This window comes from Planktothrix serta PCC 8927, from assembly GCF_900010725.2.
GTDB lineage: Bacteria > Cyanobacteriota > Cyanobacteriia > Cyanobacteriales > Microcoleaceae > Planktothrix > Planktothrix serta.
In genome coordinates this window covers 173,014-213,861 of the sequence record NZ_LR734888.1, presented here as the reverse complement: position 1 = coordinate 213,861, position 40,848 = coordinate 173,014, and the positions used below count along the sequence as shown (strand labels likewise).

Below are 40,848 nucleotides of genomic sequence, written 5' to 3'. Positions count from 1 at the left end.
AAACTTAGGATTAACTTCTTGATATCCATTGGAGTCTGTGTAAAACGACTCAATACCAACATCAAGTCCTATTTCCTTTCCGGTTTTGGGTTGAATATCGGTGATATTAATATTCAGACAAAACTGGGCGTAATATCCATCGGCACGACGAATTAAACGCACCCGTTTTATGTCTTTAACATTGTAGGTTTGGATATCCCATTTACCCAATAATTTGAGTTTACCAATCCCGTTTTTATCGGTAAAGGTAATTTGTCTTTTAGTTGGGTGTAATTTCCATCCCGATGTTTTATATTCAACGGAACGGCAATCTTTTTGAAATTGGGGATATCCTTTTTTACCAGAAATCTTTTTCTTACAATTATCGTAAAAACGACTAATGGCAGTCCATCCCCGTTCGGCTGCGGATTGGACTGCCATTGAATTTAGGTCGGCAACAAAAGGGAATTGATTTCTGAGAGTTGTAGAATATTTATTGAGTGCAAATTTATCAATCTTCAATTCTCTTGAATTATCCATCCAATACCGAATCGCTTTATTGCGAATGAATTGGGTGGTGCGAATTGCTTCATCAATTGCTTTGTATTGATCAACTTTGCCTTTACACTTGTATTCCAGAACTATCATTGTAATTCCCTCTGTTTATTTTTCGACCTTTTGATATGTTAACATAGATTGGAGAAATATTCACGGGGAATAAATTCCCCTGAGCGGTCACTGAGCTTGCTTTGCACTGAGCTTGTCGAAGTGTCGAAGTGTCGATTTTCATCTCAGGTCTGAAGACACGCTCGTTTTCAATCTCCCAGATATGTCTTATAAACGTGGGAAAAATCGGCTTCAACTTGAAATTAGCCAGGAGAGTTTTAACAATGTCAAGTACAATACAACTGAATTCTGCGGAAGCATTTGCTGCGATCGCATTAATAGCGGTAGCCGCCGATGGTTATATTACTGGAAGTGAATCCCAAGCCATTACAACAACCTTCTCACGGATGCAGCTTTTTAGTGATTATTCAGGGGAAAAAATGCGATCCATGATTGATCAACTCCTGAATCAATTGCAAGAACAAGGAGCAGATATTTTATTAAAAGAGGCCGTGAAGAAATTGCCCAATGAACTCCGAGAAACTGCCTTTGCTGTAGTGACTGATATCACCTTAGCAGATGGAGAAATTACAGAAGAAGAAGATGCCTTGTTAGATAATCTCTTTAGTGCTTTAGAGATTTCTGAAGCTATGGCTAATAACATTATTGATGTCATGTTGATCAAGAATAAAGGATGATAAAATTAGGGATTAACAATTAGAATTCATCCGGTGGGCAATGCCCACCCTTTGATCATTTTGACAAGATTAGGGAGTTAAACAACTTGAATTTTAAATGAGGGAATAAAATGACATATATCTACAGTCGAATCGTTCGTTTTCAAGATACGGATGCTGCGGGTGTGGTTTATTTTTCAAATATTTTGGCGATGTGTCATGAAGCTTATGAAGCTTCTCTAACAACGGCTGAAATTAATCTGAAAAAATTTTTTGTGAATTCTGATTTTGCCATTCCCATTGTTCATGCGACTATTGATTTCAAATTTCCTATATTTTGTGGAGATCAACTGATCATTGAGTCAACTCCTGAATTCTTAAATGATAATTCTTTCAAAATTAAATATAAAATCCTATTAGATAGCTCTTATCAATTGATTGCTCAAGCTTCAACTAAACATATTTGTATTGATCCTAAAACTCGTCAACGTCAAAATTTACCCCCAGAAATTATTAACTGGTTAGAATGGGGAAAAGCAGCTTTTTTGATGGCGGATTTAGATACTGTTTTAATTTGGAAAGATGGAAATGCTTATTTTTTCAAAGATAATCAATATATTAGTTATAATTTAGAACATCATTGTATTGAATCCGGGTATCCTCAAAAAATTGAACAGGGAATCGGAGCTAGTTTTCCAGTTTCCTTTTATCAAGGAATTGATGCAGGTTTACTTTGGAATAATGGCAAAGCATTTTTCTTTAAAGAAGATGAATATATTAGCTTTGATTTATATCAAAATCAAGTGGAACCGGGTTATCCTCAAAAATTAAAGAGTGGTAATTGGTTAGGATGGCCTCATCATTTTTACCAAGGTATTGATGCGGCAGTTTTATGGAATAATGGAAAAGCCTATTTTTTCAAAGGAGATGAATATATTCAATATGATATTTATAAAGAAATAACAGATCGAGGTTATCCTAAGAAAATCAAAGAGGAACTGGGAAAAGAATGGCCATCAAGTTTTACAAAAGGAATTGATGCGGCGATCACAATCAATTATCGGAAAGCCTTTTTATTTAAGAAAGATGAATATATTGTTTATGATATTAATAAGAAATCAATAGATCCGGGTTATCCTAAAAAAATTAATGAAAATTGGTCAATTTTTTCTAGCAAACTGCATTAAATTTAGGAAAAAATTTTCAGATTATGGCAACTCGTAGCTATGCAATTATTGGTACTGGTGCTGTAGGCGGTTTCTATGGTGCCCGACTTCAAAAAGCAGGTATAGAGGTTCATTTTTTAGTGAATCATGATTATGAAATTGTGAAAAAACAGGGCTTAAGAATTGACTCCCCAGAAGGAAATTTTACCCTTCCCCAAGTCTATGCCTACAATGATGTTGATCAAATGCCTGCTTGTGATGTTGTTATCGTGGCTTTAAAAACCACTCACAATCATTTATTACCGGAATTATTACCCTCAATTGTCAAACCGGATGGAGTCGTTTTACTCTTACAAAATGGGCTGAATATTGAACCTAAAATTGCTGAAATTGTCGGTCAAAACCGAGTCATGGGGGGATTATGTTTTATTTGTTCTAATAAAGTGGGTTATGGGCATATTCAGCATATTGATTATAGTGCCATTAATTTAGGAGAATATCAAGATCAATATCAACCTGGGGGAATTTCTGACCGAATGCGTGAGATTTCCTCGGATTTTCAACAGGCTCAAATTCCGGTGGAACTGAGTGAAGATTTAATGTTTTCCCGATGGAAAAAATTAGTCTGGAATATTCCCTATAATGGACTTTCAGTAATTTTAGATGCGAGAACCGATGAAATCATGGCAAACCCAGAAACTCGTCTTTTAGCTGAAGAATTAATGCGAGAAGTGGTAACTATTGCCTCTAGTTATAATCGCCATCTTCCTGAAGATCATATTAAAATAATGCTCGATCATACTGATAAAATGAAACCTTATTTAACCAGTATGAAATTAGATTATAATGCCCATCGTCCTTTAGAATTAGAAGCAATTGTAGGAAATCCTTTGCAAGCAGCAATTACCCAGGGAGTTAATGTTCCTAAAATTTCTATGCTCTATCAACAGTTAAAATTTTTAGATGCCCGAAGAACAGGGAACAGGGAACAGTAAGCCGTCTACAATATATCCCAACTTTCTCTAAAGTTTCCCCAAAAATTGTAACACATTTCGACGAGCGATCGCCATAATTGAACCTTGAGGATTGACCCCAGGTGCAGTACAAAGTAAACTCCCATCCGCAATATATAAATTATTAAATCCATGAACTTTACCAAAGGAATCAACGGCACATTTTTGTAAATTTTCTCCCATTGGACAGGAGGAAAAAACATGAACTGTCATTAAATTGGTTTGCTTTACAGGTAGATGTGCGGGAATTTTAGTTAAATCTTGAGGATGGGTTAAGGGAGAGCTATTAGAAATACTAGGATAGAGGATTTTAGCATCCACTTCAAACAATAATAGAGCTAATTTTTGTAAGGCTTCTGATAAATCTTTTAAGTCTTGAGAAGTTAATTTATACCGAACTAAAGGATCATTATAAAAAGGAATATTTCTCACAGTACCATAGCCTTCTCCCGTAATCATAGCATAATAAATTCCCATATTTTGCCAATTTTTTTGTACTTCTTCAGTATATTCAGGATAATCAGTTATCCCAACGGATAAATAGGGAGGAGAACTAATCGAACAACCGAAACTAAATCGAGGGGCAAATTCTTTAACTTGATGAACAGGAACCCCCATATCTAAGCTGTTAATTTCTTGATCAAATTGAGCTATAATTTTAACCGTTGGGTGCATTTTTAAAGAATTACCAATATTATTTTTAATTCCACTCCGTCTTAATAATGCTGGAGTTTGAATTGCACCACAACAAATAAATACGGTTTCTGCTTGTATTTTTATTGGTTCTTGAAGATGATTATTTCTTTTACAAGAACCTGTTAAACTCCAAATTTGATCTGTTTGATGAAGCGTTTTAATTCGAGTATTTGCTAATAGTTTACATCCGGCTTTTAAAGCTCTGGGAATAAAGGTTTTAGTCATCGATTGTCGAGTCCCTTTGGGAACTGCGGTTTCATCTAATTCTTGATAACGAAACCATCGAGGAACTTCTAAAGATTGCCATCCTAAACTTATTGCGCCTTCGTGTAATTTTAAAGACGCAGTTGGAGCTTTTCCTGGTAAATAACAAACATTAACCGCTTGTTCACAGGCTTCAAAATGAGGAATTAAATCGGATTCTGTTAACGCATCAACTTCAAATTCTTGACTCCATTGTGCTAAAATATCAGGCGGTGTCCGATGATAGAGTCCGCTATTAATTTCACTTCCTCCTCCTACACATCGACCTTCAACATATTGAATTTTGGGTTGACCAAAGGCTGCTGTTAAACCGCCATTCCGATATTTTTGTACCATTTCTGCAACGGAAAAAGGCTCACAGGATTCTAAGGGTAAATCAGCACCTTCTTCGATTAATAAAACATCCCGTCCGGCTTCAGCCAATAAACAAGCAGTAATCGCTCCTCCAGGGCCAGAACCAATCACGGCAATTTCAACTTTCAAAGGAAATTCAGATAGGGGAATTAGGTTATTTTCAGACATAATAATTATTAAATATAGCAATCCGTGTAGGATTTGTGAAAAAATTCTGTAGGGGTGATGTCCCTCCAAACCCTCTTTATGTCTGGGTTTGGAGGGACATTACCCCTACGATAAAATATTACAACCTATTTAGGACTGCTATATAATTCTAGGAGTTTATATAATCAGATTGCCAATATAGTACCACTAAACTTTCATAAAATCGCATCAAATCTCGGCAAATTTGAAAGGGTGAATTTTTCCAAGCTTGAATTTGAAGTTGACGGATAGAGGGCGACTGACAATGAAATAACGAACCTGTTCTCAGGAGTCCCCAACTCTCAAAAATTAACGTTAAAAACAATAGAGGAAATTGAAGATAATCAGGCATTCGGTTTTGTTGTTCTAACACAAACTGAACAACAGAATTATGGGGAAAATATTGATAAGTTTGAGGGGAAGGAAATCGAGAATCAATTAAAGAATAACACAAAGCAGAGACGGTATTAGTAAATATTCGTTTAATCATATTGACAATTAGGCTGAATTCGTTTAATGTTTTGATTTTAATTCATAAAAAACCCCTAAAAGTTTAAAATAGAAAATAGATTTAATTTTTGAGGTAAACCTTTAGGCTTTATGAAACAACACAGTGAAATCATTCTCATCGGAGGCGGATTAATCGGATTATCTCTCGCCGTTGAGTTAAAATTACGGGGGGCAACGGTGACGGTTCTGAGTCGGGACGTCCAAGAAGCCGCTGGTTTAGTGGGGGCGGGAATGTTAGCACCCCAAGCCGAACAGCTTCCTCCTAGCCCCATGTTAGAGTTATGTTTACGCAGTCGCGCCCTCTACAACGACTGGACGCGCAAACTAGAGGAACTCACCGAGTTAGATACGGGATATTGGCCCTGTGGCATTTTGGCCCCGGTTTATGAACGTCCGCCCTGTACGAGCTTACCGCAAACGCCGGAAACTCCCAGTTATTGGTTAGAACGAGATGCTATTTTACAGCAACAACCGGGTTTAGGGGATGATGTTGTCGGGGGTTGGTGGTTTCCCCAGGATGCTCAAGTGGATAACCGTCGGGAGTTAGTCAAAATCTTGCAAATAGCAGCCCAAGAATTAGGTGTTAAAATTATAGAGGGAATCACCGTCGAAAAATTGGTAACTTCCCCCCATCAAACCGTAACGGAAATTAATACAAATCAAGGAAATTTTAGAGCCTCTCATTATATTTTAACAACGGGTGCTTGGTCGGGGCAGTTATTATCAATTCCGGTTTATCCCAGAAAGGGACAAATGTTATCGGTAAGGGTTCCCGATGAGATTAAACCCTTACCTTTGAAGCAAGTTTTATTTGGTTCAAATACTTATATTGTACCGCGTCGAGATGGTTTAATTATCATTGGAGCGACATCAGAACAAGTGGGTCTGACATCCGGTTTAACACCTCATGGGATTGATACTTTACTCTCAGGAGCCATGCGATTATATCCGGTTTTACAAGAGTTTCCCATTCAAGAATTTTGGTGGGGATTTCGACCGGAAACCCCGGATTTATTTCCTATATTAGGGCCGAGTTCATGGCAAAACTTAACCTTAGCCGTAGGTCATTATCGCAATGGGATTTTATTGGCTCCAATTACGGCTCAATTAATCGCAAATTGGGTATTAGACGCACAATATGATCCTCTATTAAATCATTTTAGAGGCGATCGCTTTCAACCTACAGCAGTCGCGGAAATCCGGTAATTGACATAAACTGATGCAGCAAATTTAAACTTGTATCTGTCTTTCTATTTCTATTCCCAATTCGTAATTCCCAATTCGTAATTCCCAATTCCCAATTCGTAATTCGTAATTCGTAATTCCCTGTTCCCTGTTCCCTGTTCCCTGTTCCCTGTTCCCTGTTCCCCACTATATGAAATGGGTATGTGAGAGTTTAGATGCACAAACAGACCTAGGATTTGTTATCCAGTGGATGTTTGTAACATTGGTAGGATTTTTAGTCAGTTTAATTTGGATAGAAATTGGAGAAAGACCCGATTTAGGCGCGTTAGAAGGAGCCATTGGCGGATTAATTATTAGTCTGGCTCAATGGTTTATTCTTAAACAGTATATTTCCCAGAGTTGGCGATGGATTTTTGTCCATGTTTTAATCTGGAGTGTGATCGCATTAACTCCGGTGGGACTGTTGGGTTGGGTAACTCCGCGCACATTAAATTTGACCCCTCGAATTTTCTACGGAGTAATTGAGGGGATCAAATTGGGAATATGTTTAAGCATCGGACAATGGTGGGTCTTACGCACCGAAGTCTTTAAAGCATGGCGATGGATGATAGCCAGTGTCATCTCTTGGGGGGTGGCATTACCCATCGGTTGGATGTTTGGGGGAATTCTGCGTCAGGGGACGAGTTTTTTTCTGGGAGATGTTTTGGGTTTAGTCCTGGTTTGGACAATTGTTGCCGGGATGACAGGGACAGCGCTGACTCGATTATTATGGTATCCCGTTAGACCGGATGATTGGTAGGAAACATAAGTCTTTTATGAAGATCGACCTCCGTTGTTTCTTCTGGGTGAGTCGGAGAGAAGGGTTCAGGAGAAGATCCCGGTGAAGGCACAACTTCTACGGAATACGAGGGTTCTACCTGATGTTCCTCTGGAAAGGAGGAGTGATGCACGTCTATTCCTCCGGTTAAAATCAATTCTGTCGGATCAGATTGGATATTCAAGAGAATTTTGGGGCCAGAGATGGCTAAGTGAATTACTTGTCCATCCATTAAAGGAACAGCTTGAACTGCTTGTCCATTGACATAAGTTCCATTTGTTCCTAGATTGACGACAACCCAATCTTCACCTTGGCGACGAATCTCGACATGATGCCGAGAAACGACCGCACTATAGAGAACAACATCATTCTTGAGCGATCGCCCAATCCGAATCACATTGTCCCTTTTAAAGACCCAACTGCGGACAGGAATCGATTGGAGAGGATGTAATAATGTTAGTGTAATCACATTGGCAAAATCTAACAATCAATAGCTACGCCCTACACTTATTTTAAATGGGAAATTCGAGATTTTGGATGTGAATATAGGGCGATTAAGGAATTAAGGTTTTTCCCCAATTAGAAATTGAGAAGACCTTACCGAAAATTTGCGTATAAAGCCTTGCCCTAGAAGGGCAACTTTTTTCTATTAACTGGACTCGTTGAACCCAGAATCCACTCGCCTTTAGGCAGTGGAGTGTCAATCCCCTCACAATCCAAAAATCCCGACTCTCAAAACCTCTGTCCTCTGTCCTCTGTTCTCTGTTCTGTTCTCTGTTCTGTTTTCTGTTCTGTTTTCTGTTCTGTTTTCTGTGTCCTACTCCTCTAGGACAGTTGAAAGATAAATGAAACTAAATCCCCTTTCCCTAAAGAAATGCGATCGCCCGGTCTGAGCCGATGACGATTGCCTTTAGTCAGGGAGATATTATTAATATAAGTGCCATTAGAACTACCCACATCTTCAATATAGTACGCATCCCCCTCAATCCGAATATCAGCATGGGTGCGAGACACAATTTCCGAATTGGGAAATCCCGAAACATCTATATCAGGCGGGACTAAATCATTCGGTTTACCCAAATGAATCACCGAGACATTTTGGGGTAATTCCAGAGAGGCATTAGTTTGGACATGAAGCAGCCGCGCCGTCTGTTGCTGTAACTGAGTGGCAGAATTTTGGGAACCTGGGGAAATATTGGGTTGTGCTTCCCCTACCGTAGCCACTGGAACCACTGGAACCACTGGAACAACTGGAGGAGTCGTTTCCATAGCCGGAGGTGGAACCTCTGCCAGAGGTGATTTTTCTAAATTCAACCCTGAACTCGCCACAGGTTGAGGCGTTGCTTCCGCTAAAGGTTCACTCGGAGCCGAAACTTGAGTCGGAATCATCGCTTCTATTCCGTCGGGATTCGTTTCGGCCGATGCCGGCTGTAAATTAGATCCACATTGACCACAGAACGACGCATCCGTTTGTATTGTTGCACCACAATGGGGACAACTGGTCATAGAAGGCAACGGCGTATAACAAGCTTCACATTGCGTCGCACCTTCTGGATTTTGATAATTACAATTGGGACAAACAACCATATTTATTCCGATTGACAAACTTAAGTTAGATAAATGTTTCAGATGCTTAAATTTTGGCAAATTTTAAGTTAAGTTGGCTCCGGCTGCCGCATCTAACAACCACCATAATTCCCCAACGGGTTGAATTAGTCGGCTAGGATAGGTCATGGCATCAGCCTTCGATGCGAACACTGCTGCCAACGGTTCCTGTTTATTTGCCCCCGTGACCAAAAACATCACACAGCGAGCGTGATTAATCAGGGGGACGGTAAAGGTCAGTCGCGGTTGACCGTCTTTATCGCCAACGGTAATTAAGCGATCCTCAACTGTTAAGGCTTCGGTATGGGGAAATAAAGATGCTGTATGAGCATCATCCCCCATCCCCAATAAAACCACATCAAAAGTCGGGAATTCTCCGGCATGGAGATCAAAAAATTGTTCTAACTCCCGATTGTATTGTTCAGCATCAGCCCTGGGATTATTGGCTGCCGTTGGTATGGGATGAATATGAGTAGCGGGAAAATTCACCTGATCCAGCCAAGCTCGCCGTGCCATCAGTTGGTTACTGTCGGGATGATCAGGAGAAACATAACGTTCATCTCCCCAAAATACATGAATTTGATTCCAAGGTAAAGGTTGTTGAGCTAACGCTTCATATAACGGTTTTGGGGTACTCCCTCCGGCTAAAGCGATCGTAAATTGATTACGAGTTTGAAGCGCCTCTGTAATTTTAGCTAGAAGAATATCTAAAGCTCGATCAATTAATTCGTCTCGATTCGCTAAAATTTCTATATTTTTTTCCATTAGGATAGCCTCAGAGATTAATTTAGGTATTTAGGCGACAGGCTAAAATAATAATAAGAGGTTTTGTCCGTTAACAGTTAACACTCAACAGTCAACTGTTAACATTCAACAGTCAACTTACCACTTTAACAAATTAAATTCTTCCATATCTACTGTGTCTCGGTTGCGATAAATGGTCAGAACAATTGCTAAACCGACTGCGGCTTCAGCCGCAGCAACAGTAATTACAAACACAGTAAAGACTTGACCTTTAATATTAGCAGAATCTAAAAAGTTAGAAAATGCCATTAAATTCAAGTTGACTGCATTTAATAATATTTCAATGGACATTAACACGCGCACAGCATTTCGGCTGGTAATTAATCCATAAATCCCAATACAAAATAGAGCCGCAGCCAATAACAAAAAATACTCCAGTTGTAATTGCATAACGTTCCAATTTTCTCCAATTTCATTGAATTCAACAGACTGAAAATAGCCGTCTTTAACCTAGTTCTAATATCCCCCAAATTAGTACAGACGCGCCATAGCACGTCTCTACTAAAACCCGACTTACCTGCTCAAATTCAAACCCGGTCTTGAGGGCGATCGCTACCTACAGAAAGTAACTCACGGGGACGTTCTTGTAAGGAAAAAACCGGAGGTTCAGTTTTTTCCGTAGGTGGAGCATCAGAATAATAATCTCGACGGGCGAGAATAATAGCTCCCACCATTGCCATTAACAAAAATACCGAAGCCAACTCAAAAGGTAATAGGAAATCAGTAAAAAAGTGCTGCCCAATTAAAGCAATTGAACTCTCTAGGGGTGCAACAACAGTTGTGATTGACCAAGGTGTAGATAACACCATTGTTCCTAACAGAGCAAATAATCCGACACAGACAATAGCAGTCGCACCTTTACGCAGCCAGGTTCCCGGAAGTTCTTTAAAAACTTCTCTTTTGTTCACTAACATAATCCCGAATAGGATCAGAACATTCACCGAACCCACATAAATTAAAACTTGTGCTGCGGCGACAAAATCAGCATTCAGGAGAATATATAATCCTGCAATACTAATAAATACACCCCCCAGTAAAAATGCAGAATAGACGATATTACTGAGTAGCACCACACCTAATGCTGTCCCCAGCATCATTATGGCTAATAAGCCAAAAGCAACAATTTGAACCCCTTCTGCTAGATTCACAATTTCATCATCCCTTAATCAAAGTATTTGGAGCAATTCAGTAGAGACGTGCCATGGCGCGTCTGTACACGGTTAACGGTCAAGCCTCATTCTTTTTTTCTATTTGTTCAATAATGGACTCAGGACGTAACCCAGCACGACGAGCCGTTTCCGGCAAATCATGGGCTTCGTTAACTCCGGCGGGCAAATAAGCGAACTCCCGCAACGGTGTCACCATCGGGTCATTTGTCACCTTATAGGGTAAACGTCCCAGTGCTACGCTATCATAGTTCAACTCGTGACGGTCATAAGCAGCTAATTCATATTCCTCCGTCATCGAGAGACAATTAGTGGGGCAGTATTCCACACAGTTTCCACAAAAAATGCAGACCCCAAAATCAATACTGTAGTGTTTAAGTTGCTTTTTCTTGTTTTCCTTGTTAAAGCTCCAATCAACAACAGGCAAATTGATCGGACAGACGCGAACACAAACCTCGCAAGCAATACACTTGTCAAACTCAAAATGAATCCGTCCCCGAAACCGTTCAGAAGGAATCAACTTTTCATAAGGATACTGAACAGTAATCGGGCGACGACGCATATGATCAAACGTCACAGCAAGCCCCTGACCGATATATTTAGCAGCTTGAAAGGTTTCTTTCGTGTAATCAGTGACTTGGTTGAGAAACTTCAACATGGTGTCTTCCTCGAACAGTAATCAGTAATCAGTAATCAGTAATCAGTCATCAGTCATCAGTCATCAGTTAAGACTTAAGAGTTAAGAGTTAGGAACATTAATTGATAGTTGTTTCCTACACTGATAACTGATAACGGGTAACTGATCACTGATGCGCGTTTTATCCCCCAAAAGCAACAGGGAATGCCAACTTGAGAGCAGCAGTTAACAGCAAATTGACTAAGCCAACGGGTAATAAGAATTTCCAACCTAGATTTAACAGTTGGTCAATGCGAACCCTAGGCACTGTCCACCGCAGTAAAACCGCCGTAAACACCAACAGATAAGCTTTTAAAACCGTCATAGTGATACCGAGCATCGCCAGAAGGACTTGTAACCAGGGAGTCGTTTCACTCAACCCCAAAGCCGGAGCAATCACATCAACCGGAATCGGAAAATCCCAACCCCCCAGGTATAAGACCGCCACCATCAAAGATGACAGAACCAAATTTACATAAGAAGCTAAATAATACAGAGCAAACTTCATGCCTGCATATTCAGTCTGATAACCTGCCACCAGTTCTTCTTCGGCTTCAGGTAAGTCAAAGGGTAAACGTTCACACTCGGCTAAAGCCGCAATCCAGAAGATCAGAAACCCAGCAGGTTGACGCCAAATATTCCAACCTAAAATTCCATAGCCCGTCTGCTGATTCACGATATCAATCGTACTCATACTATTAGACATCATCACCACAGCTAAAACGGCTAAGGCGAGGGGAATTTCATAGCTAATAGATTGAGCAGCGGCTCGCAATCCTCCTAATAAAGAATATTTATTATTGGAGGCATAACCCGACATTAACAACCCAATAGGTTGAATACTAGAAAGGGCAATCCAGAGAAAAATTGCAGTTCCTAAATCCGTAACCACCATGTTTTGTCCAAACGGTACAAATAAGTAGGACAAAAACACGGGAATTGACACAATAATTGGCCCCAATGTAAATAACCAAGGGTCAGCATTTATCGGAACCGTATCTTCTTTAAACAGTAACTTCAAACCATCAGCTAAAGGGGCTAAAATTCCCATAGGGCCGATATATTCAGGGCCGATCCTCTGTTGGGCTGCGGCCGAAATTTTCCGTTCCAGCCATACCGTGCCTAAAACGCCAACCACCGAAGCCACAATCATCAGACCGATCGGCAGAGGTAGCCAAAGCAATTTAGCAATCTCTAACGGTAAGCCCAGCCCCGTGAGGCCTTCTACAAAACTTCCTTGTAAGTCAATTCCTGGGTTCATGAAATCAGTAATCAGTAATCAGTTATCAGTTATCAGTTAATCCGTGTAATCCGTATAATCAGCGATCAATCTTTGTCGTAAACCAGTATAGCGTTTGACTGTTCTCAAAAGTTAGGCCACCTGAGAAAATTCACTGATCGGTTTGATCAAGAAATCGAGTGTTTGCGGTCGGCGGTCGGCTGTTGATTATTGATTGTAACCGTCAGCCTCAACCATCAACTGACACCTCCTTAAAGGGTTACTCCTTCTAGGTTAATCGCGCAGTTTCGTTCCTGGATCGGAACATAAATTTCTTTGTGAGAACCTGTATAAATTTGAGTGGGACGGTAAATCCGGTTTTTGGTGAGTTGTTCTTTCCAATGCGCTAACCAACCCGAAACACGGGCGATCGCAAAAATCGGGGTAAATAAATCCGCCGGAATGTCTAACTTGCGGTAAACCAGACCCGAATAGAAATCCACATTAGGATAGATTCCTTTTCCTCCTAAACGATCAGCCACAACTCGTTCTAATTCCAGAGCAATTTCATAATATTGGTCATGGCCAAACTTTTCAAATAGCTGTTCCCCTAATTCTTGCAAAATGGTCGCACGGGGATCTTTAACTTTATAAACCCGATGTCCAAATCCCATAATCTTAGATTTTTTAGCAATCAGATGATCCACATAGGGGGCGACATTTTCCACCGAACCAATTTCTTCCAACATCGTCAAAACTTCCTCATTCGCGCCCCCGTGTAATGGCCCTGCTAAGGTTCCTACAGCAGAAGCAATTACAGCATAGGGATCGGTTAAGGTGGAAGCTGTCACCATGGCTGAGAAGGTAGAAGCGTTAATCGTGTGTTCGGCATGAAGAGTCAGACAGACATCAAACACCCGTGCAGCTAACGGATCAGGTTCTCGTTCATTCAGCATATACAGAAAGTTAGCCGAATAATCTAAATCATCACGGGGTTGTACCGGATCATTTCCTTTCCGCATCAATTGGAATGCAGCAACCATTGTGGGAATTTTAGCCAGTAACCGCACAACGGCTTCTCGAATGTATTCGGGATTATCTAAAGCCCGACGAGAATAAAATAATCCTAACGCGGCCGCCGAGGTTTGTAAGGCATCCATCGGATGACCGGTTTCGGGAAAACATTTCATCATGTCCCGAATTCGATATTTAATCCGTCGATGATAGCGAATTTCGTGTTCAAACTCTGCTAATTCTTCTTGGGTGGGTAGTTTTCCCCAAATCAGCAGATAAGAAGTTTCCAGAAAGGTACTATAGTTAGCAAGTTGTTCAATACTAATTCCTCGGTACTCCAATATTCCTTTTTGTCCATCAACGTAGCTAATGCTGGACAATGTGGCGGGAACGCCCTCAAGACCGGGTTTGAATTCACTAACGGCAGTCATAGAAGTTTATGTAGGTGTGTGGATATTTATCAAGCTACATTACCAGAGGAATTGATAGTGTTTTCGTTTTAACAGGATTTTATTCACAAAAATGCCTGGGATGTTGATGCTTGGCTATTGTGCGGCATTCGCCTGCGAGTACAGAAGCCGACACTGTACTTGGTACTCCAAGTCAGTGTGGGTAGTTCACACAGAAAATCTCAAGAAATCAAGTTATTCTTGAGAGCAAACCGAATTAACTCAGCACGATTATTACTATCGGTTTTTCTCAATAAACTACTGACATACTTTTCAACGGTTCTGGGACTCAGATGTAAGTGATCGCCAATGGCAATATTAGAAAGTCCTTCTGCTAACAAATCTAGGACTTCACGCTCCCGTTGGGTCAGACTAATCTCTAAGGTTGGCGGCGACTTGATGACAACAGCCTCTGAAGTGGCTTCTGAAACATCAGGAACCGTATCAGCCAGACGGACTCGCCATTCCGACTCAATTAATTGCGATCGCTCTAATAAAGCCCGGATCACCACCCCCAACTCTTCCAACTCAAAGGGTTTGGGCAAATAATTATCACATCCGAGTTGATACCCTCGAATCCGTTCTTGGGTACTGGTGTGGGCGGTTAAAAAAATCACCGGAAGCAGACGAAAGACAGGACGAGCGCGGACTCGCTTGATTAGCTCATAGCCATCCATCTCAGGCATAGCAATATCTGTCACGATCAGGTGGGGCTGATATTGCTCCACCAAGCGTAGCGCCTCCTGACCATTCTCGGCGGCAATTACCGAATAGCCAGAAATGTCCAGGTAATCACTAATCGAGAGACGAGTCCCTAAATCATCATCAACCACTAAGATTGTTAAAGGCATAGGGACTAAGAAGGGAATAGGGAGTACCAGAGGCAGGGGGAGCGTCCTCGCTCGTTAAGAATCAACCGTCAACAATTAACTATAACTTGCCATTAAGCTGCCTGGTTTTCCTAAATCTCCTTCTAAAACTACCCCGCGTTGATTGCTGGCTAAATGTCGCAGAATTTTATAAATAACTTCTATTTGATCCGCAACTTCTGCCCGTTCAGCTAAGGTTTTTAGGGAGAGGGGTTGACCTGCATCTTGGAGGACTTGAATAATTTTTCGTTGTAAGTCCAGAACTTCCGCCGCTGCTTTTTTACCTGCTTCGACACCGGGTTGATGGTAAGCGTTAATATTAACTAAAGAAGCATATAAACCCACAGCCCGGTCATACAAAGCAATTAACGCGCCTACGATTTGGGGGTTAACTTCAGGAACCGTAATCGTAATTGAATCTCGATGATTTTCATACAAGGCTTGTCGAGTTCCGAGTAAAAATCCCGATAAATAATCCCCAGATGTTACCCCTGGTTCGACTTCAAAAGCGGGAAGGGATCGATCTTTTAACACTTCAATTAACGTGGCAAAAAAGTTAGGAACTCCTTCGCGTAATTGTTGAACATAAGCGTGTTGATCCGTCGATCCTTTATTGCCATAAACCGCAATTCCTTGATAGACAATATTGCCATCGAGGTCTTTTTCTTTCCCCAAGGATTCCATCACTAACTGTTGTAAATAGCGACTAAACAACAGCAAACTATCCTTATAGGGCAAAACGACCATATCTTTTTCGCCTTTCCCATTTCCGGCATAATACCAAGCCAAAGCCAATAAGGCGGCAGGATTGGTTTTAACCTGCGGTTTGCGGGTGGCGATGTCCATCGCTTTAGCCCCGGCTAACATCCCCCGAATATCAATGCCTTGTAAGGCTGCGGGTAATAGCCCAACGGCCGATAATTCAGAAGTCCGGCCCCCCACCCAATCGGCCATCGGAAAGGTCGTTAACCAGCCTTCAGCGTGGGCTTGTTGATCGAGTTTACTGCCAACTCCGGTAACAGCGACGGCTTGTTTAGCAAACTGCAAATTTTGGGCAGAAAAGGCATTTTGTACCTCGATCATGCCGTTACGGGGTTCTGGAGTGCCACCGGATTTAGAAATTACCAGCACTAGGGTACTCTTGAGGCGATCGCCAATTTTAGCTAAAACCCGATCAATTCCTTTCGGATCGCTGTTATCAATAAAATGGATATTCAGAGCGGGATGTTCTGAGGCTAAGGCTTCCGCCACGAACTGTGGCCCTAAAGCCGATCCTCCAATTCCAATGGATAAAATATCCGTGAATTTTGGAGTTTGAGGCGGTTTAACTTCCCCTTGATGAACCTTTTGCGTAAACGCCTCAATTTTTTCTAAGGTTTCCACAATTTCTCGTTTGAGGCCTGATGTCGGGGCGAGATCGGGGTCGCGCAACCAATAATGACCCACCATGCGGTTTTCATCCGGGTTAGCGATCGCCCCTTGTTCCAAAGCGTCCATGGCTTTAAAAGCCTGATCAAACTTGGGCAATAAGGATGCAACAAATTCATCGTCGAATCGCATTCGACTGATATCTAGGTACAGTCCTAGGCCGTCATGATAGTATAGCCAATCTTGGTAGCGTTGCCAGAGTGCAGTGGCATCCATAGTCTTACATTCCGCTATATTAATTTTTAGCTTAAGGGATAACTGATTCAGATTAACTCTTTTTGGGTTAATGATTAACGGTTAAGGCTAACTGCTTGATAAACTAGACAGATGTTTGCTTGTGACCGGATTTGCAACTATGGCCAAAATTCTAGTGATCGCTAACGGCAAAGGAGGAGTGGGGAAAACCACAACCGCCATTAACCTGGCTGCGATTCTTGCCAATAACTTTACCACACTGTTAGTTGATACTGATCCCCAGGGTTCAGCCTGTTGGTGGGCCGAACAAGGCCAACGGGGAGAAATGCCCTTTGAGCATTCGTCTGAAACTGACCCCAGTTTGTTGTCTCGGTTGCAGCAGATTAAAGATTATGAATTAGTAGTCGTGGACACCCCTCCGGCGTTAAAATCCGATGCGTTATTGGCTGTTGTGCAAGTGGCCGATTATTTGGTGTTACCGACCCAAGCCGCACCAATGGATTTAGTGGCATTAATAGAAACGGTGAAATCAACAATTACCCCCTCAAAAGTTCCCCATCGGGTGTTAATGACCAAGGTAGATCCTCGGAGTTTAGGGGATGCGTTTGAGGCGCAAAAATCGTTACAAGAAGCGGGTATTCCCGTGTTTAAAAATATTATTCGCGCGTATAAAGCTCACGAACGTTGTCCCTTAGAAGGGGTGCCAATTATTCAATCGAAAAGTCATAATTCCAGAGAAGCGGCTTCGGATTATCGACGGGTTGCGGTGGAATTATTAAGAAATTTATAGGGTAAATATTAATTCCCTCAAATGCTATCAATTCCTATTCAACACCGAGGAGAATAAATTATGCTCCAAATTACCTTAACCCCCGAACAAGAACAGTTTTTACAAGCCCAACTTAAAACTGGAAAATACAATAACCCCCAAGAGGTAATTTCTAAAGCCTTTAAGCTGTTAGAAAAAGAGGAGAAAACTGAATTGCTTGCCAATATTCCAGGTAGCGCATCAGCTAAAAAGCTCCTGACAGAAAAGATTAAAGAGTTTAGGGATAACCTAAAAAACACTCAAAACCAACCCCTAAACCTTGAACAAGAAAAATTGAGTCGAAAAGTAAAAGAGCTATTTGATAAAACTCAATCTATCCCTGGAATTGGAGATATAACCGAGGAGGAAATAGTCGCAGAAATAGAAGCCTATAGGGGAGGAGGAGGAAAATCATTGTTGAAAAAACTTTAGGTCAAACCCCGATATTAAAATCCGTGTAAATCCCCTTAATCCTTTTAATCCGTCTTCATAATTTGTGTGAGTTCAGCAATTTTTAAAGCTAAGGAATGAAAATCTTTATAAGCATTTTGTACCGCTTGAAGATGAGCACCAATTGCTCCATCGGCAGGTTTCAGCGCGAACATCGGTTTATGGGCTTCTTGCGCCAAAGGCATAAGGCTTTGATAATGTTTGAGTAAAGCTAAACAATTCGGATCATGACTCAATGCTAATTCAGGATTTTCTGCTTCTCCTAAAACTGCTTGTCGATAAATATTAGGAATGCGATTCATCCATCGCTGATAGGCTTTTACTGGACGATCTAATCTAACCGAATGCTGTAACAAAACATATCCGACTGGCTGCATTTGACCCGAAGGAAGTTGTAAATCAGATACCGGTTTTTTTTCTAATCTTTCTTGCCATTCTTGTCGCCAACGTCTTAAAGTAGGGCCTAAATTCTTCAATCCTTGTAGGGAGAATAAATCGGGAGCAATGGGAACAACAACATAATTAGTCGCAATTAAAGCCGCCCGATTAATCGCGCCTAAATTGGGGCCGAGATCGGTTAAAATCACATCAGCCTGATGGCTTTCGGCGGTGTATTGTAGGAGTCGCCAAAAGGCAGAAATTACTCGAAAAGATCGTTCTTTCCTATCCATACATCCGGGCCATTCTGAGGAGAGATTATCTTCAAATCCAGATAACAATAAATCTCCTACTAATAGTGCTAAGTTATCTTCGATTAATTCTAATTGCGGAGAGGCAATATCTCCAATACCACGCACAAGCGGTTGAACACACCGAAAAACCGTATTGGGTTGAGAGTTGTCTTCCCAAATTTCTTCTAAGCGATCTTCATCTAAAAAAGCCGCCGTGAGATTGGCTTGCGGATCTAAATCAGCAGCAACAACTCTTAATCCTAAATGATTATACATCCAAGCTAAATGATAAACAAGGGATGTTTTTCCAACGCCTGCTTTATTATTGAAAAAAGCAATAATGGGAATATTCATAAATGTCTCCGAATCACAGCTAAAATATAACTATCTTCAACGGTAAATTCTAGGGGAGGATTACCATTTTTTTTGAGTTCTTTTTGGGCGATAGAAATTCCAACGCCAAATCGTTGTACATAACCTAAATTTTTCAAAACTTCTGCTAAATTAGGATTACGATAATCTGTAATTCCGGGTTGACCAAAGTTTTGACGGGTTACTTGTCCAAAGGGGCCACCTGGATTTTGAATTTCAATGCGATCGCTAAACCAATTAATTCTTATTGGTGCATAAGTTCCTTCATAAGTTCGATGTAAAACTGCATTTCGAGTTAATTGTTGTAGCGCAACTAAAGGATAATCAGGTTGTTTAATTTCTAAAGGCTGAGTCGTTAAATCAGAAGCTACTGAAATATTAATCTGTAGCGTTTCATCTAATTGTCTCAAAATTTGAGAAATTGATCCAGTTATCTCTTTTTGATCTTTGATTGGATCAGTTAATTCAGTTCCTTCAATTCTAAGAAATTGAATATAAGCACCCGGAATAAAATCTCTAGGTTGTTTTCCAATGACTAAAATACCTAAATTTGTCGGTTGAATAGGATAATTAAGACGATTAATAAATCTAACAGAAGCTAGTTGTTGTTCAATGGTTCTTTGATTTTGTTCTAAGATATCTGGGGGTAAACTAGCGGGTAAATATTCTTGTTGAAATAGGTTTAAATTAAAATCCTCTAAACTGGCAGAAGGTAACGGTTGAATATCAAAAGGTAAATCTCTGAAACGCCTTTTTTCTGATAAGCGACGTTCTTCTTCAGCCGTCGCGGTCGCACGACGTGGCCCTACTCGTATCCAGATTCGCCCATTGTAGCGTACAGGAGGCGCATAGGAAGGTTCTACAATGATAAGGGCTAACTGACATCCGGCGACAATTTGTTTTTGAACGGTCATTGTCGGAAATGGTAGAATATTTCCATTTGAACGCATCTCAGCCAGATTTTTTAACAGGTCATCGGTGATGGCAAGATTAGCACAAGTCCCATTATCATTAACCCCAATAAAAAGTACCCCAGGTTGTTGATGATTAGGTAAGTCATTAGCAAAAGCACAAATTGTTTCTTGAAGTTTTCCTCGGTCTGATGGGGATGCTTTACGTTCTACTCGATCTGATTCTAGATCCTTAAGCAGCTTTTCTAATTCAGCGTCATCCATTTTTAGACGATTTTAAGATATTCTACCTAACTAATTATAACATTTTTTTGATATTATCTAATCATAGACTAAAAAATTTTACGAGGATTTCAAAATGACTCAAAGCTTGCGTGTTGTTGCTCGTGTTGTGGCGTTACCGGATAAAGTAGAAGCGTTAAAAGCGGTATTATTGGCCTTAGTTGAACCGACTCGTCAAGAAGCGGGTTGTTTACAATATGATTTATTACAAAATCAAGAGGATTTAACCGATTTTACCTTTGTAGAAGAATGGGAAAGTTTACAACATTTACAAAGCCATTTAGCAAGTGTTCATCTTCAAAAAGCGTTAACTCAAATTGAAGGTTTGGTTGCGAGTCCGCCGGATATTCGGCGTTATGATAAAATTTTATAAGGGTTAGTTTTTTGAATTGTACAAGCTACTCCCCAAATTCCTGATAAAATTAGCCAACTCAAGGTATTGACTCGAAAATCAAATAAGGTGACATCAAAACAGTTAAATACAATTAACACTAAGAATGTGATTAAATAGCTATAATAAATTAATCCATCGGAAGGATTCGTTAAGCTATTTTTTAATAACAAAAATCCTTGAGTTAATATAATACCCAAGATCAGCATAAAAAATAGGGTTGTAGGAATCCCCATTTCTGCGAACATCATTAAAAATAAATTATGGGGATGACCTAACCAAACGTTCATTTTAGCTTCATAAAGGGGGGTAAAATTTCTGAGTCCCCATCCACTTAATGGGCGAGTTTGGGCTAAGTTTAAAGCAAATTTCCATTGGGTAATTCTTAGGGTTTCTACGGGACGGACAAAATTTTGATCGGTAATTCTTTGCCAAAAATAAGCGGGAATAATGATTCTTAATCCTTCTTTAATTGGAGAGGGTGCAAAAGCTGACCCGAAAATGGCTGTTACTCCTGTTGTTACTAATAGGATTAACCACCACCATCCTAAATATAAAGCATAGGCTAAACTTGATAAAACTGCTAACCCCCAAGCGTTGCGAGAGTTAGTTAAAATTAAGTCAATTCCGGTTAATAATAGAGTTAAAAATAATAAGGCTATTCTCAAGTTATAATTATTAAGATAAAATTCTGATTTTTGGGTTTTATTTTGCCATTCTTCAATTAATAATCCCAGAGTTAATGTAAAAATAATCACTAAATAAGCTGCAAAAATATTCGCATACATAAAGACCGAGGACATTCGACCCGGAGGATTTCCATTCAGTTGTAAACTCCAGCCTAAAATCCCCTGTAAAAGGTCAATTCCTGACCATCCTAAATAGTGTTGTCCCAGTCCCAAAATTGTCACGGGAATAGCAGCAAAAATCATTAACCACGATAACCACCGCAGTTGACTAGGGGTTTGGATAATTTCACTTAACCCCGCAAACACAATAAAATAGGGAATAAAATTATTTAAACCGATCAAAGATTCCAGGGGATTATCTGCTAAAATAGAAATAATAACTAATAAAATACTTAAAATAGCCAACCCTTGATTAACGGGGTTTTTCCGAATCGATTTAAACTGACGTTGATAACTGATAAGCATTGCCAAAATAATACCAATAGCACCAAAAATTGGTAAGATTGGAAATAAAAACACCCCCCATTGTAAACAATTCCAAGGTAACTTTAACCGTTGTTCTGGGTGAGGAAAAAGGATAAATTTCATGGATTAAAACCCGTCAAAAAATCTCAAATTAGCGTTAAGTATAAGCCCAATCTGAACGGGTTAAACGAATTTGTGCTAAAGTAAATATAGTAGGAATAATCCGCGCATAATTAGTTGAAATTGAGCGCCATCCTAAGTCAGCAATTAACCACGTCCACAACAACGGCCCCAGGAAAGAAAATACACTCCGAGTTAACCCATATCTTGCCGCCGTAACCGCCATTCCTCGGTTTGCGGTTTGAATGGCAACATAATTTTTAAATTGGGTAGCTGCGGTGGCACTTCCCACAACTAAGGCTTCTTTTGCGACTTGATATTTAGCAAAATGTAAGGCAAATTGACGGGCAATTTGTCCTAAAATTATCGGTCTAATTACAGAATTAACAGCTACCAAACTTCCGGCTTTAAATAACCACCCTAACGGATCTTTTTGAGCAGAAATCGGTAAGGGTTTTAAAGGTCTTGTTTCTGTTAAAGCTTTCTGAACTTTTTGGGTTAAAGCAGCTTGCTCTGACTGCGGTAAACGTTTCCAAGCTTGACCTAAAAGATGCAAAAAAACTTCGGCTTCTAAATCAGAAGTTGACAGGTTTTTTGAATAGGTAATTTTCAAATAGTGACAAACTTGAATTAAGGCTTGGCGGTAAGTCACTTGCTGAGTTTTTCCCCGCAATACCGTCACCCCATCGGCGGCAAGATAGCGAAAACGCTGTTCTAAGGCATCTAACCACGCTTCCCGGTCTCGACTTTGAACATCAATGGGATGGGGAGTTTGTACATAGTCTAAAGGGTTCAAACCCCGACTAAACAAGAGTTCTGTTAACTGTTCTAACTCCTCTTCTGTTGCCAGTTCCAATGCGGATCTTAGTTCGTCCAACGTTGATCTCCTCCTAAATTCGGAGTGTTTCTCTCACCTATTTTACTACTATTTGGGAAAATCTGTTATTCGGGATCAGTAAATCCTGTTTTGTTAACAATTGCTGATCAGATTCCCTGAAATTTATCATTATTCTTTTTGGTCAACGGGTTTAACTGTTACATTTAATTGGAAACCCATTGCATTCAGCCAGGAAATGAATGTATAAATTTCTTCCCCTTTACTTTGAGATAACATTTGATCTAGCTTTTTATAAAGTTCATGAGCTTCTTGAGTTAACTGATTATTTTGTAAATACGCATCAACAATATCTTTAAATGCAGCCTGAAGTAATTCGGGTTCAGGTTGATTATCTTCAATCTCTAAGATCACTTCTAAATAGCCAGCAGCACTAATTGGATCTTGGAGAGAAGAAATTAAATATTCGTGATAGTTTTTAGTTGTGGGAACTTTCAGTTTGTTCATAATTTCTCCAGTATTTTTGAGCTTTTTTAATATCTTCTTTTTGAGAACTTTTATCACCCCCACAGAGAAGTAATACAATAGTTAAACCAATTTGTCCAAAATAAATGCGATAACCCGATCCATAGTTAACCCTAAATTCATATACTCCTTCTCCTACTGAGCGATAATCTCCTAAATTTCCAAGTTCAACTCGCCTTAGTCGTTTCTTAATTAGAGATACTCCTCTAATATCCTGAAAAGCATCTAGCCATTCTTCAAAGGGACTTGTTCCATCAGGTTTTAAATAGGTTTTTACTTGCTTAGGTTGAACTTCCATAATTTTAACACAACCCATCAAATTACAACTTTCATTCATTTAGAATATCAGAAATCAGCAATATAGACTTATAATCTAAGAAACTGAAGTTCAACAATACCCATGAATTCAATCATATTTGATGTCGCCGTTATTGGTGCTGGAGCTTCGGGTTTAACCTGCGCTCAACAGTTACAAAATGCTGGATATAGTGTGATCGTTTTAGATAAATCAAGGGGTGTGGGAGGACGAATGGCGACTCGACGAATAGCGGGAACTCGTGCAGATCATGGAGTCCGTTATTTAGAACCTCAAGGAGAAAAATTACAACAGTTAATTCAATATTTAAAAACCTCTGAACCCTTAGAAAATCAACTCCAACTTTGGACAAATACTCTCTATGAGTTTAAAGAAAATCAACTCCAACCGTCAACTATTTCCCAACCCTATTATATCATACCCTCTGGGATGAGTACAGTCGGAAAAATTTTAGCCCAGGGGTTGAATATTCGGTTAAGTAGTCGAGTTGAATCTTTGACTATCACACCTGAAAATACTTGGCAATGTCAGATAGAATTAAGCGATAATAATACAGAACTTCCTCATACAGTAACAGCAAAATCTCTGGTTATTGCCATTCCTGCACCTCAAGCGTCAATATTAATTGCAGATTCTAATATTGCGGTTGAGCCTAATTTTTTAGACTCAATAAAATCCGTTGAATACGCTCCTTGTATTACCGTAATAGCAGGTTATTCAACTGCAAAACAGAACAATCTTCCTGAATGGAAAGCTGTAAATTTCAGCGATGATCAAATATTAGACTGGGTAGGAGTCGATAGCAGTAAACGCTTGAATGCTACACAGCCTATTTTTGTAATTCAAAGCAATAGTAATTTTGCGGAACAATATTTAGAAGCATCTGATTTAAACGCAGTCGCAAAGAAGTTAATTCATCAAGCTGCAAATACTTTATTCCCTGGGTTAGATACTCCCGAATGGATACAAGTTCACCGTTGGCGTTATGCTTTTTGTCAAAAACCTTTAAGTGTTTCTTGTTTAACAACGATAATTCCGTTACCCTTAGTTTGTGCGGGAGATTGGTGTGGTGGAAATAAAATTGAAAGTGCGTTAAAATCGGGAACACAAGCCGCACATTGGCTGCAAACTCAAACCCATCTGTTAAAAAATCTATGAATTTAGAGTAAAGACCTTTGATTAAATGCTTTTATTATGGGATAATAAAAAAAATATTCCCAGAGGAATATAGTCACGGAGTTGACTCATCCTTTAAAGTCTAAAAAACCCGTTGTATTTATGTGATTTTTTCTTAAATTATGGGCAACTTTGCAGAAGTTTTATCAGAACCAATTGTTCCATTTGTAGTATTACTACTGGTTATCCTAAGCGTTCCCATTTTATTTGAACGGTTAAAACTCCCTGGACTAATAGGATTATTAGTAGCGGGAGTTTTCCTGGGGCCTTATGGGTTGAAAATATTATCAACTGAACTGCCGATGATGAAACTTTTATCAGATATTGGGTTACTTTATCTGATGTTTGTGGCAGGTTTAGAAGTTGATATTAAGCAATTTAAACGCCAGAAAAATCGTTCGCTAGGTTTTGGATTTTTAACCTTTGCAATTCCCCTGAGTGCGGGTATTTTGGTGGGTCGTTTGTTTGGTTGGGATTGGAATGCGTCGGTTTTAATTGGTTCTTTATTAGCTTCCCATACGTTATTAGCTTATCCGATTATTAGCCGATTAGGTGTTGTTAATAATCAAGCTGTTATTGTTACTATCGGAGCGACAATTTTTACAGATATTGGAGCATTATTAGTCCTAGCAGTCTGTATCGCAGTTCATGCTGGCGACTTTTCTATTGCTAACCTGGCTGCTCTGATTTTAGCATTAGGGATTTATACGGCGGTTGTTTTATTTGGTTTTGATTGGTTAGGAAGACTATTTTTTAATCAAATTGGAAAGGAAGAAGGAAATCAATTTTTATTTGTATTATTAGTTGTTTTTCTAGCCTCTCTAGGCGCGCAATTAATTGGAGTCGAAAAAATTATTGGGGCTTTTTTAGCAGGATTAGCGATTAATGAAGTGGTGGGTGAAGGTGCTGTTAAAGAAAAAGTTGTTTTTGTAGGAAGTGTTTTATTTATCCCGATCTTTTTTGTAGATTTAGGATTATTAATCGATTTACAAGGATTCCTCAAAAGTATATTGTCTTTTGCCTTTCCAGCAACGATTGTTTTTGCTTTACTGGGGAGTAAATTTTTAGCTGCATTTTTTAGTAAATTAATTTATAAGTATACCACCCAAGAATTATTAACAATGTGGTCATTATCAATTCCTCAAGTGGGAGCCACATTAGCCGCAGCCTTAGTGGGTTATAAGGCAGAATTAATTAATGAAGAAGTTTTAAATAGTGTGATTGTATTATTGTTAGTCACCGCAACAGTAGGCCCTATTATTACCAGCCGAGTTGCGGTTGGACTGTCAACTTCATCATCAACAGAACCCCATACAGAACCCGATTTTAATAGTTGGGAAACTCCCTCACTGGATCAAATTTTTACTGTTGTTGTTCCTGTCTATAATCCTCATACTGAACGTCATTTAATTGAAATGGCTGCTTTATTTGCTAAGGGTCATTCGGGTCAAATTATTCCTTTAGCAATTACAGTTCCCCATGCTAGTAATATGGATATTCCTGAATTAGATACCGCTTTAAAAAGAGGTCAATTATTATTAAAAAAAGCGGAAGAATTAGCGACCCTATTACAAGTATCTTGTCAATCTTTATTGAGAATTGATGATAGCACTGCTCAAGGTATTGTTCGAGCCTCACGCGAACAAAAAGCTAATTTAATTGTGATGGGATGGGGACGAAGAAGAGGATTTCAAGCTCGTTTATTTGGGAACGTAATTGATGGAGTTTTATGGGATGCTCATTGTCCTGTTGCTGTTTCTCGGTTATTAATTGAACCCCAACAGATTCAACGAGTTTTAGTTCCTGTAGAAAATTTAGGAGAAGAAACAGCGAGGTTATTAAAATTTGCCCAAGCATTAGGAAATTCTGGGTTATCGATTACAGTTTTGCATTTATGCGATCGCTCAACCTCTGATAAAAATATGGTTTTGATTCAATCTCAACTCACTAAATTAACGGAACAAAAAAGTCAAACAAATGCAGCCAAAATTGAAATTGAAGTCAGACGAGGAGTTGATATTGTTCGGCAAATTCTTCTGGCTTCTGAATCCACTGATTTAGTGGTTTTGCGTGCAACTCGATATCGCACGGCGGCTGGATTAGCAGTCAGTGATATTACTAACCAACTATTAGAACATTTAAGCTGTTCTGTGATTATGTTAGGAGAACCCCAATATTTACGCGGTTTTTCCTAAACAAAAAAAGCTTAATTTAGTGATGTTATATTCCATCCCTTAATGTTTGCTACAAATCCCCCCCTGTAGAGACTAAGCATGGCTAGTCTCTACAGGGGGGTTAGGAGGGATCATCTGTAGCATCTACAATGGGATTTTATATTAGTATTCTTAAAAAACCTCACTAAATCAACTATTTGCTATTAATATTAACACGAGGAAGTCGATGTTTAAATCCACAAAGAATTTCCCAGGAAATTGTATTCAATATATTCGCCCAATCATCGGCTGAAATCGAATATTCTCCTTCTTGACCTAATAATGTAACAACTTCTCCAACTTGTAAATCAGGAATATCACTGACATCTAACATAATTTGATCCATTGTAATATTGCCAATTTGAGCAACTAAGTTACCCCGAATTAATACTTTAATTTTATTAGAAAGATTCCGGGGAATTCCATCCGCATAGCCAATGCCTACAACCGCAATTCGGGTTTGTTTTTTAGCAATAAATTGATAGCCATAACTGACCCCTGTTCCCGCTTCAATGGTTTTAACTTGCGTTACCCTGGCTTTAATTTGCATCCCCGGTTTTAAAGGGACAACAGATTCTAAATGGGGGGCAGGATAAAGACCATAAAGACCTAACCCAATTCGCACCATATCATAATGTAAATTTGGATCTGCTAAAGTTGCCGCCGAATTAGCAATATGTAATAACGGGAATTTGAGATCAGAATCAGATTGCCATTGATCCCGAATTTCATTAATGACATTTTCAAAGCGATAATATTGTTGCCGCATCACCGTAGGATCAGGACTATCCGCCGTGGCAAAATGAGAATAAATTCCCGCTAATTCTAAATTCGGTAATCGTTGAACTAATTGAAAAAATTCTAACCCTTGTTGCCAAGGAGTTCCTAACCGTGACATTCCCGTATCAATCTTAATTTGAACCGCTAAAGATTGATCCAATTCGCTCAAAGTTTGCGAGAATAATAAGGCTTGTTGCGGTGTGCATAAGGTCGGTTGCAGTTGCCAATGGGCGATCGCCTGCACTTCCGCCTCTGTATGTACCGCCCCCAAGAGTAAAATCGGTTTCTTAATTCCCGCATCTCGCAATTCTATCCCTTCGGGAAGGGTCGCTACGGCTAACCACTCCGCTCCCGCCTGACAAACGGTTTTGGCGATCGCAACCGCCCCATGTCCGTATCCGTCCGCTTTTACAACCGCCATTAAGCTGGTTTGGGGGGATAATAACCGTTTAATCTGGCGAACATTTTCCGCGATCGCCTCTAAATCCACTTCCACCCACGCCCGTTGACGAATTCCCACCTCTATCTCTGAATTCAGCAACGACGAATTGATGGATTGATCCGTCGTGTTACCCAGAGAAATTGATTTTCCGATCACCATATTTTAATTCACTCCTCAACCCAATACAAAATTTACAACTCTTGATTAACGACGAGCGGTCAACGGCTAACGGATGACGAGGGATTGTCTTTGGTGCGGTTTAACCCCTGAAGACGTTAAGCTGTGTTAATATCGGTCAAATCTTATAGCACAATCTAGCCAATGGGTAATGTTTTAGTATTGAATGCCTCCTATGAGCCACTTAATATTACGACTTGGCGACGGGCGGTTATCTTGTTACTCAAAGAAAAAGCTGAACAGGTTGAGCATAATGGAAAATACATTTTCCCCGATTTTCCATTCCCAACCGTCATCAGACTTCGCCACTATGTTCGGGTTCCTTATAAGGACATTCCACTAACCCGAAGGAATATATTGCACCGCGATAGTCATTCCTGTCAATACTGTGGTTACACCGGAGATGATTTAACCCTAGATCACGTCATTCCCCGCTCTCGTGGGGGCGGTGATACCTGGGAAAATCTGGTTTCGGCTTGTGTGCAGTGTAATGTCAGAAAGGGCAGTCGCACGCCTAAAGAGGCCGGGATGAATTTGCGGATACCCCCGCGAAAACCCTACAGCAGCCTCTATTTTGAAGTGACCAAGCACGTCAAGAGTGGCATGAACAAAGAGTGGCAAAAATATATCATTGGTCTTTAAACCCTTGTCTTTTTAACAGACAGGGGTTTTTTGTTGACCGTTGACGGTGGGCTATTGACTGTTGGCGGTTAACCGTTGACTCCTATTACTCAAAAAAAATTTTATGACCGACTTATACTTGATCCGTCATGGCCTTGCGGGCGAACGGGGAACTTATGAGAATGATGATCAACGTCCTTTAACCAAAGAGGGCGATCGCAAAACCTGCCAAGTTGCAAGTCGTCTGAAAAAACTAGGTTTGCAATTTGATCTGATTCTCACCAGTCCCCTAACTCGCGCTCGTCAAACCGCAGATATTCTCAAAGCGACGGGATTATCTTCTCAATGCTCAGAATTAGCAGCCTTAGCCCCCGATGGGAATATCCAAGATTGGATTATTTGGTACAATACCTGGAGTTCAACTGAGGGTAAAAGTTTAGCCTTAGTCGGACATCAACCGGATTTAGGTAACTGGGCAGAATTGTTAATTTGGGGAACAGTTAAAGAATCCTTAATTGTCAAAAAAGCAGGGATTATTGGAATTACTCTCCCCGCTACAGGTTCTCCCCTCGGTAACAGTCAACTATTCTGGCTAACCCCCCCTAAATTTTTGTTAGGTTAAAACTGGTGTTAATGAATTTTTATCGGCAATTTTTTAGGGGAATTAGGCATTTAACTTAATTACACCACAGCCTAAACGTCCACCTCCAGCACCCCCTTTAACACCAGTTGTGCCTTTATCCTCATCAACATGAACGATAATTGCACTCCCATCTTGATCAAATAAACTTAATGGCCCCGGTGATAAACTCACCCGATTTGTGGTGTAATTTAATAGGGCTTTTCCATTAGCATCCGCCACTAAATTCGGTAAATCTCCCATGTGAAAGGGATGGTTAGCATCAGCATTCGTTTCTCCATAGGGCCCTGGATCAAAATGACCGCCAGCCGCGTTAAAATCCGGTTCACAACTGCCTTTTTGATGAATATGAAACCCGTGTTTTGTATTGGGAGGTAAACCGCTAATTTCAGCTTTAACCTCTATTAACGGTAAAATACTCTCGGTTTCAATTTGTGTTAAAGTCACGGTTCCTGATAAATTCGATTCTGATGTTCCTTGAATACCAGCCTGAGCCGTTATACTATTATTAGATAGGGAAATACTGTTTTGAGTACAACTAGCGAGGAACACCAGTATTAATACACATCCGCAGAAAATAGAAGCCATTCTTTTTAGGATTGCCATTTTATTTTCTCCTCAAGTATACTGTTAGTCTATCATATCTTTAATGAACAACTCCGGCGCGAAAAACTCGCCCAATCACATCTTCAATGGGAGGATCACTAACGGTTAAATCCAGTACATTTAATTCAGCTAAGATTTTAGCGACCATTGTGGTTAAGGTATCGCGCTCTACTAATAATCGCACGACTTGACCCTCCATTGATTCAATTTCTCCATAAGTTAATAATTTCTGACGACAGCGTTCTAACATCTCAGCCGAACAATTATCTAATTCTATTTTAACTTCTCGATAGGGAGCAAATTGTTCTAATAACCCCTCTAAACTGCCATCATAAATTAGGTGTCCTTGATGAATTAAGATCACCCGTTTACACAAGGCTGTAATATCCGCCATGTAGTGACTTGTTAATAAAATTGTGGCTTGATAACGACGATTATATTCGGCTAAAAACTCCCGTACATTCACTTGAGCATTGACATCTAATCCTAATGTAGGTTCATCTAAAAATAAGACTTCAGGACGATGTAATAAAGCCGCCATTAATTCAGCTTTCATGCGTTCGCCTAAAGACAGTTTTCGCACGGGTTGTTTTAACTTGTTTTCTAGGGATAACATTTCGGTTAATTCCCCGACCCGTTGGCGATATTCCCCATCCGATAGTCCATAAACTGCCGCATTAATTTTTAAAGAGTCTAAAGTGGGTAAATCCCAAATTAACTGTTGTTTTTGACCCATAACTAGGGTGATTTTTTGTAAAAATTTAGATTGACGTTTAAAGGGAGTATGGTGAGCAACTTCAACATATCCACTAGAGGGATAAATTAACCCCGTTAGCATTTTTAAAGTTGTGGTTTTTCCCGCCCCATTTGCGCCTAAAAATCCCACCACTTCCCCCGATTCAATTTTAAATGAAACCCCTTGAACCGCTTGGATATTGCGATAGGTTCGTTTAAAAAAATGATTAATTGTTCCGCGAAATCCCGGTTCTTTAATGGCAACAGGATAAACTTTACTTAGTTGTTCAGCAATAATAATTGACATAAGTTTATTTAGAGGNTGACGAGGGGGTTTGGGGGAGCGATAAGTCCCACACTGAATTTCACGCTCACCAAAAAATAACCACCAAATCAGTGTGGGATACATGGACTCCCCCAAGTTAATTTTGTATGTCCCAATCCCGACAAAATTAACAATAATACGCTAGAGTATATCAAAGAGTTTTAAAGGCAACAATGTTTCAAGGGTATAAATTCCGAATCTATCCAGCGATTGAGCAGCAAATAGCCTTAGCCAAAAGCTTTGGTTGTTGCCGTTGGTATTGGAATTATGCCCTAAACTTGTGTCAAGAAACTTATAAAACAACAGGAAAAGGGCTATCAAGAAAAGCAANGAACAGGGAACAGGGAACAGGGAACAGGGAACAGGGAATAGGGAATAGGGAATAGGGAATAGGGAATAGGGAATAGGGAATAGAAATTAGTTTTCCAGTTTCTTGATAAGAGCGATAATCATTCGGGCTTCTTCTTTTAAAAGACTAATTATGTCTTTTAGATCATCATAGTACAGAGTCCTACTCTGGCAGATAAAATTAAATGGGTTTCTAATTCATTTACTGATCCTTGAGCTATATTTAAAAATCTAATATATTCTCCTGTATATCTTCTTCCATAACCCTCTGCAATATTTGCAGGAATAGAAACCGCAGATCTACGGATCTGTTGAGTCATGCCATACATTTCATCTTTGGGATAGTTCTTAGTCAGGTAATAACATTTCTCAGCAATATCTATCCCTTTTTGCCAAATTATCAAGTCTTTGTAGTCTTTTACATCTGACATTGACTAACTCCAAATCATCTTTTATTATATCTTTTCTATTCCCTATTCCCTATTCCCTGTTCCCTGTTCCCTGTTCCCTGTTCCCTGTTCTTCAAATTTTAGGGTGCGTTACCCAATTGCGTAACGCACCCTAGAGAGAATTATCACAATAGGATTTAATCCTCATCAATTAATTAAATACATTTTCTGAACTAGAGGAGGTATCACTTCCCCCTTTAACTCTAGCTTTGGCTTTAGTTGCACTGCGTTTGAGGGCTTGTAGTCGAGCTTCATAACGAGCTTTTTGACGTTTTTTCGCAGTTTGATCCACTAAAGTTTTTAACGCACTTCCCAAACTTTTATAGGCATTGGGTAAAGTATAACCAAAACGGGTGGCTAGAGCGATCGCTTTTTCATCGGCGTCTAAAGATTCTTGTAATGTGCGTTCTCCATTATTTTTCTGATAGAGGCGATAGCCTGAAACGCCACATAATGCCAAGGCTAATAATAGCAGCAGTCCGTCTTGTACCCACAGTTCTCCGACGGCGCCTCCTAAACCAATGGCTAAGGCTGCCATTTCCCAACCATCTCTGGGAATCGTATCATTTTGAATTCGGGCTACTTCATGCCAAAATAGCAAATTGCGCTGATCCATTGCCAACTGTTCCCAACGAACCAAGTCAATTTGAATTTCAACTTGATCCTTGCCAATTTCTTCGCAACGGACGAGAGGCGGGTTGACTTCGACGGTTTTTTCCACCGTCACCCAACTCTGCAACTCAGGAGGAAGTAAGCCTTTTAATCGCCGGAGTTCGCTCATTTCGGCTCTGGCAGTGGAGGTTGCATAGGATGTCATAGTTTCCGGCTCACGAAATTTCCAAAAACAACGGGTTGTATTTGATCTTATTGTATCTTAGTTCGTTTGCAACTATCTTAAGACAGTTAACGGTCAATGGTCAACGGTCAACCGGATTTAAAAATGCGCGCACGTTTTGTAAATAGGTTTCGGGATCTTCTAACATGGGAAAATGAGCCGTATCTTTGAGAATTGCTAACTGGACTTGGGGATTTAAAGTGGCGGCTTGTTGTCCCATTTCTGCGGGAATAATTTGGTCATATTCTCCCGCTATTAATAATGTTGGAACCGTTAATTTTTTAAATTCTTCGGGTAGCCATTCCGTTGCTTCTTTACAAACAGAAGTTAAGACTGTTCCATAGGCGGCTTCAAAATCGGCTAATAGAAAATCTTCTAAAAATGCTTGACTTAATGGCTGAGGAATGGGACGGTGAAGAAATCGAGCCATAAACATTTTATCGACTCCTGGAATTAAACTTAACCATTTGGGGCGAAACATAACGACATAACGGCTAAATTTGTGAAAGGCGTTAAAGGTTTTTTCGTCATATTCAAAAATCCCACTACAGGTTAAAATTGCTCGTTCGACTCGTTGGGGATATCGATTTAAAAATAATAGGGCGATGGAACCCCCCATTGAGTGAGCATTCAGATAAATTTTATCTAATTTTAACTGATCTAATAAAGCGCATAAATCTTCAGCATATTCAATTAATTCATAACGTTCTGATGCTCCGGTATCCGTGACCGCTAGGGGTAAATTTGTCCGTCCAAAGCCGCGTAAGTCATAAATTAAACAATCAAATTGATCCGATAAGGCTTGGGCGGTGCTTTCCCAATAACGTCCTGAACCCCCCCAACCATGAATAAACACCATAACAGGTTTTGAGCCCGGTGTAGAATTGGAAGTTGTCACCCACTCACAATAATGATCGACACCATTAACAGAAATTAGGGTTTTATTTAGATTTGTGGCTACAGTCATTTTTCTAAAGGTGAAATCAATTTCTTTATTTTAACTGACGAGGGGGTTTGGGGGAGCGATAAGTCCCACACTGAATTTCACGCTCACCAAAAAATAACCACCAAATCAGTGTGGGATACATGGACTCCCCCAAGTTAATTTTGTATGTCCCAATCCCGACAAAATTAACAATAATACGCTAGAGTATATCAAAGAGTTTTAAAGGCAACAATGTTTCAAGGGTATAAATTCCGAATCTATCCAGCGATTGAGCAGCAAATAGCCTTAGCCAAAAGCTTTGGTTGTTGCCGTTGGTATTGGAATTATGCCCTAAACTTGTGTCAAGAAACTTATAAAACAACAGGAAAAGGGCTATCAAGAAAAGCAATTCAAGGATTATTACCTCAACTGAAGCAGGAATATCCTTGGCTAAAAGATGCTTATTCCCAATGCTTGCAAGTTGTCGCTCTCAATTTATATACCGCTTACAAAAACTTCTTTGAGAAACGAGCAAGATTACCTCAATTCAAATCCAAACACGGTAGGCAATCAATCAGTTATCCTCAAAGTGTTAAAGTTGAAGGAGATTACCTGAAATTACCCGGTAAAGTCGGGTTGATTTATTGTCGTCGCCATCGAGAATTTGAGGGAACAATTAAAACCGTTACCATCTCCAAGAATCGTGATGGGAAATATTACGCATCGGTGTTAGTTGATGACGGCAAGGAAATACCTAATTCATCAACTAATGGGAAAGCAATTGGGATTGACCTGGGGTTAACCCACTTGGCAATTACCAGCGATGGAGATAAATATAGTAACCCCAAACACTTTGCTAAACATCAACGCAATTTAAAGCGAAAACAACAAAAATTATCTCGCAAACAAAAAGGGAGTAACAGTAGACAAAAGGCGCGATTAAAAGTTGCTAAAGTTCACGCTAAAATCGCTCGTTGCCCAGAAGATTTTCTACACAAACTATCCCGCAAGATAGTTAATGAAAACCAAATTATTGCTGTAGAAAATCTGGCAGTTAAGAATCTGGTCAGAAACCCTAAATTAGCTAAGGCAATTAGTGATTGTGGTTGGGGAATGTTCGGTACAATGCTTAAGTACAAAGCCGAAAAAGAAGGGAAAACTTATATCGAAATTGATCGGTTTTTCCCGTCTTCTAAAACTTGTAACGTCTGTCTAAATCAAGTCGGTAGTTTGCCTCTTGATGTTAGAAGTTGGCCTTGTGAACATTGTCAAACTCTCCATGATCGAGATATAAATGCTTCAATTAATATCAAAAATGAAGCCTTGCGGATTCTGTCGTTGGGAACCAGCGATACTGCCACGTCGAGGGGATGTCAGTCATCAGAACAAGCTTCTGTTTCTTCTGATGCTATCCCTGTTGAAACTGGAAGCCCACACTTACTCGTAGAGAAGTGTGGGTAGTTCACACGATTAATAGATTTTGAATAAATATTGTTGCTGTTGTCGGAGTTGCTGTTTTTAATCCGGTTGAGGTTTCATGGTTCCACCATCCTTTTGTGGTGTGGGGCGATCGCCATAATTCTAAATGTTCAACGGCTGGATCAGCATAAAAACTTTCTTTTCCTCCTCCTAATAATGCCGAACTCCAATGAGTAAAATAATCATGACTGATGCGATAAATAGGGAAATTTCCCACTAATGGAACCCCCCAACCATCAATCGCAATAAAGGCTTTAACCGTTCCCCCAAAATGTTCCCAAGCTAAAGCAGCCCCAATTGCCCCCACAACTCCGGCACTAAAGCTTATGATTATTATAGCAGATTTAGGATTATTTTCACAAATAAATTTAAAAATATCAAGACTTGAATAAGCGGGATAATCTTGAGTTGGAAAAATCAATAGTTCTCCTGATTTTTGCTGCTTTCTCCAATCTTCCAAAACTCTATTTAAAAAAGATTCTGTTAATTCTATTTGATGAATTCCAGGACAGATTAATAGCATTTGTTGACGGTTGACGGTTAACAGGTGTCGGGTTTCACAGCAGGAGTGTTTATTATTTTCCCCTGTCCGTGTCCCCTTTTCCCCATCCCCCCGTAGGGGATGTTAAACTATCAGAGAGAGTTACTTTAGGGAACATCCCCCTGGGTAAACTCGATAGTAGCACTTAAACGTGAGGACAAAAACGTGGTTGCGACTCCTGAGAAACTGGAAACGATTACTTCAGCATCTACCCATACAGAGGGTCAAAATCGAGTAGCGGTTTTGCTCATGGGTTATGGTGAAGTCGAAAGTTATGAGGACTTTGCTAATTATAACGAACAGGCTTTGAATCTTTTAACCGCTAAATTTGCCCCTGTTCCGACTTGGATTTATCCGCCTCTCGCCAAGCTCTTAGCAATGTTTGATCTCCATGAATGGAGTCATCAACATGGGAATTTTATTTCCCCTCATAATGCAATTTTCGAGAAACAACGGGCAGGAATTGAGCAGAACTTAAAAGAGAAATGGGGAGATAAAATTAAAGTCTTTAAAGCCTTTAACTTTTGCGCTCCTTTTCTTCCTGAACAGGTTTTAACTCAAATTCAAGCCGAAGGATTTGATAAACTGTTAATTTATCCTCTGTTGGTGGTTGACTCGATTTTCACCAGTGGAATTGCTGTTGAACAGGTGAATAAAGCCTTAGCAAAATTAGCTGATGAAGATGAACATTGGGTGAAAGGTCAACGGTATATTCCTTCTTTTTATAATGAACCGGGCTATATTCAACTGCTCGGTCAGTTAGTAGAAGAAAAGATTCAACAAGACCTAATTCAAGCCTATCTTCCCTCTCAAATCGGCATTGTTTTAATGAATCATGGTTGTCCCCATAAAGCCAAAGGGTTTACTTCGGGAATTGATGAAAGTCAAGCCCTTTATGAACAGGTACGGGAACAGTTAATTAACCGTTATCCGTTAATTTCTGTGGGTTGGTTAAACCATGATACTCCGTTAATTGAATGGACACAACCTAACGCTCAACTGGCGGCGAATAATCTGATTGAATTAGGGGCGAAAGCGATTGTATTTATGCCCATTGGATTTGCCACAGAAAACCATGAAACCCTGTTAGATGTTGAACATATTATTGAGGGTTTACGCCGTAAATATTCTGAGATCACCTACGTTCAAATGGAATGTGTCAACGACCATCCAGACTTTCTAAAAATGGCCGCAGACTGGGCAAACCCCCAAATTGAAGCTTTATTTAATGAAATGTCATTAGCGGTAAATCCTGCTTTGGCAAATGTCCATACCCACGATGATCACCATCATCACAACCATGATCATGATCATAGTCATGGTCATCATCACCACCACCATTAAAGCAGGTAGGGGCGAGGTCTTCTCGCCCTTAACTATCAATAAAATCCACTTTTTTAACCTCTTATTTTCGACTTTTTTTCGTTGCTATATTATCTATAAACTTGGGTTAAAATTGTCGTGACCAGTCTGATAACCAACGTTCAACGACAACTTTAGTTTGGGTAAAAAATTCAACGGCGTGTTGTCCTTGACCGTGTAAATCTCCAAAAAAGCTATCTTTCCAACCACTAAAGGGAAAGAATGCCATCGGTGCCGCCACCCCAATATTAATCCCAATATTTCCCGCCTGAACTTCATACCGAAACTTTCTCGCCGCTGCCCCACTTCGAGTAAATAAACAAGCCATATTGCCATATTCACTTTGATTAACAAAAGCGATCGCTTCTTCAATACTATTCAGATGAATTAAACTCAATACGGGGCCGAAAATTTCTGTGCGGGCGAGTTCTCCCTGGGGGTTAATATCTTGTAAGATAGTCGGACGGACAAAATAACCTTGTTCATAACCCGAAATTTTAGGATTTCTGCCATCAATTAAAATTTTGCCTCCTTCCTCTTTTCCCTGTTGAATTAATCCTTCAATTCGAGCTTTACTTTGAGCAGAAATAACGGTTCCCATTTGTACATTGTTATCTAATCCATAGCCAACAATTCGAGTTTCTGCAACAGATGCGATCGCATCTGTAAAACTCTGTTTTGCTTGACCAACGGTAATGGCAATTGATGTGGCTAAACACCGTTGTCCTGCACAACCAAAGGCACTATCGGCGATAATTTTTGTGGTCATTTCTAAATCAGCATCCGGTAAAATAATCACCGGATTTTTGGCTCCGCCTTGACATTGTGCCCGTTTTCCGTTAGCAGTTGCCCGACTATAAACATATTTAGCAACGGGAGTAGAACCGACAAAACTAATGGCTTTAATATTAGCATGATCTAAAATAGCATCAACGGTTTCTTTGGCTCCATTGACTAAATTAATTACCCCTGGCGGTAATCCGATTTGATCAATTAAAGCAAATACTTTTTGCATTGTTAAAGGTACTTTTTCCGAGGGTTTAATAATACAAGTATTCCCACAGGCGATCGCATAAGGAAAAAACCAAAAGGGAATCATCCCCGGAAAATTAAACGGAGCAATTATTGCTACAACGCCTAAAGGTTGACGAATCATAATTTCATCAATTCCCCTAGCAATATCTTCAGAATTGTAGCCTTGAATTAAGGTCGGAACGCCACAAGCCACTTCAACATTTTCAATCGCTCGTTGTAATTCACCCACAGATTCAGCCAGAGTTTTCCCACATTCTAGGGTAATAATTTGAGCTAAATCCTGTTGATTTTTGTCAAGCAATCCTCGCAGTTTAAATAAATAACGAATGCGTTCTGTAACAGGAGTTCTTCGCCAGGAATCAAAGGATTGTTGGGCGATTTCCGCCACCTGATTAAGTTCTGCTGCGGGAGAAAGAGGAACTTTTGCTAATATTTCTAAGGTCGCTGGATTGATCACATCTAGGGTTTCTGTGGCTTCAGAAGAACACCATTGACCATTAATATAGTTGCGTAGAATTGGGGAATTTGTCATTTTTTTATCTCCTAAATTATATAATTATTTTGTTCCAAATAAGCGATCGCCTGCATCTCCTAACCCTGGAATAATATATCCATGTTCATCTAAATGATCATCAATAGCAGCCGTATACAAAGGAACTTCAGGATGATAAGAATGGAAATGATCAATGCCTTCTGGAGAGGCAATTAAGCACAAAAATTTTACCGATAAAGGGTTTGTTTGTTTTAATCTTTGGATGGCGGCAACGGCCGTGTTTCCTGTAGCAATCATGGGATCAACAACTAAAACTTCCCGTTCTTCGATATCATCGGGTAATCTAAAATAATATTCAATTGGAATAAAAGTTCGGGGATCTCGATATAAGCCAATATGTCCAACTCGCGCCGAAGGAATTAATTCTAAAATACCATCTAAAATTCCCTGACCTGCCCGCATTATTGAAACTATTACCATTTTTTTCTCGGAGGCTAAAATTGGAGCTTCCATCGGGCCGAGAGGGGTTTTAATTAACTGTTTACGGAGGGGTAAATCTCGCGTAATTTCATAGGCTAATAACATACTAATTTCTCGCAACAATTGACGAAATTTGGCGGTACTGGTTTCTTCCCGTCGCATCAAGGTGAGTTTATGTTGAATCAGAGGATGCTGAATAATCGTAACGTTTGGGTACATGAGTAATTAAGGGAATTGGTTAATAAAATTTTAATGGAAATTAGCTTATATTATAACATTATAAAAACGAACTTTGGGATCGGATATTAGCAGAGGATTATTGATAAATCGTTCATCTTCTAAGGTGTCAGGAACAATCATTAAATCATGTTGTAAAATACAATAAGCACAAAAAGCAATATCTCTTGCTGTTTGGGGTGGCATGGAGCCTATAATGGATTTAAACCATTGGCGATCGCGATCGAGTAAACTAATTAAAGCAATGGGTGTTTTACAAATATAGGTAGCTAGAAGGGTCAGTTCATCAAACGAAGGTTCTGCTTGTGTATCCAACATTTCATAGTGATACAGTGCATCTAATCGTTCTTTTTCGTTGTCGGGAATCAAAGCAGGTATCATAATAGCATCAACCTTAAGTTAACCGTTGCTATTGTATCTTAATTTTAGTTTTCTAGGACAAATCTCAATTTTTATGATGTTGAAAAAAAGCCAAGTTTTGAAGCACTGTGTAATAGGTTTAACAAGTTTAATGAGTAGTTGGATAACGCTTAACTATTCCCTAGTTCCGGTACAAGCTGAGGTGATTTTTTCTTCCGGTGAAGGTAACGGTTCTTTTGGATTATTGAGTGATTTTGATGGCAAATATTTTTCAGGACAGCAACAAATTGGGTATGAATTTACCCTTAAAGAAAGTGTTGAAGTTGATCAAATTCATTGGAGTGGTCAATATTTCCCTGATGGTAAACCCTCTGATGCTAAATTTTCCCTAAGAATTTTTAAAATTGTTGAGGGAATTCCAGAAATTACACCCAAAATTGATGTGCAGTTAACGGAAGTTCGCCAAACACAAACGGATATTGAGCGGTTTTCCCATCCTGTTTTTAATTATGTAGGTCTGGTCATACCTTTTCGTTTGGAAGCGGGACGTTATTTGCTGTCAATTGTTAATAATACGCAGGATCATTCTGATGATTGGTTATGGATGACCACTGATCCCAAAACTCAGCTATTGGGTGCGGATCTAAAAATATTTTTTCGAGATCAGGATGGGATGGCTTGGAAAAGCGGATTGACAGGAAAAATGTCATTTACAATTTTAGGAAAACCCGCCTCTAATGCTAATTAAAATTAAGCTCAGAATGGAATTACTCATCCGTTTTTAAGGACTCTCCTAGGGAATAATTCCCTAGAATGAGTAAGATAATAATCAGGCTGAGTTTGATTAACCAAGGAGTAGCCACAAAGAACCAAATC

General features: G+C 39.7%; 46 protein-coding genes (1 of these 46 only partly in view). 16 read left to right on the top strand and 30 right to left on the bottom strand.

Annotation, left to right across the window (positions count from 1 at the left end; translation table 11 throughout):
• Positions 1–627 (bottom strand): RNA-guided endonuclease InsQ/TnpB family protein (locus PL8927_RS27490; protein ID WP_197047576.1); only part of this gene is annotated, 627 nt, incomplete at its 3' end.
• A gap of 242 nt (positions 628–869) precedes the next feature.
• Between PL8927_RS27490 and PL8927_RS27485 the strand changes: the two genes are divergently transcribed.
• From PL8927_RS27485 to PL8927_RS27475, 3 genes are all read left to right on the top strand, one after another.
• Positions 870–1,283 carry a tellurite resistance TerB family protein gene (locus PL8927_RS27485; RefSeq protein ID WP_083627075.1) on the top strand — a complete coding sequence of 138 codons (414 nt, stop codon included), beginning with the start codon at positions 870–872 and terminating at the stop codon, positions 1,281–1,283.
• A 110-nt stretch (positions 1,284–1,393) separates the two neighbouring features.
• Complete coding sequence (locus tag PL8927_RS29060) at positions 1,394–2,449, top strand: hemopexin repeat-containing protein (RefSeq protein ID WP_083627074.1); 1,056 nt, start codon at positions 1,394–1,396, stop codon at positions 2,447–2,449.
• 23 nt (positions 2,450–2,472) lie between these two features.
• A complete protein-coding gene (locus tag PL8927_RS27475) occupies positions 2,473–3,423 on the top strand; it encodes a putative 2-dehydropantoate 2-reductase (RefSeq protein WP_083627073.1) in 951 nt (316 codons plus the stop codon).
• Positions 3,424–3,450: 27 nt separating this feature from the next.
• Here the strand turns inward: PL8927_RS27475 and PL8927_RS27470 are convergent, their stop codons facing one another.
• Both PL8927_RS27470 and PL8927_RS27465 read right to left on the bottom strand, forming a co-directional pair.
• Positions 3,451–4,923: a GMC family oxidoreductase gene (locus PL8927_RS27470; RefSeq protein ID WP_083627072.1), complete on the bottom strand. Its 1,473-nt coding sequence runs from the start codon at positions 4,921–4,923 to the stop codon at positions 3,451–3,453.
• 148 nt (positions 4,924–5,071) lie between these two features.
• Complete coding sequence (locus tag PL8927_RS27465; RefSeq protein WP_231506162.1) at positions 5,072–5,431, bottom strand: hypothetical protein; 360 nt, start codon at positions 5,429–5,431, stop codon at positions 5,072–5,074.
• 110 nt (positions 5,432–5,541) lie between these two features.
• Here PL8927_RS27465 and thiO point away from each other — a divergent pair, with 110 nt between their 5' ends.
• Positions 5,542–6,657, top strand: a complete 1,116-nt coding sequence (gene thiO, locus PL8927_RS27460; protein WP_083627070.1) for a glycine oxidase ThiO — start codon at positions 5,542–5,544, stop codon at positions 6,655–6,657.
• A gap of 169 nt (positions 6,658–6,826) precedes the next feature.
• Positions 6,827–7,435: a hypothetical protein gene (locus PL8927_RS27455; protein WP_083627069.1), complete on the top strand. Its 609-nt coding sequence runs from the start codon at positions 6,827–6,829 to the stop codon at positions 7,433–7,435.
• Here PL8927_RS27455 and PL8927_RS27450 read toward each other — a convergent pair.
• From PL8927_RS27450 to PL8927_RS27405, 10 genes are all read right to left on the bottom strand, one after another.
• Positions 7,416–7,922 carry an FHA domain-containing protein gene (locus PL8927_RS27450; protein WP_083627092.1) on the bottom strand — a complete coding sequence of 169 codons (507 nt, stop codon included), beginning with the start codon at positions 7,920–7,922 and terminating at the stop codon, positions 7,416–7,418. The genes PL8927_RS27455 and PL8927_RS27450 overlap by 20 nt on opposite strands.
• Positions 7,923–8,278: 356 nt before the next feature.
• Entirely contained in the window at positions 8,279–9,040 is a 762-nt protein-coding gene (locus PL8927_RS27445; protein ID WP_083627068.1) for an FHA domain-containing protein, read from the bottom strand.
• A 63-nt stretch (positions 9,041–9,103) separates the two neighbouring features.
• Positions 9,104–9,823, bottom strand: coding sequence for a 6-phosphogluconolactonase (pgl, locus tag PL8927_RS27440; protein ID WP_083627067.1), 720 nt, complete (start codon positions 9,821–9,823; stop codon positions 9,104–9,106).
• A gap of 117 nt (positions 9,824–9,940) precedes the next feature.
• Positions 9,941–10,252 (bottom strand): NADH-quinone oxidoreductase subunit NuoK, encoded by a 312-nt coding sequence (gene nuoK, locus PL8927_RS27435; protein ID WP_072718238.1) that lies wholly within the window; start codon positions 10,250–10,252, stop codon positions 9,941–9,943.
• Between the two features lie 137 nt (positions 10,253–10,389).
• Positions 10,390–11,010, bottom strand: a complete 621-nt coding sequence (locus PL8927_RS27430) for an NADH-quinone oxidoreductase subunit J (protein ID WP_083627066.1) — start codon at positions 11,008–11,010, stop codon at positions 10,390–10,392.
• 79 nt (positions 11,011–11,089) lie between these two features.
• Complete coding sequence (ndhI, locus tag PL8927_RS27425; protein WP_197047577.1) at positions 11,090–11,683, bottom strand: NAD(P)H-quinone oxidoreductase subunit I; 594 nt, start codon at positions 11,681–11,683, stop codon at positions 11,090–11,092.
• A gap of 163 nt (positions 11,684–11,846) precedes the next feature.
• A complete protein-coding gene (gene nuoH / locus PL8927_RS27420; RefSeq protein WP_083627064.1) occupies positions 11,847–12,965 on the bottom strand; it encodes an NADH-quinone oxidoreductase subunit NuoH in 1,119 nt (372 codons plus the stop codon).
• A 230-nt stretch (positions 12,966–13,195) separates the two neighbouring features.
• Positions 13,196–14,368 carry a citrate synthase gene (locus PL8927_RS27415; protein ID WP_083627063.1) on the bottom strand — a complete coding sequence of 391 codons (1,173 nt, stop codon included), beginning with the start codon at positions 14,366–14,368 and terminating at the stop codon, positions 13,196–13,198.
• A 200-nt stretch (positions 14,369–14,568) separates the two neighbouring features.
• The gene (locus PL8927_RS27410; protein WP_083627062.1) at positions 14,569–15,237 is read right to left on the bottom strand and encodes a response regulator transcription factor; all 669 of its coding nucleotides are present in this window, start codon (positions 15,235–15,237) and stop codon (positions 14,569–14,571) included.
• A gap of 75 nt (positions 15,238–15,312) precedes the next feature.
• Complete coding sequence (locus tag PL8927_RS27405) at positions 15,313–16,899, bottom strand: glucose-6-phosphate isomerase (protein ID WP_083627061.1); 1,587 nt, start codon at positions 16,897–16,899, stop codon at positions 15,313–15,315.
• A 139-nt stretch (positions 16,900–17,038) separates the two neighbouring features.
• On the opposite strand from PL8927_RS27405, the gene PL8927_RS27400 reads away from it, so the two are divergent.
• Positions 17,039–17,668: a ParA family protein gene (locus PL8927_RS27400; protein ID WP_083627060.1), complete on the top strand. Its 630-nt coding sequence runs from the start codon at positions 17,039–17,041 to the stop codon at positions 17,666–17,668.
• A gap of 60 nt (positions 17,669–17,728) precedes the next feature.
• Positions 17,729–18,118, top strand: coding sequence for a ribbon-helix-helix domain-containing protein (locus PL8927_RS27395; protein WP_083627059.1), 390 nt, complete (start codon positions 17,729–17,731; stop codon positions 18,116–18,118).
• A 44-nt stretch (positions 18,119–18,162) separates the two neighbouring features.
• Here PL8927_RS27395 and PL8927_RS27390 read toward each other — a convergent pair whose 3' ends face one another.
• Complete coding sequence (locus PL8927_RS27390) at positions 18,163–19,161, bottom strand: ParA family protein (RefSeq protein WP_083627058.1); 999 nt, start codon at positions 19,159–19,161, stop codon at positions 18,163–18,165.
• Positions 19,158–20,354, bottom strand: coding sequence for an ATP-binding protein (locus PL8927_RS27385; RefSeq protein ID WP_083627057.1), 1,197 nt, complete (start codon positions 20,352–20,354; stop codon positions 19,158–19,160). Before PL8927_RS27385 ends, PL8927_RS27390 begins: the two co-directional genes overlap by 4 nt.
• 94 nt (positions 20,355–20,448) lie before the next feature.
• On the opposite strand from PL8927_RS27385, the gene PL8927_RS27380 reads away from it, so the two are divergent.
• The gene (locus PL8927_RS27380; protein WP_083627056.1) at positions 20,449–20,745 is read left to right on the top strand and encodes a putative quinol monooxygenase; all 297 of its coding nucleotides are present in this window, start codon (positions 20,449–20,451) and stop codon (positions 20,743–20,745) included.
• On the opposite strand, the gene PL8927_RS27375 is transcribed toward PL8927_RS27380, so the two are convergent.
• The 4 genes from PL8927_RS27375 to PL8927_RS27360 form a co-directional block, all read right to left on the bottom strand.
• Entirely contained in the window at positions 20,727–22,040 is a 1,314-nt protein-coding gene (locus PL8927_RS27375) for an O-antigen ligase family protein (protein ID WP_083627055.1), read from the bottom strand. The two genes, PL8927_RS27380 and PL8927_RS27375, sit on opposite strands and share 19 nt — an antisense overlap.
• A gap of 34 nt (positions 22,041–22,074) precedes the next feature.
• Positions 22,075–22,914: a YaaW family protein gene (locus PL8927_RS27370; protein WP_083627054.1), complete on the bottom strand. Its 840-nt coding sequence runs from the start codon at positions 22,912–22,914 to the stop codon at positions 22,075–22,077.
• Between the two features lie 129 nt (positions 22,915–23,043).
• The gene (locus tag PL8927_RS27365) at positions 23,044–23,379 is read right to left on the bottom strand and encodes a helix-turn-helix domain-containing transcriptional regulator (protein ID WP_083627053.1); all 336 of its coding nucleotides are present in this window, start codon (positions 23,377–23,379) and stop codon (positions 23,044–23,046) included.
• The gene (locus tag PL8927_RS27360) at positions 23,351–23,695 is read right to left on the bottom strand and encodes a type II toxin-antitoxin system RelE/ParE family toxin (RefSeq protein ID WP_083627091.1); all 345 of its coding nucleotides are present in this window, start codon (positions 23,693–23,695) and stop codon (positions 23,351–23,353) included. Before PL8927_RS27360 ends, PL8927_RS27365 begins: the two co-directional genes overlap by 29 nt.
• Before the next feature lie 102 nt (positions 23,696–23,797).
• Between PL8927_RS27360 and PL8927_RS27355 the strand changes: the two genes are divergently transcribed.
• Complete coding sequence (locus PL8927_RS27355; RefSeq protein ID WP_197047575.1) at positions 23,798–24,871, top strand: NAD(P)/FAD-dependent oxidoreductase; 1,074 nt, start codon at positions 23,798–23,800, stop codon at positions 24,869–24,871.
• Between the two features lie 140 nt (positions 24,872–25,011).
• Positions 25,012–27,084 (top strand): cation:proton antiporter domain-containing protein, encoded by a 2,073-nt coding sequence (locus PL8927_RS27350; RefSeq protein ID WP_083627052.1) that lies wholly within the window; start codon positions 25,012–25,014, stop codon positions 27,082–27,084.
• Between the two features lie 172 nt (positions 27,085–27,256).
• Here the strand turns inward: PL8927_RS27350 and alr are convergent, their stop codons facing one another.
• Positions 27,257–28,483: an alanine racemase gene (alr, locus tag PL8927_RS27345; protein ID WP_083627051.1), complete on the bottom strand. Its 1,227-nt coding sequence runs from the start codon at positions 28,481–28,483 to the stop codon at positions 27,257–27,259.
• Positions 28,484–28,645: 162 nt separating this feature from the next.
• Here alr and PL8927_RS27340 point away from each other — a divergent pair, with 162 nt between their 5' ends.
• Entirely contained in the window at positions 28,646–29,143 is a 498-nt protein-coding gene (locus PL8927_RS27340) for an HNH endonuclease (protein ID WP_083627050.1), read from the top strand.
• A gap of 103 nt (positions 29,144–29,246) precedes the next feature.
• Entirely contained in the window at positions 29,247–29,744 is a 498-nt protein-coding gene (gene sixA, locus PL8927_RS27335; protein WP_083627049.1) for a phosphohistidine phosphatase SixA, read from the top strand.
• 42 nt (positions 29,745–29,786) lie between these two features.
• Here sixA and PL8927_RS27330 read toward each other — a convergent pair whose 3' ends face one another.
• Positions 29,787–30,368 carry a superoxide dismutase family protein gene (locus PL8927_RS27330; protein WP_156093353.1) on the bottom strand — a complete coding sequence of 194 codons (582 nt, stop codon included), beginning with the start codon at positions 30,366–30,368 and terminating at the stop codon, positions 29,787–29,789.
• Positions 30,369–30,408: 40 nt separating this feature from the next.
• The gene (locus tag PL8927_RS27325) at positions 30,409–31,410 is read right to left on the bottom strand and encodes an ABC transporter ATP-binding protein (RefSeq protein WP_083627088.1); all 1,002 of its coding nucleotides are present in this window, start codon (positions 31,408–31,410) and stop codon (positions 30,409–30,411) included.
• A gap of 191 nt (positions 31,411–31,601) precedes the next feature.
• Here PL8927_RS27325 and PL8927_RS27320 point away from each other — a divergent pair, with 191 nt between their 5' ends.
• A complete protein-coding gene (locus tag PL8927_RS27320) occupies positions 31,602–31,814 on the top strand; it encodes a helix-turn-helix domain-containing protein (RefSeq protein WP_407947436.1) in 213 nt (70 codons plus the stop codon).
• Between the two features lie 102 nt (positions 31,815–31,916).
• On the opposite strand, the gene PL8927_RS27315 is transcribed toward PL8927_RS27320, so the two are convergent.
• The 3 genes from PL8927_RS27315 to PL8927_RS27305 all read right to left on the bottom strand — a co-directional run bounded on the left by PL8927_RS27315 (position 31,917) and on the right by PL8927_RS27305 (position 34,027).
• Positions 31,917–32,207 (bottom strand): four helix bundle protein, encoded by a 291-nt coding sequence (locus tag PL8927_RS27315; RefSeq protein WP_231506161.1) that lies wholly within the window; start codon positions 32,205–32,207, stop codon positions 31,917–31,919.
• Positions 32,208–32,376: 169 nt separating this feature from the next.
• Complete coding sequence (locus tag PL8927_RS27310; protein WP_083627048.1) at positions 32,377–33,042, bottom strand: DUF3318 domain-containing protein; 666 nt, start codon at positions 33,040–33,042, stop codon at positions 32,377–32,379.
• A 100-nt stretch (positions 33,043–33,142) separates the two neighbouring features.
• The gene (locus PL8927_RS27305) at positions 33,143–34,027 is read right to left on the bottom strand and encodes an alpha/beta fold hydrolase (RefSeq protein WP_083627047.1); all 885 of its coding nucleotides are present in this window, start codon (positions 34,025–34,027) and stop codon (positions 33,143–33,145) included.
• Positions 34,028–34,237: 210 nt separating this feature from the next.
• Here PL8927_RS27305 and PL8927_RS27300 point away from each other — a divergent pair, with 210 nt between their 5' ends.
• On the top strand, positions 34,238–35,446 hold the full coding sequence (locus PL8927_RS27300; protein ID WP_083627046.1) for an RNA-guided endonuclease InsQ/TnpB family protein: 1,209 nt from the start codon (positions 34,238–34,240) through the stop codon (positions 35,444–35,446).
• Between the two features lies 1 nt (position 35,447).
• Here PL8927_RS27300 and PL8927_RS27295 read toward each other — a convergent pair whose 3' ends face one another.
• Positions 35,448–35,987 carry a hypothetical protein gene (locus tag PL8927_RS27295; protein ID WP_083627045.1) on the bottom strand — a complete coding sequence of 180 codons (540 nt, stop codon included), beginning with the start codon at positions 35,985–35,987 and terminating at the stop codon, positions 35,448–35,450.
• Positions 35,988–36,170: 183 nt separating this feature from the next.
• On the opposite strand from PL8927_RS27295, the gene PL8927_RS27290 reads away from it, so the two are divergent.
• Entirely contained in the window at positions 36,171–37,349 is a 1,179-nt protein-coding gene (locus PL8927_RS27290; protein WP_083627044.1) for a ferrochelatase, read from the top strand.
• A 106-nt stretch (positions 37,350–37,455) separates the two neighbouring features.
• Here PL8927_RS27290 and PL8927_RS27285 read toward each other — a convergent pair whose 3' ends face one another.
• From PL8927_RS27285 to PL8927_RS27275, 3 genes are read right to left on the bottom strand one after another with little or no spacing between them, the layout of a single operon-like run.
• Positions 37,456–38,934 carry a CoA-acylating methylmalonate-semialdehyde dehydrogenase gene (locus PL8927_RS27285; RefSeq protein ID WP_083627043.1) on the bottom strand — a complete coding sequence of 493 codons (1,479 nt, stop codon included), beginning with the start codon at positions 38,932–38,934 and terminating at the stop codon, positions 37,456–37,458.
• Positions 38,935–38,958: 24 nt separating this feature from the next.
• Complete coding sequence (gene upp, locus PL8927_RS27280) at positions 38,959–39,594, bottom strand: uracil phosphoribosyltransferase (protein WP_083627042.1); 636 nt, start codon at positions 39,592–39,594, stop codon at positions 38,959–38,961.
• A 45-nt stretch (positions 39,595–39,639) separates the two neighbouring features.
• Positions 39,640–39,993, bottom strand: a complete 354-nt coding sequence (locus tag PL8927_RS27275) for a GAF domain-containing protein (RefSeq protein ID WP_083627041.1) — start codon at positions 39,991–39,993, stop codon at positions 39,640–39,642.
• Positions 39,994–40,123: 130 nt separating this feature from the next.
• Between PL8927_RS27275 and PL8927_RS27270 the strand changes: the two genes are divergently transcribed.
• Positions 40,124–40,720: a hypothetical protein gene (locus PL8927_RS27270; protein WP_083627040.1), complete on the top strand. Its 597-nt coding sequence runs from the start codon at positions 40,124–40,126 to the stop codon at positions 40,718–40,720.
• A gap of 19 nt (positions 40,721–40,739) precedes the next feature.
• On the opposite strand, the gene PL8927_RS27265 is transcribed toward PL8927_RS27270, so the two are convergent.
• Positions 40,740–40,848: the final stretch of a hypothetical protein gene (locus tag PL8927_RS27265; protein WP_083627039.1), read on the bottom strand. Its footprint extends 128 nt past the window's final position; 109 of the gene's 237 nt are visible here — the last part of the coding sequence; the start codon falls outside the window, past its right edge; the stop codon is at positions 40,740–40,742.

Excerpts from the sequence above, each read along its gene's own strand:
- PL8927_RS27400 (WP_083627060.1), top strand. The coding sequence starts at position 17,039 with ATGGCCAAAATTCTAGTGATCGCTAACGGCAAAGGAGGAGTGGGGAAA.
- sixA (WP_083627049.1), top strand. The coding sequence starts at position 29,247 with ATGACCGACTTATACTTGATCCGTCATGGCCTTGCGGGCGAACGGGGA.
- PL8927_RS27410 (WP_083627062.1), bottom strand. The coding sequence starts at position 15,237 with ATGCCTTTAACAATCTTAGTGGTTGATGATGATTTAGGGACTCGTCTC.
- PL8927_RS27300 (WP_083627046.1), top strand. The coding sequence starts at position 34,238 with ATGTTTCAAGGGTATAAATTCCGAATCTATCCAGCGATTGAGCAGCAA.
- PL8927_RS29060 (WP_083627074.1), top strand. The coding sequence starts at position 1,394 with ATGACATATATCTACAGTCGAATCGTTCGTTTTCAAGATACGGATGCT.
- PL8927_RS27285 (WP_083627043.1), bottom strand. The coding sequence starts at position 38,934 with ATGACAAATTCCCCAATTCTACGCAACTATATTAATGGTCAATGGTGT.
- PL8927_RS27330 (WP_156093353.1), bottom strand. The coding sequence starts at position 30,368 with ATGGCAATCCTAAAAAGAATGGCTTCTATTTTCTGCGGATGTGTATTA.
- PL8927_RS27275 (WP_083627041.1), bottom strand. The coding sequence starts at position 39,993 with ATGATACCTGCTTTGATTCCCGACAACGAAAAAGAACGATTAGATGCA.
- PL8927_RS27325 (WP_083627088.1), bottom strand. The coding sequence starts at position 31,410 with ATGTCAATTATTATTGCTGAACAACTAAGTAAAGTTTATCCTGTTGCC.
- pgl (WP_083627067.1), bottom strand. The coding sequence starts at position 9,823 with ATGGAAAAAAATATAGAAATTTTAGCGAATCGAGACGAATTAATTGAT.
- PL8927_RS27270 (WP_083627040.1), top strand. The coding sequence starts at position 40,124 with ATGAGTAGTTGGATAACGCTTAACTATTCCCTAGTTCCGGTACAAGCT.
- PL8927_RS27465 (WP_231506162.1), bottom strand. The coding sequence starts at position 5,431 with ATGATTAAACGAATATTTACTAATACCGTCTCTGCTTTGTGTTATTCT.
- PL8927_RS27355 (WP_197047575.1), top strand. The coding sequence starts at position 23,798 with ATGAATTCAATCATATTTGATGTCGCCGTTATTGGTGCTGGAGCTTCG.
- PL8927_RS27445 (WP_083627068.1), bottom strand. The coding sequence starts at position 9,040 with ATGGTTGTTTGTCCCAATTGTAATTATCAAAATCCAGAAGGTGCGACG.
- PL8927_RS27475 (WP_083627073.1), top strand. The coding sequence starts at position 2,473 with ATGGCAACTCGTAGCTATGCAATTATTGGTACTGGTGCTGTAGGCGGT.
- PL8927_RS27305 (WP_083627047.1), bottom strand. The coding sequence starts at position 34,027 with ATGACTGTAGCCACAAATCTAAATAAAACCCTAATTTCTGTTAATGGT.
- PL8927_RS27315 (WP_231506161.1), bottom strand. The coding sequence starts at position 32,207 with ATGTCAGATGTAAAAGACTACAAAGACTTGATAATTTGGCAAAAAGGG.
- PL8927_RS27485 (WP_083627075.1), top strand. The coding sequence starts at position 870 with ATGTCAAGTACAATACAACTGAATTCTGCGGAAGCATTTGCTGCGATC.
- PL8927_RS27380 (WP_083627056.1), top strand. The coding sequence starts at position 20,449 with ATGACTCAAAGCTTGCGTGTTGTTGCTCGTGTTGTGGCGTTACCGGAT.
- PL8927_RS27390 (WP_083627058.1), bottom strand. The coding sequence starts at position 19,161 with ATGAATATTCCCATTATTGCTTTTTTCAATAATAAAGCAGGCGTTGGA.
- PL8927_RS27395 (WP_083627059.1), top strand. The coding sequence starts at position 17,729 with ATGCTCCAAATTACCTTAACCCCCGAACAAGAACAGTTTTTACAAGCC.
- PL8927_RS27340 (WP_083627050.1), top strand. The coding sequence starts at position 28,646 with ATGGGTAATGTTTTAGTATTGAATGCCTCCTATGAGCCACTTAATATT.
- PL8927_RS27405 (WP_083627061.1), bottom strand. The coding sequence starts at position 16,899 with ATGGATGCCACTGCACTCTGGCAACGCTACCAAGATTGGCTATACTAT.
- nuoH (WP_083627064.1), bottom strand. The coding sequence starts at position 12,965 with ATGAACCCAGGAATTGACTTACAAGGAAGTTTTGTAGAAGGCCTCACG.
- PL8927_RS27310 (WP_083627048.1), bottom strand. The coding sequence starts at position 33,042 with ATGACATCCTATGCAACCTCCACTGCCAGAGCCGAAATGAGCGAACTC.
- PL8927_RS27375 (WP_083627055.1), bottom strand. The coding sequence starts at position 22,040 with ATGAAATTTATCCTTTTTCCTCACCCAGAACAACGGTTAAAGTTACCT.
- PL8927_RS27365 (WP_083627053.1), bottom strand. The coding sequence starts at position 23,379 with ATGAACAAACTGAAAGTTCCCACAACTAAAAACTATCACGAATATTTA.
- PL8927_RS27350 (WP_083627052.1), top strand. The coding sequence starts at position 25,012 with ATGGGCAACTTTGCAGAAGTTTTATCAGAACCAATTGTTCCATTTGTA.
- PL8927_RS27360 (WP_083627091.1), bottom strand. The coding sequence starts at position 23,695 with ATGGAAGTTCAACCTAAGCAAGTAAAAACCTATTTAAAACCTGATGGA.
- nuoK (WP_072718238.1), bottom strand. The coding sequence starts at position 10,252 with ATGCAATTACAACTGGAGTATTTTTTGTTATTGGCTGCGGCTCTATTT.
- PL8927_RS27455 (WP_083627069.1), top strand. The coding sequence starts at position 6,827 with ATGAAATGGGTATGTGAGAGTTTAGATGCACAAACAGACCTAGGATTT.
- thiO (WP_083627070.1), top strand. The coding sequence starts at position 5,542 with ATGAAACAACACAGTGAAATCATTCTCATCGGAGGCGGATTAATCGGA.
- PL8927_RS27415 (WP_083627063.1), bottom strand. The coding sequence starts at position 14,368 with ATGACTGCCGTTAGTGAATTCAAACCCGGTCTTGAGGGCGTTCCCGCC.
- upp (WP_083627042.1), bottom strand. The coding sequence starts at position 39,594 with ATGTACCCAAACGTTACGATTATTCAGCATCCTCTGATTCAACATAAA.
- PL8927_RS27470 (WP_083627072.1), bottom strand. The coding sequence starts at position 4,923 with ATGTCTGAAAATAACCTAATTCCCCTATCTGAATTTCCTTTGAAAGTT.
- PL8927_RS27385 (WP_083627057.1), bottom strand. The coding sequence starts at position 20,354 with ATGGATGACGCTGAATTAGAAAAGCTGCTTAAGGATCTAGAATCAGAT.
- PL8927_RS27295 (WP_083627045.1), bottom strand. The coding sequence starts at position 35,987 with ATGCTATTAATCTGTCCTGGAATTCATCAAATAGAATTAACAGAATCT.
- alr (WP_083627051.1), bottom strand. The coding sequence starts at position 28,483 with ATGGTGATCGGAAAATCAATTTCTCTGGGTAACACGACGGATCAATCC.